Below are 56,749 nucleotides of genomic sequence, written 5' to 3' on the forward strand. Positions count from 1 at the left end.
AAGCCCGGCCCCTACGTGCGCCAGCGCGCCTCATGGATCCGCCAGCAGATGTGGCAGCTGGGCGGCAGTGACTACCTCGAACGCCTTTAAGGCGCCTCGCGGGTCTTGAGGGTATCGCGCGGCACCACTCGCACCCACTGCAGGGTGCCGTCGCGATGCAGCAGGGTCATGCCCTTCTCCGGATAGACCCAGGCCTCACCGCCATCCACCTGCAGGCGCAGGCGCGGATCGCCCAGGCTCACCGCCAGGCGACCCACCGCGAGGTCTTCCTGCGGCGCCAGCGCCAGCTCGGAGACCGGCTTGTTGCCTAACTGGCCCATCAGCTCCGCGCTCAGCGGCTGGTCCTTGCTGTTCGGCTGCATGCCGGTGGCCTTGGCCAGGCTGGCGTGCTCGGCGGCGCTAAGCGCCAGCTCCGCCTCGACGTGCCAAGGGCCCTCTTCCGTCACCAGCCGGCCGCGGTAATGCAGTTGCGGGCCGTCCTGGCTGGCGGTCAGCCACAGCTCGCCCGGCTCCTGATCCTGCAGCTCGTTCAGGGTCAGTTTGTCATCGGCCAGCGGCTCGAAGACCTTTTCCTTCCAGTCGTTGAACCACTGCGGCGGCTTGGGCGGCACCGAGGTGCGGGCGACCCAGGAACCGAGGCCGAAGGCCAGCAGGGCGATGACCAGGAAGAACATCCCGTGGACGGGACGCAGGCGCGGCATGGGACTCTCCAGACGCTGATTGCGGGCAGAAAAAAACCGCACCAGGGTGCGGTTCGCGACTCGCAGGGCGCGTCGAAGCCGGTCAGGCTTCGATGCGACCCTTGAGTTTGTTCATTGCGTTCTTTTCCAGCTGACGGATCCGCTCGGCGGACACGTTGTACTTGGCCGCGAGATCGTGCAGGGTCGCCTTCTCCTCGGCCAGCCAACGCTGGTAGAGGATGTCGCGGCTGCGGTCGTCCAGGCCTTCCAGCGCCTCGTGCAGGCTGGCGGTGGAGCTGTCGCTCCAGTCCGCTTCCTCCAGCTGGCGCGCCGGGTCGTAGCGATGATCTTCCAGATAATGCGCCGGGGACTGGTAGGCGCTCTCGTCGTCGGCATCCGCCGCCGGGTCGAAGGCCATGTCCTGCCCGGTGAGACGGCTTTCCATCTCGCGGACTTCGCGGGCCTCGACACCGAGGGTTTCCGCGACGCGGTGCACTTCGTCATTGCTCAGCCAGGCCAGCTTCTTCTTCTGGCTGCGCAGGTTGAAGAACAGCTTGCGCTGCGCCTTGGTGGTCGCGACTTTCACGATCCGCCAGTTGCGCAGGATGAACTCATGGATTTCCGCCTTGATCCAGTGAACGGCGAACGACACCAGGCGCACACCCATTTCCGGGTTGAAGCGCTTCACGGCCTTCATCAGGCCGACGTTGCCTTCCTGGATCAGATCGGCCTGGGCCAGGCCGTACCCGGAATAACTCCGGGCGATATGCACGACGAAGCGCAGGTGCGCCAGAACCATTTGCCGTGCCGCTTCCAGATCTTGCTGGTAGAAGAGGCGTTCGGCCAGTTCGCGCTCCTGCTCCGGCGTCAGCAGCGGAATGCTGTTCACCGAGTGCACATAGGCTTCCAGGTTCGCACCAGGAGCCAGGGCATAGACAGGTTGCAGAGAAGTGGTCATGCGAATCCTCCGATTCACGAAACTCGCGCAGTGTAGCACTGCGAAATCTGACTGCAAGCGGGTGTAAAAGTTCCTTTACACCCACTTAACCCCTGCAAAATCAGGGGGTTTCAGCGCGGCGCCAGCTCGCGCAGGTGGCGCGCCACGGCCAGCCAGGCGCCGATCCAGCCCAGCAGCACAGCGCCGATGGTGAGCGACAGGCCGTCGTCGACCGGTACGCCCGCCAGGCCGAAATCACTGCCGTACAGCCCGGCCAGGTTGACCACGGAGCTGTTCAGCCAGTCCAGGCCGAAGGCCAGCAGGGCCCAGGACAGGATGCCCGCGCCCAGGCCGTACAACGCCCCCATATAGAGGAAGGGGCGACGCACGTAGCCGTCCGTCCCGCCGACCAGCTTGATGACTTCGATTTCGTTACGGCGGTTTTCGATGTGCAGGCGGATGGTGTTGCCGATCACCAGCAACAGGGTCAGCACCAGCAGGAGGGTCAGGCCGAAGACGAAGCGGTCGCCCAGCTTGAGGATCGCCGACAGCCGCTCGACCCAGACCAGGTCCAGCTGCGCCTGTTGTACACCCGGCAGCTCCGACAACCTTTGACGCAAGGCATCCAGCTGGGCCTTGTCGATCTGCTTGGGCGTCACCGAGATGACCGCCGGCAGCGGGTTGTCAGGCAATTCCTTCAGCGCCTCGCCGAGACCGGACTGCTCCTGCAGCTCTTTCAGCGCATCGTCGCGGCTGATCAGCTGCGCTTCGATCACGTCGGGCATCTTCTCGATCTGTTCGCGCAGGTCCTGGCCCTGGGCCTCGCTGGCCTTCAGGTCGAGGAACAGGGAAATCTGTGCGGCGCGCTGCCAGGAGCCGCCAAGGCGCTCGACGTTGTTCAGCAGCAGCGACAGGCCCATGGGCAGGCTCAGGGTGATGCCCATCACCAGGCAGGTGAAGAAGCTGCCAAAGGGGTGGCTGACCAGGCGGTGCAGGCTGTCCATCAGGCTGGCGCGGTGGTTTTCCGCGTAGGCCGAAAGGGACGCGCTGTGGTCCTGGTGTTCGTTGTCCTCCGGGCGCTCGCGGGTGTTGCGCGTCGGGGTGCCTTCTTCGTCGCCGCGGGGCAGGTCATTGGCGCTCATCAGGCGTTCTCCTCACGGTCGGCGATGATCCGGCCGCGCTGCAGGGTGATCATCCGGTGGCGCATGCGCGCGATCAGTGCCAGGTCGTGGCTGGCGATCAGCACGGTGGTGCCCAGGCGATTGATGTCTTCGAACACGGACATGATTTCCGAGGCCAGGCGCGGATCGAGGTTGCCGGTGGGTTCGTCGGCGAGCAGCAGGGCCGGACGGTGCACCACCGCGCGGGCGATGCCGACGCGCTGCTGCTGGCCGGTGGAGAGATCGGACGGACGGTCCTCGGCCTTCTCCTTGAGGTTCACCCGGTCCAGCGCCGCTTCGACGCGGTAGGCGATGTCCGCCTTGGGCAGGCCGAGGATCTGCATCGGCAGGGCGACGTTCTCGAACACGCTGCGGTCATCGAGCAACTGGTGGTTCTGGAACACCACGCCGATCTGCCGGCGCAGGAAGGGAATCTGCGCGGTGGAGATGCGCGAGACGTCCTGCCCGCCGAGCAGCAGCTTGCCGGAGGTGGGTCGCTCCATCGCCAGGATCAGGCGCAGCAGGGTGCTCTTGCCCGCACCGGAGTGTCCGGTGACGAACATGATCTCGCCGCGCGGCACGCGGAACGAAATCTCGTGCAGGCCGACGTGGCCGTTGGGATAGCGTTTGCCAACCTGCTCGAAACGGATCATGCGATTTCCCGGGTCTCGAAGAGTGCACGGACGAAAGCATCGGCTTCGAAGGTTCGCAGATCGTCGATCCCTTCGCCGACACCGATGTAGCGGATCGGCAGGCCGAACTGCTTGGCCAGGGCGAAGATCACCCCACCCTTGGCGGTGCCGTCCAGTTTGGTCAGGGCCAGGCCGGTGAGTTCCACGGCATTGTTGAACTGCTTGGCCTGGTTGATGGCGTTCTGCCCGGTACCGGCGTCGAGCACCAGCAGGACTTCGTGGGGAGCCGTCTCGTCCAGCTTGCCGATCACGCGGCGCACCTTCTTCAGCTCTTCCATCAGGTTGTCCTTGGTGTGCAGGCGACCGGCGGTATCGGCGATCAGCACGTCCACGCCACGGGCCTTGGCGGCCTGCACGGCATCGAAGATCACCGAGGCGGAGTCCGCGCCGGTGTGCTGGGCGATCACGGCGATGTTGTTGCGCTCGCCCCAGACCTGCAGCTGCTCGACGGCGGCGGCACGGAAGGTGTCACCGGCGGCCAGCATGACTTTCTTGCCATCGAGCTGCAGCTTCTTCGCCAGCTTGCCGATGGTGGTGGTCTTGCCGACACCGTTCACACCGACCACGAGGATCACGTAGGGCTGCTTGTCGCGAGTGATGGTCAGCGGCTGCTCGACGGGGCGCAGCAGGCCGGCCAGCTCTTCCTGCAGGGCCTTGTACAGCGCTTCGCTGTCGGCCAGTTCCTTGCGCGCCACGCGCTTGGTCAGGTTCTGCACGATGGTGGTGGTGGCCTCGACGCCGACGTCGGCGGTCAGCAGGCGGGTCTCGATCTCGTCGAGCAGGTCGTCGTCGATGGCCTTCTTGCCCAGGAACAGGCTGGCCATGCCTTCGCCGAGGCTGGCGCTGGTCTTCGACAGGCCCTGCTTGAGGCGGGCGAAGAAGCCAATCCTGGCCGGCTCGCTGGCAGCAGGCTTGGCCTGCGGCTCGGGCTCGGGCTGCGGAGCGGGCTCCGGCTCCGGCTCCGGCTGGACGACCACAACGGGGGCTTCGGCAACGGGTTCGGGCTGAACCGGCGCGGCGACAGGTGCCGGTTCGACCGCGGCGACCGGCTGGACAGCCGGCTGCGGCGCCTCGGCAACCACTGGCGGCGCAACGGGTTGCGGCTCAGGCTGCGGCGCGGGCTGAGCTTCAGGTTGCAGAGCGGGCTGCGCCAGCGGCTCGACCGGCACGCTGGCCGGTACCACGTCGACTATCGGTTCGGGCGTCGGCTCGGGCGTCGGTTCCGGAGTCAGCTCGGCGCGCGGGGCAACCGGCTCGGCCTGGACGGCGGGAGCCTGCTCGGAGGCGGGGGCCGGTTCGGCGGCAACAGGCTGTTCAGCCTGTGGCTCGGCTTGCGCGGCGGGTTGTTCCTCGGCCTGGGGCTTCTTGCGCCACCAGCCGAACAGACCCTTCTTCTCCCCGGCTGGCGGGGCCTTCTTGTCGTCGTTGGAACCAAACATGTAGGGATCGAATCTCTAGGGGGCGCCACACAGGCAGGCAACAAAGAGCCAGGCAGAAAAAAGCCTCGAAACAGCTTTGAGAAGCCCTGAACGTGGCCGCCCGGAAAACGGATGGGTATCCTAGCATCTCCTCGCCCGCCGGGGTTAAGAGGCTGGCCGCCAGCCTGCATAGACCCCGCGGACAGCCCGAAAGGTTCAGTCCACGATGAAAACCCTTGCACGCCGCCACGCCGGCCTGCTGCTCGGCTCCCTGTTGCTGCCGCTGATGGCGAGCGCCGCGGAACCACAGCCCACCCACGAATACACCCTGGACAACGGCCTGAAGGTCGTTGTCCGCGAGGACCACCGCGCCCCCGTGGTGGTTTCCCAGCTCTGGTACAAGGTCGGCTCCAGCTACGAGACGCCCGGCCTCACCGGACTCTCCCACGCCTTGGAGCACATGATGTTCAAGGGCAGCCGCAAGCTCGGCCCCGGCCAGGCTTCGCTGGTGCTGCGCGACCTCGGCGCGGAAGAGAACGCCTTCACCACCGACGACTACACCGCCTATTACCAGGTGCTGGCCCGCGACCGCCTGCCGGTGGCGCTGGAGCTGGAAGCCGACCGCATGGCGCACCTCGCCCTGCCGGCCGACCAGTTCAAGAGCGAGATCGAGGTGATCAAGGAAGAGCGCCGCCTGCGCACCGAGGACAAGCCCAGCGCGCTGGCCTTCGAGCGCTTCAAGGCCGCCGCCTACCCCGCCAGCGGCTACCGCACGCCGACCATCGGCTGGATGGCCGACCTGCAGCGCATGACCATCGACGACCTGCGCCACTGGTACGAGGCCTGGTACGCGCCGAACAACGCCACGCTGGTGGTGGTCGGCGACGTCAGCGGCGATGAGGTGAAGGCCCTGGCCGAGAAGTATTTCGGCGAGATCCCCAAGCGCGACCTGCCCGCCGCGCGCAAGCCGCTGGAACTGGCCGAGCCGGGCGAGCGCCGCCTGAAGCTGCACGTGCGCACCCAGTTGCCCAGCCTGATCATGGGCTTCAACGTGCCGACCCTGGGCAGCAGCGATGACTCGAAACAGATCAACGCCCTGCGCCTGATCTCGGCGATCCTCGACGGCGGCTACAGCGCGCGCCTGTCCGCGCGCCTTGAGCGCGGCGAGGAAATCGTCGCCGGCGCCTCGGCCTCCTACGACGCCTTCTCCCGTGGCGATGGCCTGTTCTTCCTCTCGGCCACCCCCAACGTGCAGACCGGCAAGACCCTCGACCAGGTCGAGGCCGCGCTGTGGAAGCAGCTGGAAGACCTCAAGCAGAACCCGCCGAGCAAGGAAGAACTGGAGCGCGTGCGCGCCCAGGTCATCGCCGGGCTGGTCTACGAGCGCGATTCCATCGCCGGACAGGCCAGCACCATTGGCGAGCTGGAAAGCGTCGGCCTCGGCTGGCGTCTGGCGGACAAGGACCTGGAAGCCATCCAGGCCGTCACCGCCGAAGACATCCAGCAAGCCGCCCGCACCTACTTCACCCGCTCCCGCCTGACCCTCGCCCAGGTCCTGCCGGAAGTCGCCACCGACAAGGAGCCGAGCCATGAGTGAACGCAATGGCCTGCGCTACGGCCTGGTCGGGCTGATCGTCATCGCGCTGATCGCCGGACTGGTGCTGTTCGTTTCCCGCCCCGCCGCCGAGACGGCGGCTGCCGCGCCCGCCCCCACGCCAGCACCTGCAAAGCCGGCTGCCGCCGAAGCCGCCGCGCCCACCGGCCTGCAATCCCTCGCCGAGGCTGCCGGCAGGGCGCCCAGCCACCGCAAGCTGAACATCCAGCAATGGCAGACCGTCGAAGGCGCCCGCGTGCTGTTCGTCGAGGCCCATGAGCTGCCGATGTTCGACCTGCGCCTGACCTTCGCCGCCGGCAGCAGCCAGGACGGCGACAGCTACGGCCTGGCCATGCTGACCAACGCCATGCTCAACGAAGGCGTGCCCGGCAAGGACACCAGCGCCATCGCTGCCGGCTTCGACGACCTCGGCGCCAACTTCGGCAACGGTTCCTACCGCGACATGGCGGTGGCCAGCCTGCGCAGCCTCAGTGAGCCGACCAAACGCGACGCCGCGCTGGCGTTGTTCGACCAGGTGATCGGCCAGCCGACCTTTCCCGAGGACGCCCTGGCACGCATCAAGAACCAGGTCATGGCCGGCTTCGAGTACCAGAAGCAGAACCCCGGCAAGCTGGCGGGTCTGGAGCTGTTCAAGCGGCTCTACGGCGACCACCCCTACGCCCACTCCAGCGACGGCAACGAACAGTCGGTGCCGAAGATCAGCGTTGCCCAGCTGCGCGCCTTCCACCAGAAGGCCTACGCCGCCGGCAACGTGGTCATCGCACTGGTCGGCGACCTGACCCGCGAGCAGGCCGAAGCCATCGCCGGCAGCGTCTCCAGATCCCTGCCCAAGGGCCCTGCCCTGCCCGCACCGGGCGAGCCGCAGATGCCCAAGGCCGGCGTCACCCACATCGAGTTCCCGTCCAAGCAGACCCAACTGATGCTGGCGCAGCTGGGCATCACCCGTAACGACCCGGACTACGCCGCGCTCTACCTGGGCAACCAGATCCTCGGCGGCGGCGGCTTCGGCACCCGTCTGATGGACCAGGTGCGCGAGAAGCGCGGCCTGACCTACGGCGTGTACTCCGGCTTCACCGGCATGCAGTCGCGCGGGCCGTTCACCATCGGCCTGCAGACCCGCGCCGAGATGAGCGAAGGCACTCTCAAACTGGTCCAGGACATCGTCCGCGACTACCTCGACAAGGGCCCGACACAGAAGGAACTCGACGACGCCAAGCGCGAGCTGGCCGGCAGCTTCCCGCTGTCCACCGCGAGCAACGCCGACATCGTCGGCCAGCTGGGCGCCATCGGCTTCTACAACCTGCCGCTGGATTACCTGGAAACCTTCCTCGGCCAGGTCCAGGGCCTGAGCGTGGAACAGGTGAAGCAAGCCATGCGCCGCCACCTCGACCCGGACGCTTTCGTGATCGTCACCGCCGGCCCCACCGTGCCGCAGCAGCCGCTGCCGCCGCCCACCGACAAACCCGCCGCGCAACCTGCCGGCGTACCGGAGCACTGATGAGCAAACGACCCGGCGGCGCCCCGCGCGCCGCACAGAAGCCCCACGGCGGCCAGGGCCAGCTGCGCATCATCGGCGGCGAATGGCGCAGCCGGCGCTTCGCCTTCCCCGACGGCCCGGGCCTGCGCCCGACGCCCGACCGCGTGCGCGAGACCCTGTTCAACTGGCTGGCGCCCTACGTCCCCGGCGCCCGCGTGCTCGACCCCTTCGCCGGCAGCGGCGCGCTGTTCCTCGAAGCGCTGTCCCGTGGCGCCAGCGCGGGCCTTGCGCTGGACACCAACGGCGAAGCGGTGGCCGCCCTGCGCGGCACCCTCGACACCTTGAAGTGCGCCACCGGCCAGTTGGTGATGACCGACGCCCTGCGCTACCTGGACAACCAGGCCGCGCAGCCTTTCGACCTGGTCTTCCTCGACCCGCCCTTCCACCAGGACCTGCTGCAGAACGCCTGCCGTCTGCTGGAAGAACGCGGCTGGCTGGCCAATGACGCGTGGGTCTACACCGAAAGCGAAGCCGTGCCCTCCAGCCTCGGCCTGCCGGGCAACTGGCGGCTGCACCGGGAGAAGAAGGCTGGCTCGGTGCATTACGCGCTGTGGCAGCGGGAAGGTTGACGGATGCCGGATGCCCTTCGCGAACAGCTGCTGGCGCTGGACGAACGCTGCTTCGCGCAGCCCGTCAGCGACTGGGCCGGCGACATCACCCTGCCTGCCGAGCTGGAACGCTTCTACCGTGAAGTCGGTCCCTGCGACTGCACCCTGGACACCGCCGGCAACCCGTTCTTCATTCCCTCGCTGGCGAAGCTGTGGAAGCAGCAGGCCGGCTACCGCTGGCACGGCCTGACCGGCGAGCGGCTGGCAGGGTGGAGCGAGGACTGGATCGTGGTGGCGGACCAGGGCGCCGATCCCTTCATCTTCGAGAGCTCCACCGGCCGCATCCTCTTCGACCAGCACGGAGGTCCCTGGGACCCCGCGCCGATGTTCGATGACCTCTGGCAGATGACCGCCTGCCTTGCCACTTTCGCCCGAGTGTGGCGCGGCGCCGGCGAGGCCATCTACGCCGAGGATTACAGCGTCAACCCGCTGTACCGCCGCGGGCTGATCGACGAGCTGACGCCGCTGCTCGGCGACGCCCGCCGCGCGCAGGACCTGGCCGACGAGTTCGGCTGGTAGCGAGCCTTATTGGCTCGCCGGCCCCGTCGCGTCTACTGCCTCTGCTGCGTCGGCCGCGCTGGCCTCCACGGCCTCCGGCTCAGGCGAGGCGTTGTCCACACCGCGACCGGCATGCCGGCGATCCGGCGCGCCGGAGCAATCGGCAGTGCCGGACAGCTCGCCATCCAGCGCGGCGTGGCCCCAGTTCTCCAGGCGGGTGTACCAGGCCGCGTCCTCGGCAGTCTTCAACCAGGCGATGGCTTCCGCGTCCTGCTGCTGTGCGGCCTTTTCCAGCCAGAGCCGCGCCTGCAACTTGTTCATCCCCGAACCAGCGCCGTTCCAATAGGCCTCGCCGACCTTGAACTGGGCGCGGGCGCTGCCCCGGGTCGCCGCCTTGCAGAACCACTGGAAGGCCTTTTCGCGGCTGGCGGCGTAGCGGTCCAGCAGGGCAGCTTCTTCGTCGTTGGCGGCGCCATAGACTCCCTGCGAATCGTCCAGGTAGAACCAGCCCAGGTTGGTCTCCGCGTCTTCACTACCGGCCTTGGCCGCGCGCTCGAACCAGGTGCCGGCCTTGACCCGGTCCTTGTCGACGCCTTCGCCGCTCCAGTAGAGGACGCCCATCTCGTTCTGTGCGCCGGCGTTGCCCTGCTCGGCCGCTCTGGCGAACCAGCGCGCCGCTTCGGCCTTGTCCTGCGGACCACCGTCGCCGTCGCGATAGAGCATGGCCAGCTGGATCTGCGCACGGGCCAAGCCGGCCTCGGCAGCCTTGCCCCACCATTTGCGCGCACCGGCGTAGTTCTGCTGGTGGTAGAAATAGGCGCCGAGATCGAACAGGGCCTGCGGCTCGCCCGCTGCGGCGGCCTGCTGCAGGCGGGTGAACTCGGCGAACAGCTCTTCACCGCGCGGATCACTCTGCTCGGTGCTGGGCGACGCCTCACTGAAATCGGATGAGGCGTCCTCGGCCCAGGCAAATGCGGGCAAGGCGAATGAGAGAGCGGACAGGAACACCCAACGGCTGAACATACGTGACAATCCTCATGTCGGTTGAAGCGGTCGGCCATCCCGGCGCGACCTCGTGGCGGTGGTTTGGGGACCTCAGATTGACTTGCCGACATCGACGGTGCTGGTGCGCACCAGCTCCACGCCGTCGACCACCATCTTCCATTGGCTACCGTCCTGATAGGGTGGTTTCGAGACCTTGAAGTGCGTATCGAAGGGACCGAAGCCCACGGTGAAGCCGTCGGCTTCGTAGCTCTTGATCGGCGCCTCGATGGACCTCGACGTACTGCCCGCCACCCGCTTGTAGGCGACGCGACCATCCGCCGTCACCAGCAGACTCATCTGCGGCGCGGTCCACAGGCCGACGTAGGAGCGATGCTCCTGCGGCACCGGCTCGCCGCACGCGGCCAGCCACACCAGCAGGCTCAACGCCGCGATTTTCTTCCACATTCCTTCCCCTCCTTTGCGTGGGTTTTCCTGACGACGGATGCAGGAGGCCTCCATCGCACGGCCGAGTTGGCGTTACTATCACGACTCGTCGGCCCCATTCGATCCGTGATGACTATACCCTCCCCGTTCAAACCCGCCTGGTGGTTACCCGGCCCGCACCTGCAAACCCTCTATGGCTCGCTCGCACGCAAGGCGCCCAGCCTCGAGCGCACGCGCGAGCGCCTGTGGCTGGAGGATGGCGACTTCATCGACCTCGACTGGCACGGCCCGCACGAGGCGGATGCGCCGCTGGTGCTGGCGCTGCACGGGCTGACTGGCTCGTCGTCCTCGCACTACATCCTCGGCGTGCAGCAGCAGCTGGCGGCGCAAGGATGGGCCAGCGTCGCGCTGAACTGGCGCGGCTGCTCGGGCGAGTCGAACCTGCTGCCGCGCGGCTATCACTCGGGCGTCAGCGAAGACCTCGCCTCGGTGGTCGCCCACGTCCGCGCCAAGCGGCCGATGGCGCCGCTCTACGCAGTGGGCTATTCGCTGGGCGGCAACGTATTGCTCAAGTACCTGGGCGAAGCCTCGGACAGCTGCCCGCTGAAAGGCGCGGTCGCGGTGTCGGTCCCCTTCCGCCTGGACCAGTGCGCCGACCGCATCGGCATCGGTTTCTCCAGGGTCTACCAGGCGCACTTCATGCGCGAGCTGGTGACCTATGTGCAGACCAAGCGCCAGGCCTTCGCTGCCGGCGGCCACGCGGAAAACCTCGCCGCGCTGGAGCGCCTCGGGCCGCTGGACGGCATGCGCACCTTCTGGGACTTCGACGACCGGGTGACTGCGCCCCTGCACGGTTTCGCCGACGTGCACGACTACTACCGGCGCGCCTCCAGCCGCTATTACCTGGGCGGTATCCGCGTGCCGACGCTGATCATCCAGTCCAGCGACGATCCGTTCATCCACGCCCACAGCGTGCCGCAGCTGGACGAGCTGTCGGCTTCGACGCAGATGGAGTTGCTGCCCCATGGCGGCCATGTCGGTTTCATCGGCGGCTCGCCCGGGCGCCCGGACTATTACCTGGAGCGGCGCATCCCGCAGTGGCTGCGCGAACGGCGGGAAGCCTGACTGCGCTGGGTCAGCCCCTGGACGCGGGAATGAGGCAGACTGAAGGTGCACCCGGAAGGAAACGCCAGAAAGGAGCGCCGCCATGCACGACACGCCGCTGACGATTCTGCACAACGAACCGCTGAGTGATGCCCAGTGCGCGGGCATCGCCGCGCTGTACCGCGCGGTGGGCTGGGGTTCGCCCGGCACCACGGCGGAACTGCGCGATCTCTACGAGTTTTCCAGCTACTTCCTGCTGGCCGTGGACGGTGAGCAGGTACTCGGCCTGTTGCGCGCGGAAAGCGAGACAGCGCAGACAACCTGGCTGGCGGAAATCGCCGTGCTGCCGGGTTTCCAGTCACGCGGGATCGGCCTTGCGCTGATGGCGCGCTTCCTCGCCGATCACCCCAACCGCACGCTCTACACCGATGCCACCGAGGGTGTGGAGGCGTTCTTCCTGCGCCACGGCATCGCCCTGCGCCGGCCAAGGGTGCCGGGGCCGCGCCAGGTGGATGCTTAACGTGTTGGGCAGTGCGGTCGGCGGATAACGCTGGCGCGTTATCCGCCCTACGAAACGGTTGAGTGTTAGGCGGATAACCGTTCACGGTTATCCGCCGTCTGAAGATCAGTCTTCCAGCGGCACGTACAAGCGGTCGAACACCGCCGCCACAGCCTCGCGGAACGCCGGGGCGATGTGGCCGCTTTCCAGCGCCAGCACCTGGTAGATACCGCGCCGCATCAGCGCTTCGCTGAGGTCATTGGCCACTTCGCGGGTGGTGCACAGGTAGCGCACCCAGGAAGTGAGGATGATCCAGGCGTTGAGGGTCAGGGCCTCGAGCTGGGGTTCGTCCATCTGCAGGATGCCGGCGTCGACGAAGCCCCGGTAGATCCCCTTGGCGTTGTCCATCGCGCGACGGGCGAAGGCGCGGTAGCCGGCGGCCAGTTCCGGGTCGGAATCCAGCAGGTGTTCCAGGTCGCGGTGCAGGAAGCGGTAGTGCCACATCGCGGCGAGCAGCGCTTCCAGGTAGAAGGTCTTGTCCTCCACCGTCAGCGCGCGCCCCTCGGGCAGGTGCAGGAACTGGTCGACGTGGCTTTCGTACTCGGCGAACAGCTGGGCGATGATCACCTGCTTGTTGCGGTAGTGGTAGTACAGGTTGCCCGGCGAGATACCCAGGTGCGCGGCGATGTGGTTGGTGGTGACGCTGCGCTCACCCTGGGCATTGAACAGCTCAAGGCTGGCCTGGGCGATGCGGTCACGGGTGTTGATGCGTGGTGCCATTGCCAAAACTCGTCGAAGCGGATTGCGCGGACGCAAAGGTACACCGATTGCTACCACCTGACACAACTGTCGGGCTCGCCCAACTTTTCGTTGGCTGGGCCCGGCGGCGCGGAACCGGCATGCTGATTGACACTCTAGAGCAATTGCTCTAAAAAACCAGCGACAGCATAAAAACGCGAGGCATCCGGGATTCCTGTGCGAATCATCCGAGAGCCTCCCCACCACGCTTGCGCCAGGAGCCCGTCATGGTTGCCGATATCGCCTACCTGCAGCAGACCCAGCAGCAGATCAGTCAGCTGGAAACCCTTCTCGAACGCCAGCGCCAGGCGTACCGCGCCAACCCGATGCCTGACGCCGGCCAGCGCATCCAGTGGCTGAAGAGCCTCGCCAACCTGCTGGTCACCGAGCAGAAGGCGATCATCGATGCGATCAGCAGCGACTTCAGCAACCGCTCCGCCGACGAGACCCTGCTCGCCGAAGTGATGCCCAGCCTGCACGGCGTGCACTACGCGACCAAGCGCGTGAAGAAGTGGATGAAACCGTCGCGCCGCAGCGTGGGCATGCAGTTCATGCCGGCCTCGGCCAAGGTCATCTACCAGCCGCTGGGTGTGGTCGGCGTGATCGTGCCGTGGAACTACCCACTGTTCCTCGCCATCGGCCCGCTGACCGGGGCGCTCGCCGCCGGCAACAGGGTGATGATCAAGATGAGCGAATCCACCCCGGAATCTGCCCGCGTGCTGAAAGAGCTGCTGGGCAAGGTATTCCCCGAAGACCTGGTCGCCGTGGTGCAAGGTGAAGTGGATGTGGGCGTGGCCTTCTCCAAGCTGCCTTTCGACCACCTGCTGTTCACCGGCGCCACCAGCGTTGGCAAGCACGTGATGCGCGCCGCCGCCGAGAACCTCACCCCGGTCACCCTGGAGCTGGGCGGCAAGTCGCCGGCCATCGTTTCCACCAGCGTGCCGATGAAGGACGCCGCCGAGCGCATCGCCTTCGGCAAGTCGCTCAACGCCGGCCAGACCTGCGTGGCGCCGGACTATGTGCTGGTGCCGCAGAACCGCGTCGACGAGTTCGTCGAGAGCTACCGCCAGGTGGTCCAGGGCTTCTTCCCGAAACTGGAGAACAACCCCGACTACACCGCGATCATCAACGAGCGCCAGCTGTCGCGCCTGAACAGCTACCTCGCCGACGCCCAGGCCCGCGGCGCCACCGTCGTGCCGCTGTTCCCGCAGGCCCAGGGCCGCCGCCTGCCCCAGGCACTGGTGCTGAACGTGACCGACGAGATGAAGATCATGCAGGAAGAGATCTTCGGCCCGCTGCTGCCGGTGATCCCCTACCAGAACCTCGACCAGGCGCTCAGCTACATCAACGAACGCGACCGCCCGCTGGCGCTGTACTACTTCGGCTACGACAAGCGCGAGCAGGACCATGTGCTGGCCCAGACCCACTCGGGCGGCGTGTGCCTGAACGACACCCTGCTGCACGTTGCCCAGGACGACATGCCCTTCGGCGGCGTCGGCCCGTCCGGCATGGGCCACTACCATGGCCACGAAGGCTTCCTGACCTTCTCCAAGGCCAAGGGCGTGTTCAGCAAGCCGCGCTTCAACGCCGCGCGGGTGATCTATCCGCCCTACGGCAAGGCGCTGCAGAAGCTGGTCTACAAGCTGTTCATCCGCTGACCGCCGCCATCCACCACAGGTGCCCTCTACACAGGTGACAGAACAAGAATGACAGACACCTCCCTGAGCGCGCCGGGACTCTCCCGGCGCGGCGTGCTCAAGATCGGCCTGCTGGGCGGGGCCTTCCTCGCCACGGCGGGCGTCACGGCCACCCTGAGCGGCTGCTCGGCCAGTACCCCGGCCAACGGTTTCGCCGTGCTGCGCGATTCCGACATGCCCTTCCTGCGTGCGCTGATTCCGGTGATGCTGGCCGGTGCCGTGCCCGCCGAGCGCATGGCCGAGGCGGTCAAGGGCACCATCGAAAGCCTCGACAACAGCCTCAACCACCTCTCCCCGGAGATGCTCAAGCTCACCGTGCAGCTGTTCGACGTGCTCGCCCTGCCGGTCACCCGCGGACCGCTCACCGGCATCTGGGGCAGCTGGGACAACGCCAGCGCGGACGACGTGAAGAACTTCCTGCAGCGCTGGCAGAACAGCTTCATCTCCCTGCTGAAGATGGGCCACAGCTCGCTGCTGCAACTGGTGATGATGGCCTGGTACGGCCGCACGGAGTCCTGGGGCCACTGCGGCTATCCCGGACCGCCGAAGATCTGATGTCACCAGAACAACAAGAATTTGCCTGAGAGATTTCCGATGCCCGTACCCGATCTGTTCGCCGAGGGCCTGGCCCGCGGCTGGAAAGTCCACAACGGCTCGCGCCTGGACAAGGACCTGATCCTGGAAGCCGATGTCGTCATCGTCGGCAGCGGCGCCGGCGGCGGCACCACTGCCGAAGCCCTGAGCGCCGCCGGCTACAAGGTACTGCTGGTGGAAGAAGGCCCGCTCAAGACCAGCACCGACTTCAAGATGCAGGAGTCCGACGCCTACCCCAGCCTGTACCAGGAAGGCATCGGCCGGATGAGCAAGGATGGCGCCATCACCATCCTGCAGGGCCGCGCCGTGGGCGGCACCACCCTGGTCAACTGGACCTCCAGCTTCCGCACCCCCGAACCGACCCTGGAACACTGGGCCAAGGAACACGGTGTGAAGGGCCACAGCGTCGCCGAGATGGCGCCCTGGTTCGAGAAAATGGAGCAGCGCCTGGGCGTCGCGCCCTGGATCATGCCGCCCAACGCCAACAACGACGTGATCCGCAATGGCTGCGAGAAACTCGGCCTGCACTGGAAGGTCATCCCGCGCAACGTTCGTGGCTGCTGGAACATCGGTTACTGCGGGATGGGCTGCCCGACCAACGCCAAGCAGTCGATGCTGGTAACCACCATCCCGGCGACCCTGGAAAAGGGCGGCGAGCTGCTGTTCCTCGCCCGCGCCGACCGCCTGTTGCACGACGGCAACAAGGTCAGCGGCCTGGAATGCTCGGCCATGGACGAGCGCTGCGTCGCCCCCACCGGCCGCAAGATCACCATCAAGGCACGTCACTACGTGCTCTCCGGCGGCGGCATCAATACCCCGGCGATCCTCCTGCGCTCCAAGGCGCCGGACCCGAACGGCCGCGTCGGCCAGCGCACCTTCCTGCACACGGTGAACTTCAGCGCCGCGTTGTTCGACGAGGTCATCAACCCCTTCTACGGCGCGCCACAGTCGATCTATTCCGACCACTTCCAGTGGGACGACGGCGCCACCGGGCGCATGTCCTACAAGCTTGAAGTTCCGCCGCTGCAGCCGGCGCTCAGCGCCACCCTGCTCGGCCGCTTCGGCGAGGACAACGCGCTGCGCATGGAGCAGCTGCCGCACACCAACGTGATCCTGGCGCTGATGCGCGACGGCTTCCATCCGGACAGCGCGGTCGGCTCGGTCAGCTTGCGCGGCGACGACACCCCGGTACTCGACTACCAGATGACCGACTACACCTGGGACGGCATCCGCCGCGCCTTCCACACCATGGCCGACATCCAGTTCGCCGCCGGCGCCAAGGCTGTGCTGCCGCTGCATGCCGATGCCGACTACGTGAAGAGCGCCAAGGAAGCCCACGCGCTGATCGACGGCCTGAGCCTGGAGCTGTACCGCACCCGCCTGGGCAGCGCCCACGTGATGGGCGGCTGCGCCATGGGCGAGGATGCCAAGCAGTCAGTGTGCGACAGCCTCGGCCGCCACCATCAGCTGGAGAACCTGTCGATCCACGACGGTTCGCTGTTCCCCACCAGCATCGGCGCCAACCCGCAGCTCTCGGTCTACGGCCTCACCGCACAACTGGCCGACGCCCTGGCCAAGCGTCTGGGCAAGGCCTGACACGCCACCCGAGCGCCCATGCCGACTCCTGCGATCCCGCAGGGCGTATAACGCGCCAGCGTTATCCGTCGCAGGTTGGCCGGCGGATAACCCGTTCCGGGTTATCCGCCCTACGAAACAGAGCAGCATCAGGCAAGACAGCACGCGCAGGCTCTGGCACGGGGCCTGCGCGTGACGCATCGGTCTCTCGCCGGTTATCTCAGGTAGTCCGTTCACAGAAGCACTACCAAGGTCGCTTGGCCCCACGGACATGCTGCGTTACCATCCGCCCGCTATTGCACCAGCCTGCCAACAAGAGCCGACCAGGACGCCGCGATGAATCGAGTGTTGTACCCGGGTACCTTCGACCCCATCACCAAAGGCCATGCCGATCTGGTCGAACGCGCCTCGCGACTGTTCGACCAGGTGATCATTGCCGTCGCCGCCAGCCCCAAGAAGAATCCCCTGTTCCCGCTGGAACAGCGCGTCGAGCTGGCCCGCCAGGTCACCTCGCACCTGCCCAACGTGGAAGTCGTCGGTTTCTCGACGCTGCTCGCCCATTTCGCCAAGGAACAGAACGCCAACATCCTGCTGCGCGGCCTGCGCGCGGTGTCGGACTTCGAGTACGAGTTCCAGCTGGCCAACATGAACCGCCAGCTCGCCCCCGACCTGGAAAGCATGTTCCTCACGCCGTCGGAGAAGTACTCCTTCATCTCCTCCACCCTGGTGCGCGAGATCGCGGCACTGGGCGGCGACATCACCAAGTTCGTGCATCCCGCGGTGGCCAGCGCCCTGGCCGAGCGCTTCAAGCGCTGAGCCGCACACCGCCAAGGATGGCGGTTTCCGTCAGCTGACTCCCTGATTGCGTGCACTACGCGCGCCGATACGGCACAATTTCACCATTGTTGCTAACGATCGCCATGGCTGCCGTCATGGTTGGAGTTGTTCGATGTCCCTGAAAATCACTGACGATTGCATCAACTGCGACGTCTGCGAACCCGAGTGCCCCAACGCCGCGATCTCCCAGGGCGAGGAGATCTACGTCATCGACCCGAACCTGTGCACCGAGTGCGTCGGCCACTATGACGAGCCGCAGTGCCAACAGGTCTGTCCGGTGGACTGCATCCCCCTCGACGAAAGCAACGTCGAGAGCAAGGATCAGCTGATGGAAAAGTACAAGAAGCTCACCGGCAAAGCCTGACTTCGCGCGTTTCGACACTTTTTCATTGAGTTCTCACAAACCCGGGGCGTTGTGGATTGTCTATCCTCCACCTTCGCCCCGTTTGGTTTTCCAGCCGGCCCTGCCGGCGGTTCGTGAGATGCCATGTCCCTGTTGAACTCCCGCTCCCGCGCCTCCCTGCTCGGCTTGTGCAGCCTCCTGCTGCTGAGCTTCGCCCTGCACGCCGCGGAACATCCCGCCCAGGCCAGCGTCGCCAGCGCACACCCATCGGCCACCGTGGCCGGCCTGGAGACCCTCGCCGACGGCGGTAACGCCTTCGACGCCGCCGTGGCCATCGCCGCCGCGCTGGCGGTGGCCGAACCCTACGGTTCGGGTCTGGGCGGCGGCGGTTTCTTCCTGCTGCGCAAGGCCGGGAGTCCGCCGACCTACCACTTCATCGATGCCCGCGAACGCGCCCCGCTGGCCGCCCACGCGCGGATGTACGAGCGCAACGGCAAGGTCGACCCGCAGCTGTCGCTCAACGGCCCGCTGGCCGCCGGCATCCCCGGCCTGCCCGCCGCCCTGGCGGACATCAGCAGCCGCTATGGCCGCAAGACCCTGGCGAACAACCTCGTGCCGGCGATCCGCCTGGCCACCGATGGCGTGTCCATCGACCGCGTCTACATCGACCGCGCCTCCTGGCGCCTCGACGCGATGCGCAAGGACCGCGAGACCGCGCGCATCTTCCTCGACCAAGGCAACCTGCCCGAGGAATACAGCCTGATGCGCCAGCCGCAGCTGGCAAACACCCTAGAGAAGCTGGCGCGCTACGGCCGCATCGGTTTCTACGAAGGCGAAACCGCCGAGAAACTGGTGGAAGGCGTGCGCGCCGCCGGCGGCGTGTGGAGTCTGGAAGACCTCGCCAGCTACCGCACCGTCGAACGCCAGGCACTGCGCTACCCGCTGGCCGACGGCCGCGAACTGATCAGCGCCCCGCCACCCTCCGCCGGCGGCGTGGCTCTCGCGCAGAGCCTGGGCATGCTGCAGCAATTGCCGTGGCAGAAGGCCGAACCGGTGCAGCGCGTGCATTACGTGGTGGAAGCCCTGCGCCGCGCCTACCGTGACCGCGGCCTGCTGGGCGACCCGGACCGCGTCGCCAACCCGGTCAACCAGCTGCTCGCGCCGGATTACCTGAAGCGCCTGGCCGCCGGTATCGATCCGCAGCGCGCCACACCCAGTTCCTCTCTGCCGCCGGCACCTGCCTGGCGCGAAGGCGATCACACCACCCACTTCGTGGTGATGGACGCGGACGGCAATGCCGTGGCCGCCACCCTGTCGGTCAACCTGCCGTTCGGCGCGGCCTTCACCGTGCCGGGCACCGGCGTGCTGCTCAACGACGAGATGGACGACTTCGCCACCGACGTCAGCGGCGCCAACGCCTACCAGTTGGCCGGCAGCCAGGCCAATTCGGTGGCCGCCGGCAAGCGCCCGCTGTCGAGCATGAGCCCGAGCTTCATCGAAAGCCCCACCGAACTGGCCGCCTTCGGCACGCCGGGCGGCAGCCGGATTCCCAGCATGGTGCTGCTGGCGATGCTGGACTACCTGGACGGCAAACCGGTGCAGCGCTGGGTATCCACGCCGCGCTACCACCACCAGTTCCTGCCCGACGTGATCGAGCATGAACCGCGCGCCTTCACGGCCACTGAAATGGCCGACCTGCAGCGCCGTGGCTACACCCTCAAGGATGTCGGCCGCGCCTACGGCAACCAGCAGGTGCTGCTGTGGAACAAGAAGTCCGGCGAAGTGCAGTCCGCCAGCGACCCGCGCGGCATCGGCCTGGCGACCGAACTGGCGGCGCCGCTGCGCTGATCAGGGCAGGATGAGGGCCGGAGCGTCGTCTTCGCGGGTATCGAACAGACCATGCTCGGTGCCCAGTTGCAGCACGTTGCGCAGGCTCTGGATGATCCGGCTGACGTAGCCCAGGTCGTTCATCAGCGAGCTCATCTGCAGGCCGTCCAGCTCCTGTCGGCGTACCGCCGCGAACAGACGCTGGCGGAACGCCGCGTCGAACTCCGCAGCGCTCTCGTCGAGCAACTGCAGACGCGCCAGCAAGGCCTCCTCCGGCAGCTCGCCACCAAGCAGCGAGCCCAGCGCGCGCACTTCGCGCAGCATGCCGATCAGGTGCCGGCGCAGCTCGACGTAGGCTTCCCGTAGCGCCGAGGGCTCGCCGTGCAGTGCCTGGCCAAGGTTCTTCTGAAGGTGCTTGGCGTCCTTCACCGCGTCCACCAGTTGCAGCGCCACCACCTGGCAGGACAGCCAGAAGCGCTGGTGCTCCTCGTCCAGCGGCACTTCCAGGCGACTCATGAAGCTCAGCAGGTCGCCGTACACACCCTTGATATGGCGCTGGTAAAGCACTTCCGCGGCCAGCGCATGGCGATCCGGCGCAGCCTGCAGCTGGCTTTCGTCCACCCGCGGCTGGTTGAGCATCTCCACCGGCAGGTACAACGCGTGGCAGATCACCTCGATGCTCAGGCGCCCCAGGTGGCGCAGCTCCTGCAGCACCGCGCTGGCGGCGGCGTCAGCGGAATCCAGCGCGCGCTCATTGAGGTAGCGCGCATGGGTACGTTCGATGGTGGGCAGCGCCGGGGCCATGTCGGTGATCAGCACTGCCGGTTCCTCGACCTCCGGCAGCCAGCGCACCAGCGCATTGGCCAGTGCGCCCTGGATCGGCCAGAACAGCACCACGCCCATGCCGTTGAACAGGGTATGGAACAGCGCCAGCTGGATCATCGGGTTGCCCGCCAGCCCCACCGGCGTCACCAGCCAGTGCACCAGCCAGGTCAGCGGCGCGAGCAGGAGGAACGCCAACACCCCGGTCACCACGTTGAACAGCACGTGCGCCAGCGCCAATCGCTGCCCGCTGCGGTTGCCGCCCAGGGAGCCGACAAACGCCGTGGTGACGCTGCTGCCAACGTTGGAGCCGATGGCGATCGCCAGGCTCTGGCCCAGCTCCAGCTGGCCTCCGGCGAGGGCGGCAAGCGTCAGCATCAGGGTCGCGTGACTGGACTGCAGCACCACGGTGATGAGGATGCCGAAAGTGACGAACAGCAGCGCGCCGAGCATGCCCTCCGAGCGCAGATCGCTCATGTCCATGGCGTCGCCGAAGCTGCCGAAGCCGTCCTTGATCTGGTCAATGCCCAGGAAGATGAAGGCGATACCCAGCAGGATGCGCCCGGCGGCCTTGCTCTTGGCGCCGTTGAAGCCCATCAGCACGCCGAATACCAGCAGCGGCAGCGCCAGGGGACTCAGGCTGAGGTTCTGCCCGGCCAGCGCCAGCAACCAGATGCCGCTGGTGGCGCCGAGGTTGGCGCCAAAAAGAATGGCGATGCCACCGGCCAGCTGGATCAGCCCGGTGCTGATGAAGGCGATGGTGAGCAGGGAAACCAGGGTGGAGGATTGCAGCAGGAAGGTGCCGAACAGCCCGAACAGCAGGCTCTTGCCGCGAGTCGCGGTGCTCTTCTCCAACCAGCGCTCAAGCTGGCTGCCGGCGAGGTCACGCAGGCCTTCTTCAAGGCACTGCATGCCGAACAGGAACAGCGCCAGGCCCGCCCCCAACTGCAGCAGACCGGCACTGGACCAGAAGGTGTAGCCCAGGATGACAGCGACCAGCAGCAGAAGCAGCGGACGCAGGTGCTTCTTCAGGCCACTCAGCTTCATGGGCAACCTACGGGACTTACCCGGCAAGCCGGGCTGGCGAGGCGGACACGCCGCCCCGGAGCAGGACGACGGATCAGTCCTTCTTGTAGCCGCTGGTGGTACAGCCCAGGCAGCGCACGAAGGCGGCCTTGCCCGGATCGACGACCAGCGCCTTGCCCGCTTCGCCGATGTTGCCGCCGGCTGCGCTGAACGGCAGGGTCACCACGAAGGCAGCGGTGCCGACTACGGTGGCGGCGATCAGCAGCGGACGTGCGATCAGCAGGTCGCCAATCATGGAGTAGAACGGCGGGGCCGAGACGACATAGGTCGGGTCACCGCTGACGTTGCTCACTTCTTCCTGAGCAACGGCCGGCAACACCGAGAATGCACAGACCAGGGCCATTGCAGTGGCGGCGGTGCGGAACACGTTCATGGAGGGAAGTCCTTTTTTGTGTAGTTGGGCAGGCAGACTGCCATAACTATAACAGCGCTCCGTGACTTGTCGCGTGACAGCCTTCAATCGCCGAAGAATGCGTATTCAGGCTTTTTCGGCACGAAAGGCCGGTAGAAGGCCAGCATGCGGCGCAGGTCAGCGGACTCGTCGCCGGTGGGCCGGAATGGCTCGCCGATAACGATGCGCCGACCGGGATAATCCAGCGCCGCCAGCACGATGGGTACGCCCGCGCCACGGGCGATATGGTAGAAGCCCATTTTCCAGCGCTCGACCTTCTTGCGCGTGCCCTCCGGGGAGAGGATCAGCATCATTTCGCGGTTGTCTGCGAAGGCCTGGATCGCCTGGTCCACGGTGTTCAGCTTGAGGTGGCGCTGGATCGGGATGCCGCCCCAGCGGCGCATCAGACCGCCAAGGGGCCCGCGGAAGAGGGTGTGCTTGCCGAACCAGCGAGCGTTCAGGCGCAGGACGAACTTGACCGCCAGGAACAGGATGAAGTCCCAGTTGGACGTGTGGTGTGCGCCGATCACCACGAACTTGTCGAGTTGGGGCAGCGCACCTTCGATGCGCCAGCCGGCCACGCGCAGCATGCTATGGCCGAGCGCCTCGGCGAACGGGTTGCGGGGCAGATAGTTGCCAGACATGAATCACCTGCAGGCCCCTCGTCGGGGGCCCTTGTTGTTATGGCGAGGGAGGATCGGGCAGATCGGGGCGGCAGCTTAACGGACGCCCCAGCGCCTCAGCGTTGGCAGCGCGAACAGTAGACGCTGGCGCGCTGGCCGAGACGCACTTCGCGCAGGGTCGAACCGCAGACTTTGCACGGCTCGCCGCCGCGCCCGTAGACGAAGAGTTCCTGCTGGAAATAGCCGGGCTGGCCATCGCCGCCGACGAAGTCGCGCAGCGTGGTGCCGCCGCGCTCGATGGCAATGGCGAGGATGCGCTTGATCTCCTGGGCGAGCTTCACGTAGCGCGCTCGTGAGAGGGTCCCGGCCTCGCGGCGTGGGTCGATGCCGGCGGCGAACAGCGCCTCGGTGGCGTAGATGTTGCCCACGCCGACTACCACGGCGTTGTCCATGATGAAGGGCTTCACCGCCATGCTGCGGTTGCGCGACAACTGGAACAGGCGCTCACCTTCGAAGGCGTCGGTCAGCGGTTCCGGGCCGAGGTGGCGCAGCAGTTCGTGCTCCAGCGGCGTCAGGCTCCAGAGCAGCGCACCAAAGCGACGCGGGTCGGTGTAACGCAGCGCCATGCCCGATTCCAGCTCGATATCCACATGCTCGTGGCGCGCGGCCGGTGTTCCGCACTCCACCAGGCGCAGGCTGCCGGACATGCCCAGGTGGCTGATCAGCGTCCCCACCTCGGCATTGAGCAACAGGTACTTGGCGCGCCGCTCCACCTGCACGATACGCTGCCCGGACAGGCGAACGTCCAGGTCCTCGGGGATCGGCCAGCGCAAGCGGCGCTCGCGGACGATAACGCGGCTGACGCGCTGGCCTTCGAGGTGAGGTGCGATACCCCGGCGGGTGGTTTCAACTTCAGGTAATTCGGGCATGGATGACGATATCTGAGGGACTTTTACGTAGGAGCGAGCTTGCTCACGAACTGCCCGGCAAGTAAATGCCGGGCGTATGCCTACCGGATGAAACGCAGCTCAGTCCAGCGCGCGAGTCAGCTGGATCAGGTCTGCGCGCCAAGGTGCCGCCTTGGGCAGCGCCAGGAAGGACTCGTTGAGCAGACTCTCCCGAGCTTCATAGGTGAAGGGCTCGCCGCGCACGTCCAGCACTTCGCCGCCAGCACCTTCCAGTACGCCCTGGGCCGCCGCGGTGTCCCACTGGCTGGTCGGTGCCAGTCGCGGGTAACAGTCCGCCGAGCCTTCGGCGAGCAGGCAGAACTTCAGCGAGCTGCCGATGCTGGCCAGGTTCAGGTCGCCGAAGCGCTGCGCCAGGCCGGCCAACAGGCTTTCCTGCTGCGGGCTGGAGTGGCGCTTGCTGGCTACCACGGTAAAGACATCCTCCGGCTCGGTGCGCACTTCGATGGCTTCGGGCTCGTCGCCGCGGTCCTCGCACCAGGCGCCCAGGCCAGCACCGCCGTAGTAGCAGCGGCCGCTGGCCGGTATGCCGACCACGCCGAAGACCACCCGGCCGTGCTCGATCAGCGCGACGTTGACAGTGAACTCGTCACTGCCGGAGATGAACTCCTTGGTACCGTCCAGCGGGTCCACCAGCCACCAGCGAGTCCACTGGGCGCGCTGCTCGAAGGGGATGTTGCAATCTTCCTCGGACAGCACCGGCACATCCGGCGCCAGCGCACGCAGGCCGTCGGCCAGTACGCGGTGGGCAGCCAGGTCGGCGGCGGTCACCGGCGACTCGTCGGCCTTGCTCTGGATATCCAGGTCGCCTTGCCAGAACGGCAGGATCACATCACCCGCCTTGTGTACCAGGTCGATCACGGCGGGCAGAAAAGCATTCATCACGGCTGGAATTCCCCTCGTTGGGTCAGCAGGTCACGTACCAGGTAGAGCGCGGCCAGGGCCCGCCCTTCACTGAACTGGGCATTCTGCGCAAGACTGGAAAGCTCGCGCAGGCTGATCTTGTCCACGCCCATCGGCTCGGGCTCGTCGCCGGGCAGCGATTCCTCATAGAGGTCGCGGGCGAGCACCACCTGGATGCGCTGGCTCATGTAGCCAGGCGACAGCGACAATTCGGTGATGTACTCGAGCTGACGGGCGCCATAGCCGGCCTCTTCCTTCAGCTCGCGGTTGGCGGCGTCGAGGATGTCCTCGCCCGGCTCCACCAGGCCCTTGGGCAGCGACAGCTGGTACTCATCGACCCCGGCGCAGTATTCCTCGACCAGCACGGCGTGTTCGGCATCGAGCATGGCGATCACCATCACCGCGCCGTAGCCCTGCCCCTTGCCCACCAGGCGCTCGTAGGTACGCTCTACGCCATTGGAGAAGCGCAGCTGCAGCTCCTCGACGGCGAAGAGCCGGCTTCTGGCAACGATCTCTCGGGCGAGGACCGTGGGTTTCTGACGCATGGGGCGACTCCTGGGGGTGGCCGGGTCGGCTATGATAACCCGCCTTTTCCGATTCTCCGTGTCAGATATCGCGCCGATTCCGTCCACCGGCGGCGCAATTGCGACACCCTTTTGCGAAAGCCCAGCATGCCACGCCTGCCCTGGAACCAGATCGACACCGTCCTGCTCGACATGGACGGCACCCTGCTCGATCTGCATTTCGACAACCACTTCTGGCTCGAACACCTGCCGCAACGCTACGCCGAACACCATGGCATCAGCCGTGCGGAGGCAGACGCCGAGCTGCTGCCGCTGTTCCGCGACAACGCAGGCCAACTCAACTGGTACTGTCTGGATTTCTGGAGCCGCGAGCTCAAGCTGTCGATCCTCGACCTCAAACACGAGGTTGCCGACCTCATTGCCCTGCGCCCGGACGCCGACCTGTTCCTCGCCGAACTGCGCCGCCACGGCAAGCGCGCAGTGCTGATCACCAATGCCCACCGTGATTCGCTGTCGCTGAAGCTGCAGCGGGTGGAACTCTCGCCCTGGTTCGACCGGCTGATCAGCTCCCACGACTACGGCTTCCCCAAGGAAGACCAGCAGTTCTGGCAGGCGCTGCGGGCGGACGTCGGTTTCGATCCGGCGCGCAGCCTGTTCATCGACGACAGCCTGCCGATCCTGCGCTCGGCGCGGGCCTTTGGCGTCGCCCAATTGCTGGCCGTGCGCCAGCCGGACAGCCGCCAGGGACCGAAGGACACCGAGGAGTTCGCCGCCCAGGAAGACTACCGGGCGCTGCTCGAAGGGTTGTGAACGAGGGCTGCAGAAACAGCGAGCCCGGCGCTGGGCCGGGCTCTCTGGCTTTACTCCGGAATCCGCAGCACCTGGCCGGGATAGATCTTGTCCGGATGGCTGAGCATCGGCTTGTTCGCCTCGAATATCTTCATGTAGGCGTTGGCGTTGCCGTACTCGGCCTTGGCGATGGCGCTCAGGGTGTCGCCCTTCTTCACGGTGACGAAGCGCGCCTCGGCAGCAGGAGCCGCAGAAGCGGCGACGGTGATGTGGTCTTCCACACCGGAAACTCCCGCGACGTTGCCCAGGGTGAGCAGGATCTTTTCCTTCTCTTCCTGACTGGCCACTTCACCGGTGGCAATCACCTTGTCGCCCTCGACGCTGACCTGGATATTCGGGTTGCCCAGGCCAACCTTGGCAATGTGGTCCTTGAGCGATTCGGCGGCCTGCGCCTCCTGGCCCACAATGCTTTCCCACAGCTTCTCGCCGGCTTCCTTCACGAACGCAAAAATGCCCATTTCCAACCTCCCTACGGTTACAGTGACAGGCGGCCGGCATTGGGCAGACCGCGCGCCCCTGGAGTCTAGACGGCGACTTCCGCAGCGCCTGACGGAAAAGTCCTAATCCTTACCCGACCCGACAGAACGCCCCGGAGCCTTTCCGCCGATGGACATCAAGCAGCTGAAATTCCTCTGCGCCCTGGACGAGACGCGACACTTCGGCCAGGCGGCAGCGCGCTGCCATGTCACCCAGCCGACCCTGTCCATGCGCGTGCGCAGCCTGGAGGAAGAACTGGGCCTGGAACTGGTGCGCCGTGGGCAGCGCTTCGAGGGTTTCACCGAAGCCGGTGAGCGTGTGCTGGCCTGGGCCCGCAGCCTGCTCGCGGCCCACGATGGGCTCTACGCCGAAGCGGCCGCGTGTCGGGGCCAACTGGTCGGCACCCTGCGCCTGGGCCTGGTGCCACTGGCGGGGTTCGACCCCATGCGGCTGATTGAGCTGTTCGCCCAGCGCCACCCGGAACTGCGCTTCCAGCTGTTCGCCCTGAGCTCGGAGAACATCCTCGAAGGCCTCGGCCGCAACCAGCTGGACCTCGGTCTGTCGTACCTGGACCGCCTCGACCGCGAGCACTTCGAAAGCCTCGAACTGGCCGCCACGCGCATGGGCCTGCTGCACGACCGCCGGCACTTCCAGATCGACAGCCCGACCCTGAGCTGGGATGCCCTGGCGGAGCTGCCCCTGGGCCTGCTTTCGGCCGGCATGCACTTCCGCCAGTCCATTGACCACGGCTTCCGCAGCCGCGGCCTGACCCCCCAGGCACGCCTGGAGACCGACGCCGTGCACCAGCTGGTGCAGGCCGTGGAGCGCGGGCTGTGTTGCGCGATCATGCCGTTGGGCAGCGGGCTGGATACCCAGGGCGAACACTTCGTCCTCACCCCGATAGAGGACGCGCGCACGCTGTCGCCGCTGGGCCTGATCCTGCGCCGCAGCGAGCCGCGCTCGGCACTGGCCGAAGCCTGCTTCCGCGAAGCCGCGGCTCTGCTGGGCGGCTCCGAAAGCGACCGATAAACGCCATCTATCGCAACATCGACAGCAGCCATTAGACGCTGCCCCGGCATAGGCATAGGCTGGTCGCATTACTAGAACCACAGGGCTCAGCCCATGCCTTGCCTGATCACCCGCCCGGCCAGCGCCGCGGTCCGGGATGCCGTCGTGCCTGCCGACGGCTACAGCTTTGCCGAACTCACCCCGGAGGGCGACACCGGTCGCGCCGTGCTGGCTGGGGAAATCGCCCTGGCGATTGCCTACAACGGGCTCAGCCAGGCGGTCATGATGGTCTCGCCGAACGACCTGGAAGACTTCGCCTACGGTTTCAGCCTCGGCGCCGGCCTCATCGACTCCATCGACGACATCTATGACGTGCGCCTGACGCCCCACGGCGACGCCATCGCAGCCGAGCTGCAAGTCAGCAATCGCGCCTTCTGGGCCCTTAAGGACCAGCGCCGGCAACTGGCCGGCAATACCGGCTGCGGCCTGTGCGGCGTCGAGGCGCTGGACCAGGCACTGCCCGGCCTGCCGGTGTTACCGTCGGCGCCGCTGCCGCCCGCCGCGCACTTCGAACACCTGCGTGAACGGGTCAACGCCGTGCAGGAGATCGGCCGCCGCAGCGGCGCCCTGCACGCCGCGCTGTTCGTCGATGCCGCCGGCGAGATTCGCCTGTGCCGCGAGGACATCGGCCGCCACAACGCCCTCGACAAGCTGATCGGCGCGCTCAAGCGCCAGCGCCTGGACCTGGCCGGCGGTTTCGCCGTGGTCACCAGCCGCTGCAGCCTGGAACTTATCCACAAGGCCGTGCGGGGCGGGCTGTCGACCCTGGTCAGCCTCTCCGCGCCGACCGCACTCACCGTGCAGTGGGCCCGCGAGCACAACCTGAACCTGATCCACCTGCCGCACCGCAGCGCGCCACGCATCTACAGCCCGGCTCCGCCAGCCGCCTGATCGCCCGCTTTCGAAGACAAAGAGACCCCATGAGCCTGCAGCAAGAGAATCCCCGCTACCAACCTTACAAGGGCGCAGCCGCCGGCTGGGGTGCGCTCATCAGCGTCACGCGCTTCTGGCTGGACAGCAAACAGCCGTTCAAGAACCTGCGTGCGCTGCTCAAGACCAACCAGAACGGCGGCTTCGACTGCCCCGGTTGCGCCTGGGGCGACTCGCCGGAAGACGGCCGGGTGAAATTCTGCGAGAACGGCGCCAAGGCGGTGAACTGGGAAGCCACCAAGCGCCGCGTCGACCCGGCCTTCTTCGCCCGCCACAGCGTCAGCTCGCTGCGCGAGCAGAGCGACTACTGGCTCGAGTACCAGGGCCGCCTGACCGACCCGATGCGCTACGACCCGGCCACCGACCGCTACCAGCCGATCGCATGGGACGATGCCTTCGCCCTGATCGCCCAGCACCTGAATGCCCTGGAAAGCCCTGACCAGGCCGAGTTCTACACCTCTGGCCGGGCGAGCAACGAGGCCGCGTACCTTTATCAGCTGTTCGTCCGCGCTTTCGGCACCAACAACTTTCCCGACTGCTCGAACATGTGCCATGAGGCCAGCGGCGTCGCCCTGGGCCAGAGCGTCGGTGTCGGCAAGGGCAGCGTGACCTTCGACGACTTCGAGCATGCCGACGCGATCTTCGTCTTCGGCCAGAACCCCGGCACCAACCACCCGCGCATGCTCGAACCGCTGCGCGAGGCGGTAAAACGCGGGGCCCAGGTGGTCGCCTTCAACCCGCTGAAGGAGCGCGGCCTGGAGCGCTTCCAGCACCCGCAGCACGCGCTGGAAATGCTCACCAACGGCTCCGAGCCGCTGAACACCGCGTTCTTCCGCCCCGCCCTGGGCGGCGACATGGCCGCCGTGCGCGGCATGGCCAAGTTCCTCCTGCAATGGGAACGCGAAGCCCAGGCCAAGAGCGAGCCGGCGGTGTTCGACCATGAATTCATCGCCGACCACACCCAGGGCGTCGACGCCTACCTCGCCGCCGTGGACGACACCAGCTGGGACCACATCGTCCAGCAGTCGGGCCTGAGCCTCGAGGAGATCGAGCAGGCCGCGATCATGTACCGCCGCGCCGAGCGCGTGATCGTCTGCTGGGCCATGGGCATCACCCAGCACCACCACTCGGTGCCGACCATCCAGGAACTGGTCAGCCTGCAACTGCTGCGCGGCAACGTCGGCCGCCCCGGCGCCGGCCTGTGCCCGGTGCGCGGCCACAGCAACGTGCAGGGCGACCGCACCATGGGCATCAACGACCGCCCGCCGGCCGCGTTGCTCGACGCCATCGAGCGCCGCTTCCAGTTCAAAGTGCCGCGCGAGAACGGTCACAACACCGTCGAGGCGATCAACGCCATGCTCGATGGACAGTCGAAGGTGTTCATCGGCCTGGGCGGCAACTTCGCCCAGGCGACCCCGGACAGCCCGCGCACCCACAGTGCCCTGCAGAGCTGCGCGCTGACCGTGCAGATCAGCACCAAGCTCAACCGCAGCCACCTCACCGTGGGCGGCGACGCGCTGATCCTGCCTTGCCTGGGCCGCACCGATATCGACCGTCAGGCCGATGGCCCGCAGGCGGTGACCGTGGAAGATTCCTTCAGCATGATCCACGCGTCCTTTGGCCAGCTGGAGCCGTCGTCGAAGCAGATGCGTTCCGAGCCCGCCATCATCGCCGGCATCGCCAAGGCCACCCTGGGCAACCACCCGGTGGACTGGGACGCGATGATCGCCAACTACGACCGCATCCGCGACCTGATCGCCGACACCATTCCCGGCTTCAGCGACTTCAATCGCCGCGTGGCCAATCCCGGCGGCTTCCACCTGGGCAACTCGGCCGGTTCGCGGCGCTGGAACACCGCCAGCGGCAAGGCCAACTTCCACCACCATCCGCTGCCGGCGGACCTGGTCCACGCGAAGATCCGCGAGACCGGCCAGGAGCCGCACCTGATCCTGCAGACGCTGCGTTCCCACGACCAGTACAACACCACCATCTATGGCCTGGACGACCGCTACCGCGGCGTGCGCGGTCATCGCGAGGTAGTGTTCGCCAATGAGGCCGACATCCGCCGCCTGGGCTTCGAGCCCGGCGAGAAGGTAGACATGGTGTCGCTCTGGTCCGACGGCGTGGATCGCCGCGTCAGCGGTTTCACCCTGCTGGCCTACGACATCCCCGCCGGCCAGGCCGCCGCCTACTACCCGGAAACCAACCCGCTGGTGCCGCTGGACAGCCACGGTGTGGGCAGCCACACACCAACCTCGAAGTTCGTCGCCATCCGATTCGAGAAGGCGCGGGCGAGTCTGCGGATCGTTTGACGGCACCTTCCTCACGGCGCCCTCATCAGGGCGCCGCTCTCCTACGTCTCGAAACGCCCGCTCTTACAGGGGATTTCGTGCGTGCAGCAAAAGACCACCCTGCGAAAAATCCGCTGGATTTGCGTCACATCAGAAAGGGATGAAAGGTAAACTCGGAAGGACCAGGCCAATTCCCGTGAAAAGCCATCATTTCAATGGCAATTTGTGAGAAAAACACCTCACAAATGGAACCCTGGAATAACACTCAGACCGCCCGAAATCGAAAAAGTTCTGACCATAAATCAAATACTTGCAATATTTGATGAAAGTCGTGTTACTCGTCGGAACCCCCTTGTCAGAGCCTTCGCACGACCCGAGGATCGCTTCCAACATCCCCACAGAGAGATCCTCTCTATGAAGTACTCCTCGATGCTCCTGTTGTCTCTCGCGCTGGTCGGTGGCACCGCCTACGCGGACGGCGACACCCGTGCCGGCGTCGGTGGCGCCCTGGGCGGGGTATTGGGTTCGGTCATCGGCCAGTCGGTCGGTGGCAGCACCGGCGCCGCCATTGGTAGTGGTCTGGGCGGTGCGGCCGGTGGCGCGGTCGGTGCCCGCCACGGCAACAAGACAGAAGCCGCCATCGGCGGCGGCCTGGGCGCAGCCGGCGGCCAGGTGATCGGCAACAAGATGGGTGGTACCACCGGCGGCCTGATCGGCGCGGCCCTGGGTGGTGGTGCCGGCGGCGCACTGGGCAACCATTACGCCGACAACAACCGCGACGACGATGATGACGATTACCGTCACGGCTACCGTCGTGCCCGTTACGACGACCATCGCCACTATGATCGCCGCTGGCACGACAACGGTCGCCACCGTGGCTGGTACAAGCACAAGCACCACCGTCGCGACTGGGATTGATCCGCGGTCCCTCTAACCGCGATCAGTCCACGGAAACGACGACTGACAGCCGGGCCTGATTGCCCGGCTGTTTTGTGTGCGGGACAATTCTCCCGATAATTCCTACTTTCAGGTTCGCAACATGCGTAAGACTCTTTCTGTTCTGGCACTGGCCCTGCTGGCCAGCCACGCCGTGGCCGATGACACCAAGACTGCCATTGGCGGCGGCATCGGTGGCGCCCTCGGCAACGTGGTCGGCGGCGCCCTGGGCGGCTCCACCGGTGCGGCCATCGGTGCTGGCGTAGGCGGTGCGGCTGGCGGCGCGATGGGCGCGAAGAACGGCAACAAGACCGAGGCGGCCATCGGTGGCGGCCTGGGCGCAGCCGGCGGCTCGGTCATCGGCAACAAGGTCGGCGGTTCCACCGGCGGCGCCATCGGCGCGGGCCTGGGTGGTGCAGCCGGCGGCGCACTGGGCAACCACCTGGCCGACGATAACGACGATGATCACCACAGTGGCAGCAAGAGCCATCACAAGGGCAAAGGCCACTACAAGCACAAACACAAGCATCACGACGACTGACGGATGCCCCTGTGAAAAAGCCCGCCTATTGGCGGGCTTTTTCGTTCAGGCCTTCAGCTTCAGGCGCAGGCTGGCAAACAGGACAACAGCGCGCCCAGCTCGGCCGGCGGACGTCGCTCGACGCGCCGGTACTCACCACCATCCGGGGTACGCGTGAGCCAACCGCCGTCCACCAGCGCCCTGCGCAGCAGCAGGTGGTCGCCCAGACATTCCTGGGCGCGCAGCCGTTCGTTGAGCTCCTTCTCGCTCCAGCGCTGCCGTGCCGGCAGTCGCGACCACAGTACCCAGAGGCAGGCCTCGCGGTGGCTGTGCCTCTTCGGCCAGCGTTGCAGGCAGCCGGCGTCATCGAAATAGCGCCGCCATTGCTCGATACGGCGAAAATCCACCACGGCTCCAGGCTCGGCTTCACGGGCCAGTCGCGTCTCGGCCTGATGGCTGGCGCGCAACGCCTGGTAGTTGCGGAAGCCCACCGCGCGGGCGAGCAGGTTGAGCAGTTCGACATGACCGGGGCGCTCGGGCGAATCGTCGAGCTGGCGCGCCAGCGATTTCGCCAGCGCGGAGATGTCGGGGGCGTGATAGGGCAAGCGTTGCCTGGACACAGTGCAATCCTCGTTGCGTGCCAAGACCTCGCGCAGGAGGTAATCGGGGGTCGCCATTCCGATGCGGCACGGGGAAAGTGTGTCGGATCGTTGAAAGTGCGGGGAACCGCGCGGCAGGTTTAGCGCTCTCCATACGGAGGCGGCGACGCCTGGGTGAACTGCCGACCGGCCGCCAGCATAGGCCGGACGCGCCGCCCGGGACAAGCCCCGTGTCATCCCGCGAGTCTGGTATAGGCTTGCCGGGGAGGGATCACTGCCGACAAGGAGTTACTCGTGAAAGCTCTTGCTGCCGCCGGGCTGCTGCTGACGCTCTGCGCCGCGCAGCCCGCGTACGCCGGGGACTGGCAGGTCTGCCAGCTGGAAGTGGAAATCACCGGAGCACTGAAGCTGCCCGTGCGCGGGCTGGAAGGCCGGGTCGCTTCGGCCAAGCCGCGCTCGGCGGGGACCAAGTGCCCGAGCCCGGGCGAGGTCATCGCCTTCGAACCGGAAAGCGCCGACTGGCAGAGCCGCATCCCGCGCCAGCACTGGCCTGGGGCCGGGCAACGGGTGTGGATGCGCTACCAGTACCTGGACGGCATCTGCAAGGGCGACGGCAACAGCCGGCCCTGCCGGATCGAGCATTATCCGATGGGCTGGTGAGACGTCCTGCCCTGCAGCTCAGCCTCGAACCAGCACTTCCATCGCCTCGCGCAGCGGCGCCGGAATCGCCACCGGCCGGTTGCTCGCCCGATCCACGAACACATGCACGAACTTGCCCGCCGCGCAGGCCAGTTCATCGCCCTCGCGGAAGATCGCCAGTTCGTACTGCACCGAGCTGTTGCCCAGCTTGCCGACCCGCAGCCCAACTTCGATGCGTTCGGGGAAGGCCACCGGCGCGAAGTAGTCGCAGCTCGAACTGACCACGAAACCCACTACGTCGCCGTCGTGGATATCCAGGCCGCCGCGCTCGATCAGGTAGGTATTCACCGCCGTGTCGAAGAAGCCGTAGTAGGTCACGTTGTTCACGTGGCCATAGATGTCGTTGTCGTGCCAGCGCGTGGTGATCGGCTGGAAGTGCGCGTAGTCGGCGCGGCTGGGGTGCTGTTCGCTCATCGGGTTCTCAGAAGGCGGCTCGGTAGATGGCCAGCGCGTCGCTCTCGCTGACTTCGCGGGGATTATTCACCAGCAGGCGCTGCTGCAACATCGCATCGGCGGCCAGGCGCGGCAGGCTGTCCTCCGGCACGCCGGCATCGCGCAGGCGCGACGGCAGGCCGCTGCGCGGGCTGAGGTCGGCCAGCTCGGCAATGAACTGCTCGGTGCGGTCGGCATCGCTGCGCAGGCGCTCGCCCAGCAGCAGCGGCGCCAGCTCGGCATAGAGCGGGCCAGCGTTGGGAGCATTGAAGCGGATCACCTCGGGCAGGACCAGCGCATTGCTCAGGCCGTGGGGAATGTGGAAGTGCCCGCCCAGCGGGTAGGCCAGCGCGTGCACGGCAGCTACCGGGGCGTTGGCGAAGGCCTGCCCGGCCAGGCACGCACCCAGCAACATGGCCTGGCGCGCCTCGCGGTTGCGGCCGTTGTGCACCGCCTCGTCGAGGTTCAGCGCCAGCAGGCGCAGGGCTTCGCGGGCCAGCAGGTCGGACAGCGGGTTCTTCTTCAGCTTGCTGGTGTACGCCTCGATGGCGTGAACCATCGCATCGATGCCGGTGGCGGCGGTGACCGCTGGCGGCAGACCGAGGGTGAGGTCGGCGTCGAGCACGGCCAGGTCCGGCAGCAGGTAGGGGCTGACCACGCCCATCTTGGTGGTCTCGCCGGTGGTGACGATGGCGATCGGCGTCACTTCCGAGCCGGTACCGGCGGTGGTCGGCACCTGGATCAGCGGCAGGCGCGGGCCACGGGCGTTGCCGACGCCGAAGACATCCTTCAGGCCTTGTGTCGCCAGCGGCTGCGCCAGCAAAGCCACCAGCTTGGCAACGTCCATCGAGCTGCCGCCGCCGAAGCCGACCACCAGCTGCGCGGCCATCCGGCGCGCCTGGTCGGCAGCTTCCAGCACGATGCTTTCCGGTGGGTCGGCCAGCACCTGGTCGAAGACTTCCACAGCCACGCCGGCCGCGGCGAAGCCCGGCAGTACGCCGTCGAGCATGTTCAGGCGGGTGATGCCGGGGTCGGTGACGATGAGCACGCGCTGGGCGCCGCGCTCGCGGCAGAGTTCACCCAGGCGGGCGGCGGAGCCACTTTCGCAGAGAATCTGCGCGGTGGTGGCGAAGCTGAAAGGCTGCATGACGGTCCCCGGTCTTGTCGTTGTAGTGCGGAAAATCCGTAGGCCACCGTTCGGCGGCCCGCCGGGGCAGCATAGCAACGCGATGTAGCCTCATGGAACCTCGTACCGCCTGGCGAAACAGTTATTCACAGGATGAATGCTGCGGCACGGCAGGCAGGTTCGTGGAGCGCAGGAACAGGTGCCGGGAGACGCCCGACACCGGATTCACCTGCAGGAGCGCCCCTGGGTGCGATCGCGGGCATGGCCCGCTTCTACATTGAAACGCTTGTGCCGAGCCTGAAATGAAAAAGGCCGGCATTGCGCCGGCCTTTTCTTCAACGAGGACAGGTCAGACAGCGACCGGCGCCTTGATGTGCGGGTGAGCTTCGTAGCCGACCAGCTCGAAGTCCTCGAAGCGGAAGTCGAACAGGTCCTTCACCTCGGGGTTGATCTTCATGGTGGGCAGCGGCAGCGGCTGGCGGCTCAGTTGCAGGTCAGTCTGCTCCAGGTGGTTGGCGTACAGGTGGCAGTCGCCGCCGGTCCAGATGAATTCGCCGGGCTGCAGCCCGGCGACCTGCGCGACCATCAGGGTCAGCAGCGCGTAGCTGGCGATGTTGAAGGGCACGCCGAGGAAGATGTCGGCCGAACGCTGGTACAGCTGGCAGCTGAGCTTGCCGTCGGCCACATAGAACTGGAACAGCGCGGGCAGTTTTTCCGGACACCGATAAACGGTAGCAATTTTTTTTGTAGGCTAAATCAGATACTTAGCTACCTGAGTATTGTAGAACAATACAGTACTAATTTGACACCGAACCGCACAGGACTACGGTCTGCTCATTAGATAGCAGGCGCGGAATCCAAAATGGAATTTTCAATTGATCAAGTGCGGTGCGTAATATCTTTTACTTTTCCGTCATTAACTAGACGAGGAAGTTCCACGATTCAAATCTGCTACCCACCAAACACGAGCTTAGACATCCTTCAAAAGCTATCCCATGGCGTCGTTACTGCCACTATCGGGTTTACCAGCAACTCTAAGCTGGGAAGAATTTATTTTTTCAAACGTTTCTTGAGTTTTGCGACACGTAGAGGACTACCCTCCGCAATGTCACCTGAGTGGGTTCAATTCACCCTAGAGTTTTTTGAGAATTACATTCGGGGAACTCTTCACGGAAAAAAATGCAAGCTGCGAACTAGGCAGATGGAATGGTCAAACGGAATAGCGTTGATCGAAGAGTGGAAAAACACCGCTCTTATGCCTAAATCCGTCCCTATTCCCTCATCAAGAATACGCGCCCCATCAAGCGAGACTCATGGATCGCGAGAGCAAATTCTTGGCGAGTCAATTAGAAGGACGAAGCATAGCGACGTAGACATTTCGAATAAGTACATTCTTAACATGTCCTACGCCCAACCCCTAGATATTCAACTAGATGAAATACACAGCGAAATAAGCAGAAAATTTAAAGTAATTAAAGACATTGCCATAGCTCACTGGAACAAAGTCAGGGAATGCAGGCGCATTGGAATTGAGTTGATGTCCAAAATTACGGAGCAAGAAATAAACGACGCGCTTAACGACCCCAACTTTAGCAAAAACTTAAAAAAACGCAGCAACAAGTACAGAGTCTCCGTGATTTTAGCAGCCGCACGCCACCAGATATTTACAAATGGCGTCAGGCCCTCCATCACAGCCCTTAGTGAACATCCCTTCTTCGATAAAAATATCGCTCGACTTTTTAGAGTAAGAATATTTGAAGACACGGTTCGAGAACTGACCTTCGGAAACATGCCGAAAGGTTCTAACCTGGGAGCAATGCTCAATCTACTATTAGGAATCCCGTTCTTTAGGGACTTCGCAGCAGCCGCAACCATCATAACTTGCGATCACCCTCAGTTCACGGCAACGTCGTTGTGGTGGGCAAAACTCCTAGACAAGCATGAAAAAAGCTATGTAACGATAGTCGGAAAAAATCACGGAACACATTTTGAAATCGAAAAAAAAAGAGCGCACGCAATCAAACAAGCCATACTTTCCGACATATCAGAATCGGTTCTGCATGACATCATAGAAACCACACAGCCAATGCGTGAAATATTGAATCAGAGCAATTCACATCACGCACATATGCTTTTTTTAAGCTCTGACAATGTGGGATTCGGGATAGGCTCATCAGTTTCGTGGGCAATGAATGGAAAGAAGGGCGCTAGTTTTTACAATCTGTACGAAGAAGAGTTTCTCGCTGCTGGCCTAGATCGAAGCTCTGTCTGCCTATCAAAAATACGCGCAACCTGTGGAATACTTAATTGGTTTAAAACCGGGTCTATATCCAGCTTCGCCAAAACTCTCGGCAACACCGAGCGCGTGGTGATGAGATCATATATGCCGACTTGGCTTCTAAACAAATACAATGAGCGCATAATACGTAGGTTCCAGCAGATGCTCATCATTAGCAGCACTGCTAAATCACCCGTACTTCTGCATGCAACTGACTTCACCAATATGACTGATCTTGTAAAATTTATTGAAAGCTCACTAAAAGAGTGCAGAAACAACGACCCATTCTCCAGAGCTTTTGTTGAGAGCGTTTCCGGTTTCTCCCTGCCAGATATAGATGAATCGATTCGAAGAAACCTGGCTATTAATCTTTCTGTTGAGACAGTGACATTACTGTATGAGATAAATGCATGGGCTTGCAAAAACCCAGATCGTGTAGCGGAGGCGGACAAACTGCTGCCAGATGAGCTTTCAGTTTCCGCGCTTTCATCTCTTGCAAAACTGATAGAGACCTGCAGTACTAACCCCCCAGACTCCACACAAGAATATACAATAAACTCAAATATCAACGGTGGTTCCAACTATAATTTACGCCAGATTCATAACCAGGCACTTCTCCATCTTGAACAAAATCAAAATCTGTTAAATTCTCTCCCGATAGTTCTAGGGGGAACAAACTGATGCCCACTATCAGACCTCCGTCCGACTCTCTCGTCCAAATTAACGATAGCGTACTCGAAGATACATCAATTCTGCTATTGATTCAGCAAGCTCGAGATGAGTTGAAAGCTCACAATGGAGAATTTAAAGCAGAATGGCTTATCGAGGGCGACCTTGGGTCTAACTCCTGGACAACCAGAAATTCAGGCCACGAAGAATTCAAAGACGGAAAATGGAGAAATACCATTAACGTCAACTTCAATGCTCGAATGCCTGATGGGTCTTATCTTACCGCCCCCCAGAACAAGCAGCTTCTGACAGCAGCCCAAAAGGTCGCGTTTCTATCGAGGAATGGAAACTTAAATTGGAATGAGTCTCCTAGAGGATGGAAGTGCCTAGTCCACTGGATAGTAAATCTGTGTGCTTGGGCTATTCTGCACAAAGACCAACTTAATCCAGAAAAACATGGCCTAGCCCTACTAGACCAACAGCTGCTTGAAAAACTTTACGTCCAGTACTTGCATGATGGGGCATGGGTAAGCGCTTTAGAAATGATCCCTAGAGCTCTAGACACTATTCTTCACCTTTCCTTTGAAAAAGGCACTATTCCTGCGATAGAGAATCCGTACGAAATCCCACCACCAATACTTGAAAAAATTCGAAAGTCTCTGACAGAGATAAAGGTTCTAGATGATAACAAAAGCACAATCTCAAGGATCTGGATATTAAATAAATTACATATCCCCAAGGCTCAAATAAATAATATCTTAGTTTTACGATTCTTTAACCAGTTCGCCGAAATCGGGAGAGTTCAAGGAATCGATAAGCGCGAAAAAAACTCTCATAGAAAGAAGCGCTCCCGGAAAGGTAAGAGTTCCCAGGTTACCAGACCCACAGGCGTAGGTGTCCGCATAACCACTTACTGCAGGTTGCTTTGCGATGCACACCGTCACTCTCCATCCTTATTCCCTGCGCCCGAGATATTTGACTTCGAGCGGCTGGCGACTAAAGCAAAATCGCTAACCAAGAACTCACGCCACACCCCTGTAATGCCTATTAACCTCGGTTTAAAAATTCTCAAGGACGCCATCGAGTGGGTCATTCTTTATGGTGACGCAATTGTCTCTGCGACCACACGATTTTGCAAATTCTCGGAATCTTTAAAAAATACGAAGGTTAAAATTTATGACAGGGTCACCCCCAGAAGGGAAGCCCTACTGTCCATCTTATCGAACTCATATATTTTTGATACCGAAAAAAAATCTGACAGCACACTCACCCTTTCAGACATCTTCAAAATTAAAAAAGTAAATGGCAACTCTGCGGAATTTGGATTTCGATCCATATTGAGCGCATATATAGGCGCCTGCGTAATTTGTATTGCATTCCTAAAACCCTCAAGAATTGACGAAATTGCAAAGCTGCCACATGACTGTTTGGAAGAAGTTATCTATAAAGGCATAGCCTATTGGTTAAATTATGATCTGGGGAAAAGCGGTCAAGCTGGATTAAACGCGGAGTCACAAAAGCCTATACCCTTCATCTCAGCTCTTGCAATCTCGCAACTACAGCGACTGCGAGAGGGTCTCATCCCAATATTCGGTGACTCATCAAAATCAACTGACCTGCTCTTCTATGTCCCCGTTGGCAGCAGTCTGACCAAGCCCACAACCACGAACATGGTCGACAATTTAAATCGATATTTAGACGTATTCTGCGATTACACAGAAACTCAGACAGATGATTTAGGGCACAGGTGGTATGTCCGCGTCCATGAAATGAGAAAGTTCTTCATAATCATGCTTTACTGGCATGGACGATATCAAGTATTGGACGCAATTAGATGGATTGCAGGGCATACATCCCCTAGCCATGCGAAAGATTACGTTGAGTCCAACTCACCTGGCAGGGAAATCTGCCAGATTGAGGCTGAATATGTTGACCTTAAACTTTTGAGGCTCGAAATGGAAGCGATCCCTGGTAATGGTAATGAGGGTTTAGTTAAGCTTTACAAAGATGTCTGCAGCACATTTAGGGTCTCCAAAATTGAGTCTATTCAGCGCAAAGACTATCTTGAATTTCTTACAGCACTAAGAGAATCAAATTCGCTTGACATAAGACCATACTCAATTACGACAACCGAAACCTCAAATAACAGTGAAGTATCATTCGAGATAGCTGTACGATACCAGGATAAATACGATGAGAGATTCTACGATTAAAAACTTGCGATCGCGATTGGATTGGTTGGCATCGATAGTGTCAGGGTCGCCCCCTACAAACGGCCAAATCGAATATCTATATGACATGAAGGCGTTTTGCAAACTGTCAGTCACTGGATTCTTTTCAACAATCTCGTACAACACCCTAAGAATTGCAGCAGAGAGTTTTCCACCAACATCAAGTAATGTTTTACATGCCACTACCTGGGATTACTTGAAAGAACTACGCAAGGAAGCTTATGAAATATCCTCACGTTCTACAAGCCAAGAACCTAGCGAAAAAGATCCGCTTAGAGAATCTGCAAAATTAAAGGAATCCCTAATATACTCACAACTATGCGCTAACGCATATTTCGACATTATAGGAAAACTAGAAAGATTCCTATTAACCCCGTTCACCGATCATCATATCGACCGCCAAAGAATAAGCCAGATATTAAACGAAAATCGCAGTCTATTTCGGGACATCAATTCTTCGTGTGCCCCGAGTACAGACTCTGGCCTACTAATACTTCAAGGGGGAAAGCAATGAACCCCAAAACAAGTCTGATACATATAATCGATGAATATCGAAACCCTTCACGTATTTCCGGGACTGCGAAAAGAATAAAAGCCCGTATAGTTTATGATGAGATTCAAAACTTTCCTCTGCTAATTTGGCCTGATGGTAGACCTTGCCTACTGGCTAATTCTTGGCTGCTTGCCAAAAATGAAACAGCATCATCTCCGACATCACTGCGGACATACGCCTACCAACTCGTTCATATAATTAGATACTGCCACCATGGACAAGTTGACTTTCAAGACCTAACTGACGACCACCTAAAATCTTTTTCTATGAGCCTTTGCGACGAATCTGATGAGTTTGGAAGGGCCAAAAGATCCAATAGCACATGCCGATCCATACTCAGCACGACTCTATATTTCCTACTATGGATCCAGACAGCCCGCCTCGCAAATAGAGATTTCAGACTGATAGGCTTGGCGGAGGAGCATTGCCAAGTCACCATCAAGTGGAAGCGCAGCGGTAAGAGTGGAAAGAATTTCATCTGGCATAGATCATATCCTTCAATTGGCAAGAAACAGAGAACTAAGTTTCCAATGCCAGATAGATACATAGAAGAAATAGAGTCTAAAATATCAGAGGAACTGTATCGAAATTTGCCACCTTCCGACTACCCTCATATTCAGAGATACGTGAATGAGCGTAGACTATTCACACACTGGATGTTCAAGAGATTCGGACTTCGCCCTGCCGAACTCGTGCTGCTCGACACAACAGACAACCAATCCATACAAAAGACCTTGATACTGAAAATTCCGACCAAAAAAACTCGCAACAGACACGAGGCACCTCTTCGGGAACTGCTAATCTCAACTACAGATGCATTTAGGATAAGCAGATACCTTGATACCCGCCTGAAGCTTCTAGACGAAATATTAAAAAAGAACAGAAGAGCTACTTGTACAACCAAAATGCTTGTGGGATTAAGTGGAAACGAGCTTAAGGCCGGCACTCTAGTGAAAGAGATGTCACGGATCAGCAAAAGAACGACCTTTCCCACCGCGAAGTGCTGTTTATCCATGTATCGCCACCGATTCATAACTCGCGACATATTGGTTAGTCTACATCACATAATTCAAGACCACCCACACAACCTTTTATCAACTGACGCAACAATAGAGGCGGTACTCAGGAGAACAGCGCAAAAAACAGGCCATCGAAGCCTGGAGTCATTATGGGATTACGTTGAGCTTGCATGGGAAGGATATAATTTATTCACTGGAGCGGACAAGGCACTGAGTCTTCGTTACGAACTAGACGGGCTAACCAGTGAGCTTCGCCAAGCTATTGTGGCAAATGATGCCTTCCATGCGCCACTTGTTGAACCGTTACTTAACAGAATTGCGGCCGTTATACAGCATCTGGACTAGCCCGCCATTTAATCTTTAATATTAATCACTCCGACACAGCACGACATACCTATGGAGATTACCACTTTATTATTCTATGGGTCAGAATAGGGCTCACGCCTACATTTTGGATTATCATCTCGTCGCGCCTTACAAGTTTTAGCACTTGTAGAATACCCATGGAGTAATCCGAATCGCCTTAGCATTACCGCCGAAGCTCTTGATCGCCCCCATTTATTGCATTGCCATCTTCCGGTGCCCCGCTTGGGGCTGGGTTAGCCAAGCAGCCTGACAGTTATCCTACATCCGGAGGAATCATACTCAGGCTCATCAAGACAACCATCGCTGGAGGTCTGTTCTTCATCCTGCCACTGGTTCTCATCGTCATCCTAGATGAGATAGCCATTCGCCTACTGAGCGGCTCGCTTCAAGGGGTACTTCCATTGTTCGCCGGGTTCGGCGTCGCTACCGTCACCTCCGTAACGCTCGCAGCGATCATCGCTCTGGCCGCCATTTGCTTCGTTGTAGGCTGCGGCTCCTGCTGCAAGGGCCGCTTCGTACCGCTAACGTTGAGTGAGACCAGCGCCTGGCTGGCGAGAGGGGGAGATGTCGCGATATTCGTCGAGGCATTCGCACAATACCCATCGAGAGCGAGTGATCCCGAGTATCTGCACCACAGCGCTCGCGCCGCCCAGGTAACTTCAGGCTCTGCTGTCCTGAATGTGATCGCCGTTTTTGCTGGCTCAGCTCAGCCAGCCTGCCCGAACCTTGATGAGCAGAACACCTGCACGATCTATGAGGATCGTCCTCTTGTGTGCCGCATCTACCCGATGGAGATCAGCCCCTTCATCACCCTGAAGCCCAGCGAAAAGGATTGCCCACCTGAGTCCTGGAGTGACCAGGCAAAAGATCTTCTGATTGCGAGCGATGGGAGTGTGAGTGCCGAACTCAGCGCTTTAATTGAGGCCTCGCGATCAGCAGACTGCTGCGATGCGCTGCAGAAGGTGTCCATTTGCGAGCTGCTCGGATTCAACGTCACGGCATGGAAAGGAAACGGTTACGCACTCTATCTTCCTGAGCGCCGTCAGCTCTCCGAGGCAATTGAGCGATCAGCGGCCACCCAGCTCCAGCAACTCATCTAGGGATATCGGCGGCTCGTAATGATCGGCAGCAGGGCTTGGGAAGCCACCCGCAGCACGGCAGGAGAGCGCAGGGATGGAGGAGCGCGTGCCCCCGCCACTGAGGGGCTGCATGCGGAGAATTTTCATAGGTTTCAGCCAGCAATTACTGTATGCATATACAGCATATGCTGACATTGAAAACCTTGCTCGACCACTCCCCCTGGTCGGCAGGGGGCCAGGAAGCCCTCGCCGGCAACACAAAAGCGCGTGGTGTTCAGGAGCTCCCTCGGACAGTCTTCCCTAGCGACCGTTTCCGCCCGGAAGAGCAGCAATCAAAGACAGATTGCCCAGTTCTGACCCACTGAGTTGCGACTCATGAGGGGGAAATTGTTCGAGTGGCAGCTTGAAGGAAGCTGAAACCACCCCCCGCGATACGTAATACATAGTCATTAGGTGACTAGCTCGGTGGCCTGTGCTCCATCCTATGATGGCCAGCAAGTTGGATGCCTGAGTTTTTCTCATAAACTCCTCGTTGGCTGGATTATTTATAGCCCTACCGCTCGAAAGCTCATTCAGTAGTTTCTTAAAGAAATCATCCTTCATAGCAACCTCCTACCATTTTAGTGGCGTAGCCAGCTCAAGATAGCCCGCAAAACTAGTTACTCCAATGCACCCATTGCGACTCACATCACCCGCCCCTGACACAACGCAAGAAAGCCAAGCACATGATTTAAATTCATAAGTCATTGATCCAAAAGGAAACCCCAATGGAAACTGTGCAATTCCCATAAAAAAGAGCCGAATCAACACCACAGCCCACAATTAACGCAGAGAAGAACAGCCAAAACTCACAACCCATTGATTTAGAACAGCAACGCACAGCAGGGTTCGCAATTAACGAGAAAAGGAACTTATTCAAAGAAACTTGCTTGCATATTATAAAATAGTAATAAAAAGGAGACCCAAACACTTCTGTGCTGACCTAGAGTGCTAGAGCCTCTCTCATGGAGCATCGACATGGTAAGTCCTGGCGCAAACTCACAAGAGCAAGAATCCCCATTTATCAAGTACCGTGAGTTCTTACTGGCTGGGCACTCCAGCTCCGAGCGGCAGTTTCAAGGCCTGCTGCTGGATGCTTATGGAGAAGAAAGCTATGGATTCCACTTCGGCTGGATAGCCGGGTATGACCGACGGCGGCAAGAAATGCTCCTTGAGATCATCGCAAGCCTTTGCGCACACGGGGCTAAAGCCCCCGGCTTCCAGGAACTGTGCCAAAAGATCATCGATCAGCGTAGGCGTGAGGCATAGGCGCAGGCCTGACCGACCGGCCTTACAGGGCAACGCCTCCACCAGCCACTAGGGTGCCGGAGGCGTTGTGTTTAGCGGGGTATGTAGACGGCGAATCTGTCGTCTACGAGTATCCAGACAAGGTGGGTCTCGCTATCAACCGCGACGTCACCAGGCTGGAGGTAAAGGATATACATCATCGTTATCTCCATTCAGGGGGAATTCCTCGCTCATCCTTGAGCGAGGTGTCCTGACATATTTATTTATCAAACCAGCCCTGAAACACGACCTTAATGGGGAAAATCATCGGTCACTCTCGGCCCAGCCGGTCGCCCCCTGCCGAAGTCTAAACAAGGGTTAAATACAAGATAAAAACGGATGTAATATCGCGACATTTGAAGGTATAGTCGCGGCACTCAAAGAGCGGGCCGAATGCCATGGAAGATCTCGCAACAAAAATTATCCCATTGGTGCAGATGCTGATACCGGGCTTCGTCTGCACAATGATTTATTACTGGCTGGCAGATATGAAAAAGCCAGGCCAGTTCGAACGCACTATCCAGGCGCTGATCGGCACTGGTCTGATCACGCTGCTCGTCTCTGGCATCCGGGTCTTAATGGAGTACATCGGAGCACACTGGTTCGTGCTAGGGGAGTGGACGCCAACCGTTGAAAGCGCCTGGGGCGTCGGTCTGGCGGTGCTTCTTGGACTAGGCTTGGCTTACGCATCGAATCATGATTATCTCTACAGCATCGCCCGAAAGAGGGGACTGACCTCTAGGGCGTCGTACCCGGAATGGATCTATGCATTTCGGAAACGTGAAAGCAAACATGTTGTACTCAACTTCCTAGATGGCCGGCGCCTTTACGGGTACCCATCTGTATGGCCGACTGACCCTAAGGATGGTCACTTCCTGATTACTCAGCCCTGCTGGATGAACGAGGAAGGCGAATGGGTTGAGACACCTGGAATCGAGAGCTACCTAGTAAATAACTCGGATATATATTGGGTTGAATTTCTTGAGTAGGAACACGCAATGACAAATCAAAATCGGCCGACAGAACACGTTGTCAGGCACCCCACGCATGACGGGATGAACGTAAACCCTCCCGCGCCAACCAACGTCCGGCCCGCAGTCCCGCCGCCGGCCCCACCCAAAGCGCCAAGTCGGTAAGCGGCCATGTACGAACAGAGGGGTATATCCCCGCCGCCGCCGCCGAGAAACGATGGCCGCCCGCAGCAGCAGTCGGTTCATGAACGTCCCGCGACGCCGCCTAAAGCACCACCGCCGGCACCACGACGTACTCAAGGAGATTAAGGTTGAGCACGAAACCACCAAGGAAGCCCGTGAACAACGGTGTAAATCCGCCCACCACGACTACCGGCGCTAGGCCGTCAGCCCCTCCAGCCGCACCACCGCCTGCACCGAAAAGATGAGAGACATCGTGAGCAGCTGACCTGTAGCAGAATTGCTACGGTCAGCTGCTACAAGAACTACAGCCCGGAGATACGAAGGCATACCTCACAAAGAAGGCAGTAATCGCGGTACTCTTGACCACTCACCTCTGCGCCGATTGGTTTACCGTCGCCACCAACAAGCTCGCCATACTGATTAAGGGTAAAGTCACATACCAGTATTGGCTCTTCCGAAACAGGGTTGCGGACGATAACCAATACCTGCCCCAAGCAGTCAGCATCGTCCATCTTCTGTACAAATTTAACGGTAAATGCACGCCCCAAGTACTCTCCGACCAGCTCCAGCTGACTTCTTGCCTCTAGAGTGACCTTCCATGAAGCTGTGGCTTGATTGCTATTCTTCAGCCAGATCTCCGACATATCCACAAATGCAGATACGCACTGCCTCCATGCATAAGCAGTGTTCTGAAGAGACTTCAAATACTCCCTAGTCTGGGCGTACCTTAGCACCATAATTAGCTATCCTTTAGATAAAATCCGTCACTGACCTGAAAGCTCGGCAAGCTTCCTTTTAGCCTCAATCAAGGCCGATTTAGCATTCAACAAATCAGCCTCAGCTTTCAGGCTATTGAGCGGGCCATTTCGTTTAGACTCTGACTCTTTGTCTTTAGCCTCTCGCTTCTTAGCTACAAATCCATCTATCGTTGCAGCTGAGCCTGCAGCGGCTGCAGCAATCTTCTCGAAACGGCTTTCCTCTCCGTACTCACCTGTCTCCAGACCGCCACTTTTAGAAAACGTCAGAGCGATATTATTAGACTGGAAAGGCCCATTTTTGAGAGGTATAACAGAGAAGCGACCGAACTGGGCCGCAAAAGACATTTGGGAGGCAAGTGTTTGGGAAGAATCACTACAAATCCCATCGCACACTTTAACAGTGATGGGAACTGGCTCTCTGTAAATTACCCCTTTTTCTTTCAGCCCTGTTGGTAGATTATCGACCTTGGTAGGAGTACCGATTACTTCCAACCCAGTTACAATGGGATGGAGATATTCCCAGTTTTGCTGTAGCACCCACTTACCAAAGTCTTTATCTTCAAGTGTATACGCCTCGGGCTTGTCATTTGCCCTTGGTATAAACTCTTCCTGCCTAACAATCTGCAAAGTCTCTTTTGCAGTCGTAATCACAGCGGCAGCTGACGCGCGAGCCTTGTCATCCTTGGATGGATCTAATAGATCTTTAACCGCTGCGTTCTTCGCGACCAAAGCAGAATCAGTAGAAGGGTTACATAATGTGCCAGCTGTGGGCTTATTTCCCATAATCCCCATTCCAGCAATCCTCACCACATTCGTTGCTGTATTAACCACCCCGCCCAGCACTTCAGCTTCCTTACTTACAGCACTGGCACCAATCGTGTGCAGAGTTCCATTATCGTACAGAGTACGCTTCAACGAAGTTGTTTTCCACCCAGAGGAAAGCGTCTTAATTGGTATTGAATAATGCTGATCACGATCAGCAATAGACTCCTCCGTTATAGTTGCACTCTGCCGAACAGTAAAATTCACGCAGTCCACAACTTCGTACGTAATAGTAATAATATATTTCTGTTTGGGCAGATAGTAATCGAACCCAGGAGCGGTCGGCTGAGCACCTACTTCAACTTTCTCATATGTCAGCGACGTAGTGCAGCCTGATAATAAGGCGAATGCTGTCACAGCAGATGCGATAGCCCTCATTTTCCCCTCCCTGAGAAACTGATTCTCTTAAATTAAGCCACACCAGAATGACATCGCCATGATGGCACGCCATGGGAGCTTGTCCAGCACAGGCGAAGAGAGGGGTGGGGAAGTAGATGCGGCGAGCGCTCCAAATCGCAATGGATCTCCCGCAAGCAACGGCAAATAGCGACTGGCTCGCGAGCTCAGGAACCCATAAAAGGCCTCGTGGATCAAACATTCTGTCGAACCACGATGTGCACAGCTTGAGAAACCTAAGTGGCGCCGCATCCTTGCGGCGCCAAAACCCGTTACTCCTCGTGATGGCCCAAAAGCAGGCAGGTAAAGGTGCCCTCACCCCCATCCCAGCAGGAGGGAGCCTCAGCTTTACTCAGCAGACAGGCAAACAGAACGACAGCAGACACGTAGAGCAGACGATTCATAAGGTTACTTCCTTGGTTTAGGAAACCTCAGTTAATCGCGCCAAAAAACCGTTTTGGGACGAGTCTGCGCCCAGTTCAGGGACACGGACTTCTATATCGCTCCCGAACCAAGGGTTTTCACCTGATGGCCGCGCCGATTGAGACGGGCAATGAGCTGGTCTTCGTTAATAAGCGGGTTCGTGTTCTCGATACTCAGACGTAGACCGAAAGCCCGGAACACCGAGGTGAGTGAGTGTATGGTCGGGTTCCCAACGTCAGCCTCGAGATTGGCAAGCGTCCTGGTCGACACCTTGAGCACCTTAGCAAAGACGTCCTGCGGTAGGTCTGTGCACTCTCGTCGCAACCTGCGGATGGCCTTGCCAAAGGTCAGCCGCCCCTCGGCGACCTCGATCTGGATCTCATTGATGATTCTCTTGCGCTCCAGGATGTCAGGCACTCTCAGCCTCAGTAGCCGCTTCTGTCCCTCAAAGGTGATCCATTTTTCTATGTACCGGCGCTCACTCATTAGAAGAGACTCGCAAGGACTCGCCAATCACACGTAGCACGTGCGCCCCGACCAGAGAGCACATAAATCGTGTTCATCGACTCAAACAGATGACCTTCTACAAAACTCAACTCGAAGGTACTTCGGATCCACCGGGGGCGATCAAAACGATCTGCCTGGTCATCAACAACCTTACCGGCGTAGACAACGCGAGGCAGCGCTCCTTCGGGCACCTCCAAGTCCTCCGTATCGCTTAAATCCACCAAGACCCACTCACGAACCAGGCAGTACGGTTTGGAGGGGAAGAGCTCGCGGGCACGAGCGATCAACTCAGCATCCGTGTATTCGCTTGCCCCGATTTTATCCGCTTCGTCACAGATGCCGACGGCGATGCGAGCCAGCGCCATAAACTTATCCATACCCGAAATGGTCGATGCGTTAAGGATGCGACCTTTGCTCATTACTACCTCATCTGATCAGGACTGCTGATCGTTATCGAATGCTGCCGACTGCGGACACCCCCTGGGCCCTGGGGGGCAGCACCAGCAAGTCCAGCAGGCATATGAGCAACATGAGCAACATGACTGCTTGGGTCGCAGAGAGCAGCGGCGTACTCCGCACCATTCTCAGTTCCTGGGTAGTTGCATTGTTGTTCTTCGGTGCGTTTCCTGGACAACGAATTCAACCCGCTGCAGGAGCGGATTGGTAATCGAAAAAAGGTATGCAGAGATACTCTCGCCGCATCAGGCGGCTGGTTTGCCGGCGATGGGTGCACCTTCAGGTGCATGACCAAACTTTCAGCCTACGAATCGTCCTGCGCAAGGACTTGCAGCAATGGCACTTCGACCTATCATTGCCATCTTGGTGCCGCTACACGAGAAAAACAAAAAATGCGCTCATTCAGGCTACTGGGATGCACCTCGATCTACCTGCTATCTATTTTTTTTAGCCATGATCTTTTTGCATTCCAGATAAACCCATGCCTTAGAATTCTTACTTATAAAAAAGACACTCTCGACAGTGAGGCAATCCGGGGATGGAACAGATGCTCCATCTTAGGATTCAACTCAGCTCACGAGCATATGACGCAGTTTTCAATAGACATGTACATGAGCGACAGCAAGCTCCCTTACACCCCATACAGCACGGCAGACAAGAGTGGAGTTAGGAGATACAATTTTATTCAAAGCGCTAATTGGCAGCACGACGAAAAAGGAAGAGTCCATACCGCCAAGGGCCTTATCTATGGAAGCTGGTGGAATGATGATCCACTGATGTATATGCAGGGGCAAGGCTCTGACTTTGGTATGGGCGCCTACTACCTCAGAAAAATAAAAGGCGACAGCCAAAGCTATAGGGGTGGGGTACGAAAGTGTGATGTCCCCGCTAGACAGAGCCTCTTCTGGAACACGCATAAGGGAACTCTTCAGCACCTGCACTTCATGACAGTCATGCCTAGGAAAACTCCACCCACAGAGGCTTTGTCAGACACCACCGGGCGGGCTCTCGAATGGATTGAGTTCGCCTACTCAGTGGCCTCAATGAAAAGAGACCCTGACTCACAATTCCCGCCAGACGAGCAAGCCCGCCTCTGGATTCCACCTTTGAAGGAAAACTACTGCCTTCGCGACCCCTACAATGCGAAAGTGAAAACACTATTCACCCGAGCCGGCTCCGACCATCGAAACGAGCTTACTCCGGACATGGCGCTGGGAAGCATATTGCATATAATCCAGGACTCCTTCTCTCCGTCTCACACCTGCAGAGTCGCTCAGTTAGTTGATGGGAAAAAGATGGCCCTCCTAAACAATGTTTACAACTATAAGAATCAGCTCGTAGATGATGGCGGATCTACACAGCACGAGGAGAAGGATGAGTATCCAGTTTGGCTTTTTGCTTACTATTTCTCTGGCAATAACACCTACGCCAATGACCCTATAATTGAAGGAAAATGGATTATTGATGCCGCAGATCACGGAACTGACTGGAGCATCGTGAAGCAACATCTCAAAGACAAAGTTTTCAAAACCGTCGACCATCCCTCGGAAGACGCAAATGTGAAGTGTATCTAAGGACAGTAGTGTCCCATCACGAAATCCGGAGATAGACCACTCATAGCCCCAACCCTAGCTGTAAAAAGGCCTGGGTTTCGCGGCATACGATTCCGCTCGACCTCCAACTAGAACAGACGACCGAACTGCACCCCACTCGCTCCAGTTACAAAAAGGTCTCTCAGAATGAATCAGGCCGTGCAATTGCACGGCCTAATTGAAATCTGCGGGACGATTAAATGGCCACGTCCGCCTTGATGCCTGGGTACGGATCGTATCCAACGATTTCGAAGTCTTCAAAGCGATAGCCGTAGATGCTGTCCGGCTTCCGCTTGATGTTCAAAGTCGGTAGCGCTCTCGGAGTACGAGAGAGCTGCGTTTCGATCTGCTCCATGTGATTGGAGTACGCGTGCGTATCACCGGTAGTCACGATAATTTCGTGGGGGATCAGGTCGCACTGCTGCGCCAACATGTGGGTCAGAAGCGCCAGCGCTGCCGTGTTGTAGGGCAGGCCCAGGAACACATCCGAGCTTCGGATATAGAGCTGCATCGACAGGCGATTGTCAGCAACGAAGGCCTGATAGAGAAGATGGCAAGGCGGCAGAGCCTGCAGGCCATTAGCGGCATTCTCTTGCGGGCTTTTCTTCTCGTCCGGAAGGTATTCAACGTTCCAGCCATGGAAGAGGATTCGACGGCTGTTCGGATTGTTTTTCAGCGTATCAACTACGTAGTCGATCTGATTGATGGTGCGGCCATCTTTAGTCGGCCAGGCAGTCCACTGCTTGCCATAGACCGGGCCAAGATCGCCGTCTTCGGTTGCCCATTCATCCCAAATCGACACGCCGTTTTCGTTCAGCCATTTGACGTTGGTGTCACCGTTCAGCATCCAAATGAGCTCATTTGCGATGCTCTTGAAATGCAGCTTCTTAGTCGTCAGCAGAGGGAAGCCATTCGCAAGGTTATGGCGGAACTGCCTGCCGAAGACAGCTTTAGTCCCGGTGCCAGTACGGTCACCTTTCTCGAAGCCGTTCTCTAGAACATCTTTCAACAGGTCGTGGTATGCCTTCATGCTTTTTCTCTAATCACTGCAGTTTCCCCAGGATGTGGGGATGGGGTCTTCCAAGAGGGATCACACCGCTCAACCTTACCTCGACAGGTTGGGGGCGACTATCGCCTTACGCTACGAATTTGACACTGGACGCGGCGTTGTCTGGAAAATGGCACGGCGGCAGGGCCATTTCGTCGATCAGCGCGGGGTTCCACGCGGAGACGATCAGGCGGCGCGAATCCGGGTTGTTCTTCAGCATCTGCATCAGGTTGGCGATCTGGTCGATGTGGCGACCGTCCGGCGCCGGCCAGGAGCGCCACTGGTAGCCGTAGACCGGGCCCAGGTCGCCATTCTCGTCGGCCCACTCGTCCCAGATCGAAACGCCGTTTTCCTTCAGGTAGGCGATGTTGGTCGAACCTTTGAGGAACCACAGCAGCTCATGGACGATCGATTTGAGGTGGCACTTCTTGGTGGTCACCAGCGGGAAGCCTTCGGCGAGGTCGAAACGCATCTGGTGGCCGAACACGCTGTAGGTGCCGGTGCCGGTGCGGTCGCTCTTGAAGGTGCCGTGTTCGCGCACGTGGCGCATGAGGTCGAGATACTGTTTCATCGCTGCGGTTTCACCCAAAAGCCGGTCGGTGAGGCTCTGCGGCGCGGCTCCGGGGTGGGCCGCCGGCAGGAGCAATCGCCCGGCAGAATCTGAACAAGCGGCAATACTAAGGGCCTGGGCACGCTATCGCCAGTCCGACCGACGGACCGGCTACGTGGCCGATGGAAGCACCCAGCGTCAGGATTCAAGCGGCGACAGACCGCGTTCCCCAACCGTTCGCCTGTTGCAAGAGAGGTCGTCATGTCCGAGGCACAGCTGCCCGCCTTCCCCCTTTCTCGGCGCCGCCTGCTGGCGGTGGCCTGCGCCAGTGCCGCCCTCGGCGGTGTGCTGCTCAGCCCCGCCGGGCGCACCTGGGCCGCGCTGACGCCCCAGGCGGAGAAGGCGCTGGAAGGCTTCATGACCCTGTCCCAGCGCCTCACCGGGCGCAGCAACCTCGACCCGCGTATCGGCCAGCGTCTGTTCCAGGCCCTGGCGCAGCGCGACACCGCGCTCAAGCAGAGCCTGGCCGAGCTGCTCGAGCGCCTGGGCGACGCCCCGGACAGCTGGAACGAGCGCCAGCAATGGCTGGCCCGGCAGATCCTCGGCGGCTGGTACCTGGGACAGGTCGGGGATGACACCAGCGCCACGGTCGTCACCTACGAGCAGGCACTGATGTTCCGCGCGGTGGACGATGTGCTGGTGATCCGCAGCTACTGTCCGAACAAGCCAGGCTTCTGGGCCGCGCAGCCTACCGAGCGGGGGGCATGAGCATGGCCGAGACGCAACGCGCGGATTTCGTGGTGGTCGGCTCCGGTGTGGCCGGCGCCCTGGTCGCCCATCAGCTGGCACTGGCCGGCAAGGACGTGCTGATCCTCGAAGCCGGCCCGCGCATGGGCCGCTGGGAGATCGTCGAGCGCTTCCGCAATCAGGCGGACAAATCCGACAACCAGGCGCCCTACCCGTCCAGCGCGCACGCGCCACATCCGCAGTTCAAGCCGGACAACCACTACCTGATCCAGAAGGGCGAACACCCCTACGACGTGCAGTACATCCGCGCCGTGGGCGGCACCACCTGGCACTGGGCGGCGTCCGCCTGGCGCTTCCTGCCCAACGACTTCAAGCTGCTCAGCCTCTATGGCGTGGGCCGCGACTGGCCCATCGAGTACGCCGAGCTGGAGCCGTGGTACCAACGCGCCGAGGAGGAACTGGGCGTCTGGGGCCCCGGCGACGAAGAGCTCGACTCGCCCCGCAGCCAGCCCTACCCGATGCCGCCGCTGCCATTGTCGTGGAACGAGCAGCGCATCAAGACCCTGCTCAACGCCAACGGCTACCGCGTGGTCACCGAGCCGGTGGCGCGCAACAGCCGTCCTTACGATGGCCGGCCGACCTGCTGCGGCAACAACAACTGCATGCCGATCTGCCCCATCGGCGCCATGTACAACGGCATCGTCCATGTCGAGAAGGCCGAGGCCGCCGGTGCGCGGCTGATCGACAACGCCGTGGTGTTCAAGCTGGAGAAAGGCGACGGCGGCCAGATAGTCGCAGCGCTGTACAAGGACCCGCAGGGCAACGAGGTGCGTGTCGAGGGCGACACCTTCATCCTCGCCGCCAACGGCATCGAGACGCCCAAGCTGATGCTGATGTCCGGGGTTGGCAACAGCTCGGACATGGTCGGCCGCAACCTCATGGACCACCCCGGCACCGCGGTGCGGTTCTACGCCGACGAGAAGCTCTGGCCTGGGCGCGGACCGCAGGAAATGACCTCCATGGTGGGCTTTCGCGACGGCGCCTTCCGCAGCGAGTACGCGTCGAAGAAGATCCACCTGTCCAACCTCTCGCGTACCGACCAGGTCGCTGCCGAGCTGATCCGCCACGGGCCGCTGCTGCTGGGCCATGACCTGGAGGCGAAGATCCGCGACCGCGCCGCACGTTTCGTGCGCTTCGACAGCTTCCACGAAATCCTCCCGCACCCGCAGAACCGCATCGTGCCCAGCGCCACCGAGCGCGACGCGGCGGGCATCCCCAAGCCCGAGTTCACCTATGCGATGGACGACTACGTGCGCAAGAGCGCGGTGCACACCCGCGAGGTCTACGCCCACGCGGCCAAGCTGCTGGGCGGCGAGGAGGTCAAGTACGACGACAGCTTCGCCAACAACAACCACATCACCGGCACCGTGCTGATGGGCACAGACCCGAAGGACTCGGTGGTGGATGCCCAGTGCCGCAGCCACGACCACCCCAACCTGTTCATCGCCAGCAGCGGCGTGATGCCCACCGTCGGCTCGGTGAACTGCACCCTGACCATCGCCGCCCTGGCCCTGCGCCTGGCCGAGCACCTGAAGCGGGAGGCCAAGGCATGAAACCTCTCCTGCTGCTCGCCCTGCTGGCCGCACCGCTGGCCACCCATGCCGCCAAGGCCCTCGACCCGGCGCCGGCGGAGTTGCTGCAACGTGGCGAATACCTCGCCCGCGCCGGCGACTGCGCAGCCTGCCACACCGCGCCGGGCGGCAAGCCCTTCGCCGGCGGCCTGCCGCTGGCCACGCCACTGGGTGCGGTGTACTCCACCAACATCACCCCCGACCCGAAGACCGGCATCGGCAGCTACAGCTACGACGACTTCGCCCGTGCCGTGCGCGAAGGCGTGGCCAAGGGCGGCACGCGGCTCTATCCGGCGATGCCCTACACCGCCTATTCGAAGATCACCGACGAGGACATGAAGGCGCTCTACGCCTGGTTCCTCGAAGGCGGCGTACAGGCGGTCGCGCAGCCCAACCAGGATTCCGACATCACCTGGCCGCTGGACATGCGCTGGCCGCTGGCGATCTGGAACCTGCTGTTCCACGACGATGCGGTCTACCAGAACAACCCGAAGCAGAGCCCGGCCTGGAACCGTGGCGCCTATCTGGTCCAGGGCCTGGCCCACTGCGGCACCTGCCACACGCCGCGCGGCATGGCGTTCCAGGAGAAGGCCACGGACGAGCGCGGCACCGGTTTCCTCGCCGGCGCCGCACTGGGTGGCTGGTATGCCTTCAACATCACCCCCGACACCCACAGCGGCATCGGCGGCTGGAGCGACGCGGAGATCGTCCAGTACCTCAAGACCGGTCGCGTACCGGGCAAGGCGCAGGCCGCCGGGCCCATGGCGGAGGCGGTGGAGCACAGCTTCCAGTACATGACCGAGGCTGACCTGCAGGCCATCGCCAGCTACCTGCGCAGCGTCCCGGAGGTCAGCGATGGCGAACGCAAGGCGCGCTTTGCCTGGGGCCAACCGGCGGACGACCTGGTGACCCTGCGCGGGGAGGACTTCGCCGCACAGAAGCACGAAGACGGCGCCCGCCTCTACCTGGGCAACTGCGCCAGCTGCCACTCCTGGACCGGCGAGGGGGTGAAGGACGGCTACTACCCGATGCTGTTGAAGAACAGCGCCGTCGGCGCCCTGCAGCCGGACAACCTGGTGCAGGTCGTGCTCGGCGGCGTGCATCGCAAGGTGGGCAATGACAACGTGTTCATGCCCGGCTTTGCCGGCACGCTGAACGACGAGCAGATCGCCACCCTGGTGAACTACCTGACCGCGCAGTTCGGCAATCCCGAAGTGAAGGTCGATAGCGCGAGGGTCGCCGAGATTCGCCAGCCCTGACCCCGACGTAGTGGCGGGCCGCCAGCCACCAGAAATGAGGCCCGCCCGCGTTGACAGCTCCCACCGGCTCGCGGAAGCTCCTGTACCCACGGAGTTGCCGCGGAACAACGGATGTCCATGCGCCACAAGACCAAGAAGCCTCGCACCGTCTCTGCCCCCGCTCCCGCCGCCGCGCAGCCCGAAGGGTTCCGTCGCGCCTGGCTCGCCGTCGTCGTCGGGGCACTGCTCCTGGCGACCATCGGTGCATGGATCTGGGTCGAACAGGACAGCGGCGTCCAACTGCCCAGCGGCCATCCCCCCATTCCGACCACCACGGCGAAGCCTCCTGCACCGACACCCGCGGCGCAAACCGCGACGCTGGTGGATGAAGCCGCCTGCAGCGGCTGCCACCAGTCGCAGATCAAAGACTGGCAGGGCTCCCATCACCAGCAGGCGATGAAACCGGCCACCGAAGGCAACGTCCTGGGCGACTTCGCCAATGTCACCTTCAAGGGCGAGACCGAGACCAGCCGCTTCTTCCGCAAGGACGGCGAGTACTGGGTCAACACCCCCGGCGCCGACGGCAAGCCGGCGGATTTCAAGGTCGCCTACACCTTCGGCTTCGAACCGCTGCAGCAGTATCTGCTGGCGTATCCGGGTGGCCGCCTGCAGGCCCTCGGCGTCGCCTGGGATAGCCGCAAGCACCAGTGGTTCCAGCTGATGCCCGGCCAGCGCATCGACTTCAAGGACGAGCTGCACTGGACCCGCCCCGCGCAGAACGCCAACTTCATGTGCGTCGAGTGCCACACCACCGGTTT

At 61.6% G+C, this 56,749-nt stretch carries 53 protein-coding genes and 2 pseudogenes (2 of these 55 running past the window's edge); 30 read left to right on the top strand and 25 right to left on the bottom strand.

Annotation, left to right across the window (positions count from 1 at the left end; translation table 11 throughout):
- A protein-coding gene (gene mtgA, locus IB256_RS15235; RefSeq protein ID WP_192293813.1) for a monofunctional biosynthetic peptidoglycan transglycosylase crosses the window boundary here: on the top strand, positions 1-90 show its 3' end. The gene continues 633 nt to the left of window position 1, outside the view; 90 of the gene's 723 nt are visible here — the last part of the coding sequence; its start codon lies beyond the left edge, outside the window; it ends in the stop codon at positions 88-90.
- On the opposite strand, the gene IB256_RS15240 is transcribed toward mtgA, so the two are convergent.
- The 5 genes from IB256_RS15240 to ftsY form a co-directional block, all read right to left on the bottom strand.
- Positions 87-701: a hypothetical protein gene (locus IB256_RS15240; RefSeq protein ID WP_192293815.1), complete on the bottom strand. Its 615-nt coding sequence runs from the start codon at positions 699-701 to the stop codon at positions 87-89. The genes mtgA and IB256_RS15240 overlap by 4 nt on opposite strands.
- A gap of 82 nt (positions 702-783) precedes the next feature.
- Positions 784-1,638: an RNA polymerase sigma factor RpoH gene (rpoH, locus tag IB256_RS15245; RefSeq protein WP_045213023.1), complete on the bottom strand. Its 855-nt coding sequence runs from the start codon at positions 1,636-1,638 to the stop codon at positions 784-786.
- Positions 1,639-1,748: 110 nt separating this feature from the next.
- Complete coding sequence (ftsX, locus tag IB256_RS15250) at positions 1,749-2,759, bottom strand: permease-like cell division protein FtsX (protein WP_081519575.1); 1,011 nt, start codon at positions 2,757-2,759, stop codon at positions 1,749-1,751.
- Positions 2,759-3,430: a cell division ATP-binding protein FtsE gene (gene ftsE, locus IB256_RS15255; protein ID WP_017520095.1), complete on the bottom strand. Its 672-nt coding sequence runs from the start codon at positions 3,428-3,430 to the stop codon at positions 2,759-2,761. The genes ftsX and ftsE overlap by 1 nt, the downstream gene beginning before the upstream one ends.
- Positions 3,427-4,908 (bottom strand): signal recognition particle-docking protein FtsY, encoded by a 1,482-nt coding sequence (ftsY, locus tag IB256_RS15260; protein ID WP_192403129.1) that lies wholly within the window; start codon positions 4,906-4,908, stop codon positions 3,427-3,429. Before ftsY ends, ftsE begins: the two co-directional genes overlap by 4 nt.
- A 205-nt stretch (positions 4,909-5,113) precedes the next feature.
- Here ftsY and IB256_RS15265 point away from each other — a divergent pair, with 205 nt between their 5' ends.
- Genes IB256_RS15265 through IB256_RS15280 form a run of 4 tightly spaced genes read left to right on the top strand, consistent with a single transcriptional unit; the run spans position 5,114 to position 9,166 of the window.
- Entirely contained in the window at positions 5,114-6,484 is a 1,371-nt protein-coding gene (locus tag IB256_RS15265; RefSeq protein ID WP_192293819.1) for a M16 family metallopeptidase, read from the top strand.
- Entirely contained in the window at positions 6,477-8,000 is a 1,524-nt protein-coding gene (locus tag IB256_RS15270) for a M16 family metallopeptidase (RefSeq protein ID WP_192403131.1), read from the top strand. Before IB256_RS15265 ends, IB256_RS15270 begins: the two co-directional genes overlap by 8 nt.
- Entirely contained in the window at positions 8,000-8,608 is a 609-nt protein-coding gene (rsmD, locus tag IB256_RS15275; protein ID WP_192293823.1) for a 16S rRNA (guanine(966)-N(2))-methyltransferase RsmD, read from the top strand. Before IB256_RS15270 ends, rsmD begins: the two co-directional genes overlap by 1 nt.
- Before the next feature lie 3 nt (positions 8,609-8,611).
- Positions 8,612-9,166 (top strand): hypothetical protein, encoded by a 555-nt coding sequence (locus IB256_RS15280; protein ID WP_192293825.1) that lies wholly within the window; start codon positions 8,612-8,614, stop codon positions 9,164-9,166.
- A 6-nt stretch (positions 9,167-9,172) separates the two neighbouring features.
- On the opposite strand, the gene IB256_RS15285 is transcribed toward IB256_RS15280, so the two are convergent.
- On the bottom strand, positions 9,173-10,168 hold the full coding sequence (locus tag IB256_RS15285; protein WP_192293827.1) for a tetratricopeptide repeat protein: 996 nt from the start codon (positions 10,166-10,168) through the stop codon (positions 9,173-9,175).
- 72 nt (positions 10,169-10,240) lie between these two features.
- On the bottom strand, positions 10,241-10,594 hold the full coding sequence (locus tag IB256_RS15290) for a hypothetical protein (protein WP_081519568.1): 354 nt from the start codon (positions 10,592-10,594) through the stop codon (positions 10,241-10,243).
- 108 nt (positions 10,595-10,702) lie between these two features.
- Between IB256_RS15290 and IB256_RS15295 the strand changes: the two genes are divergently transcribed.
- On the top strand, positions 10,703-11,698 hold the full coding sequence (locus IB256_RS15295) for a hydrolase (protein ID WP_192293831.1): 996 nt from the start codon (positions 10,703-10,705) through the stop codon (positions 11,696-11,698).
- A gap of 82 nt (positions 11,699-11,780) precedes the next feature.
- Complete coding sequence (locus IB256_RS15300; protein WP_192293833.1) at positions 11,781-12,197, top strand: GNAT family N-acetyltransferase; 417 nt, start codon at positions 11,781-11,783, stop codon at positions 12,195-12,197.
- 105 nt (positions 12,198-12,302) lie between these two features.
- On the opposite strand, the gene IB256_RS15305 is transcribed toward IB256_RS15300, so the two are convergent.
- The gene (locus IB256_RS15305) at positions 12,303-12,956 is read right to left on the bottom strand and encodes a TetR/AcrR family transcriptional regulator (RefSeq protein ID WP_192403133.1); all 654 of its coding nucleotides are present in this window, start codon (positions 12,954-12,956) and stop codon (positions 12,303-12,305) included.
- Positions 12,957-13,201: 245 nt separating this feature from the next.
- On the opposite strand from IB256_RS15305, the gene IB256_RS15310 reads away from it, so the two are divergent.
- The 6 genes from IB256_RS15310 (at position 13,202) to IB256_RS15335 (ending at position 19,868) form a co-directional block, all read left to right on the top strand.
- Positions 13,202-14,632, top strand: a complete 1,431-nt coding sequence (locus IB256_RS15310) for a coniferyl aldehyde dehydrogenase (protein WP_151189041.1) — start codon at positions 13,202-13,204, stop codon at positions 14,630-14,632.
- Positions 14,633-14,680: 48 nt separating this feature from the next.
- Positions 14,681-15,226: a twin-arginine translocation pathway signal protein gene (locus IB256_RS15315; RefSeq protein WP_192293837.1), complete on the top strand. Its 546-nt coding sequence runs from the start codon at positions 14,681-14,683 to the stop codon at positions 15,224-15,226.
- A gap of 39 nt (positions 15,227-15,265) precedes the next feature.
- The gene (locus IB256_RS15320) at positions 15,266-16,861 is read left to right on the top strand and encodes a GMC family oxidoreductase (protein WP_192293839.1); all 1,596 of its coding nucleotides are present in this window, start codon (positions 15,266-15,268) and stop codon (positions 16,859-16,861) included.
- A 315-nt stretch (positions 16,862-17,176) separates the two neighbouring features.
- Complete coding sequence (gene coaD / locus IB256_RS15325) at positions 17,177-17,656, top strand: pantetheine-phosphate adenylyltransferase (protein WP_024767001.1); 480 nt, start codon at positions 17,177-17,179, stop codon at positions 17,654-17,656.
- Between the two features lie 133 nt (positions 17,657-17,789).
- Positions 17,790-18,041, top strand: coding sequence for a YfhL family 4Fe-4S dicluster ferredoxin (locus IB256_RS15330; protein WP_017521427.1), 252 nt, complete (start codon positions 17,790-17,792; stop codon positions 18,039-18,041).
- A gap of 123 nt (positions 18,042-18,164) precedes the next feature.
- Entirely contained in the window at positions 18,165-19,868 is a 1,704-nt protein-coding gene (locus IB256_RS15335; RefSeq protein WP_192403135.1) for a gamma-glutamyltransferase family protein, read from the top strand.
- Here the strand turns inward: IB256_RS15335 and IB256_RS15340 are convergent, their stop codons facing one another.
- From IB256_RS15340 to nudE, 6 genes are all read right to left on the bottom strand, one after another.
- On the bottom strand, positions 19,869-21,716 hold the full coding sequence (locus tag IB256_RS15340) for a Na/Pi cotransporter family protein (RefSeq protein WP_192403137.1): 1,848 nt from the start codon (positions 21,714-21,716) through the stop codon (positions 19,869-19,871).
- Positions 21,717-21,789: 73 nt separating this feature from the next.
- Positions 21,790-22,128, bottom strand: coding sequence for a multidrug transporter (locus IB256_RS15345; protein ID WP_138213145.1), 339 nt, complete (start codon positions 22,126-22,128; stop codon positions 21,790-21,792).
- 83 nt (positions 22,129-22,211) lie between these two features.
- Entirely contained in the window at positions 22,212-22,790 is a 579-nt protein-coding gene (locus IB256_RS15350; protein ID WP_192293845.1) for a lysophospholipid acyltransferase family protein, read from the bottom strand.
- Between the two features lie 95 nt (positions 22,791-22,885).
- Positions 22,886-23,698 (bottom strand): bifunctional DNA-formamidopyrimidine glycosylase/DNA-(apurinic or apyrimidinic site) lyase, encoded by an 813-nt coding sequence (gene mutM / locus IB256_RS15355; RefSeq protein WP_045213067.1) that lies wholly within the window; start codon positions 23,696-23,698, stop codon positions 22,886-22,888.
- 99 nt (positions 23,699-23,797) lie between these two features.
- Entirely contained in the window at positions 23,798-24,616 is an 819-nt protein-coding gene (gene cysQ, locus IB256_RS15360; protein WP_192403139.1) for a 3'(2'),5'-bisphosphate nucleotidase CysQ, read from the bottom strand.
- A complete protein-coding gene (nudE, locus tag IB256_RS15365) occupies positions 24,616-25,182 on the bottom strand; it encodes an ADP compounds hydrolase NudE (protein WP_088415924.1) in 567 nt (188 codons plus the stop codon). The genes cysQ and nudE overlap by 1 nt, the downstream gene beginning before the upstream one ends.
- 126 nt (positions 25,183-25,308) lie before the next feature.
- Between nudE and yrfG the strand changes: the two genes are divergently transcribed.
- Entirely contained in the window at positions 25,309-25,971 is a 663-nt protein-coding gene (yrfG, locus tag IB256_RS15370; protein ID WP_192403141.1) for a GMP/IMP nucleotidase, read from the top strand.
- A gap of 50 nt (positions 25,972-26,021) precedes the next feature.
- On the opposite strand, the gene lysM is transcribed toward yrfG, so the two are convergent.
- Positions 26,022-26,468 (bottom strand): peptidoglycan-binding protein LysM, encoded by a 447-nt coding sequence (lysM, locus tag IB256_RS15375; RefSeq protein ID WP_081519554.1) that lies wholly within the window; start codon positions 26,466-26,468, stop codon positions 26,022-26,024.
- 148 nt (positions 26,469-26,616) lie between these two features.
- Between lysM and IB256_RS15380 the strand changes: the two genes are divergently transcribed.
- The 5 genes from IB256_RS15380 to IB256_RS15400 all read left to right on the top strand — a co-directional run bounded on the left by IB256_RS15380 (position 26,617) and on the right by IB256_RS15400 (position 32,253).
- Positions 26,617-27,516 (top strand): LysR family transcriptional regulator, encoded by a 900-nt coding sequence (locus IB256_RS15380; protein WP_081519553.1) that lies wholly within the window; start codon positions 26,617-26,619, stop codon positions 27,514-27,516.
- A gap of 93 nt (positions 27,517-27,609) precedes the next feature.
- Positions 27,610-28,446: a formate dehydrogenase accessory sulfurtransferase FdhD gene (fdhD, locus tag IB256_RS15385; RefSeq protein WP_192293853.1), complete on the top strand. Its 837-nt coding sequence runs from the start codon at positions 27,610-27,612 to the stop codon at positions 28,444-28,446.
- A 29-nt stretch (positions 28,447-28,475) separates the two neighbouring features.
- Complete coding sequence (locus tag IB256_RS15390) at positions 28,476-30,797, top strand: FdhF/YdeP family oxidoreductase (RefSeq protein WP_192403143.1); 2,322 nt, start codon at positions 28,476-28,478, stop codon at positions 30,795-30,797.
- A gap of 393 nt (positions 30,798-31,190) precedes the next feature.
- Positions 31,191-31,694 carry a hypothetical protein gene (locus IB256_RS15395; protein ID WP_081519550.1) on the top strand — a complete coding sequence of 168 codons (504 nt, stop codon included), beginning with the start codon at positions 31,191-31,193 and terminating at the stop codon, positions 31,692-31,694.
- A 121-nt stretch (positions 31,695-31,815) separates the two neighbouring features.
- Positions 31,816-32,253, top strand: a complete 438-nt coding sequence (locus IB256_RS15400) for a glycine zipper domain-containing protein (RefSeq protein ID WP_081519549.1) — start codon at positions 31,816-31,818, stop codon at positions 32,251-32,253.
- Between the two features lie 59 nt (positions 32,254-32,312).
- Here IB256_RS15400 and IB256_RS15405 read toward each other — a convergent pair whose 3' ends face one another.
- Positions 32,313-32,852, bottom strand: coding sequence for a DUF2087 domain-containing protein (locus IB256_RS15405; RefSeq protein WP_318653565.1), 540 nt, complete (start codon positions 32,850-32,852; stop codon positions 32,313-32,315).
- 273 nt (positions 32,853-33,125) lie between these two features.
- Between IB256_RS15405 and IB256_RS15410 the strand changes: the two genes are divergently transcribed.
- Positions 33,126-33,491, top strand: coding sequence for a hypothetical protein (locus IB256_RS15410; RefSeq protein ID WP_192293860.1), 366 nt, complete (start codon positions 33,126-33,128; stop codon positions 33,489-33,491).
- An 18-nt stretch (positions 33,492-33,509) separates the two neighbouring features.
- Here IB256_RS15410 and IB256_RS15415 read toward each other — a convergent pair whose 3' ends face one another.
- The 3 genes and pseudogenes from IB256_RS15415 to thyA (IB256_RS15425) form a co-directional block, all read right to left on the bottom strand.
- Positions 33,510-33,944 carry an acyl-CoA thioesterase gene (locus IB256_RS15415; RefSeq protein ID WP_192293862.1) on the bottom strand — a complete coding sequence of 145 codons (435 nt, stop codon included), beginning with the start codon at positions 33,942-33,944 and terminating at the stop codon, positions 33,510-33,512.
- A gap of 7 nt (positions 33,945-33,951) precedes the next feature.
- Positions 33,952-35,109, bottom strand: coding sequence for an iron-containing alcohol dehydrogenase (locus IB256_RS15420; protein ID WP_192293864.1), 1,158 nt, complete (start codon positions 35,107-35,109; stop codon positions 33,952-33,954).
- 328 nt (positions 35,110-35,437) lie between these two features.
- Positions 35,438-35,791, bottom strand: a pseudogene (gene thyA / locus IB256_RS15425) (thymidylate synthase); the annotation flags it as partial.
- 402 nt (positions 35,792-36,193) lie between these two features.
- Here thyA (IB256_RS15425) and IB256_RS15430 point away from each other — a divergent pair.
- From IB256_RS15430 to IB256_RS15450, 5 genes are all read left to right on the top strand, one after another.
- A complete protein-coding gene (locus IB256_RS15430) occupies positions 36,194-38,047 on the top strand; it encodes a hypothetical protein (protein WP_192403147.1) in 1,854 nt (617 codons plus the stop codon).
- Complete coding sequence (locus IB256_RS15435) at positions 38,047-40,248, top strand: hypothetical protein (protein ID WP_192403149.1); 2,202 nt, start codon at positions 38,047-38,049, stop codon at positions 40,246-40,248. The genes IB256_RS15430 and IB256_RS15435 overlap by 1 nt, the downstream gene beginning before the upstream one ends.
- Before the next feature lie 528 nt (positions 40,249-40,776).
- A complete protein-coding gene (locus tag IB256_RS15440; RefSeq protein ID WP_192403151.1) occupies positions 40,777-42,183 on the top strand; it encodes a hypothetical protein in 1,407 nt (468 codons plus the stop codon).
- 422 nt (positions 42,184-42,605) lie between these two features.
- Entirely contained in the window at positions 42,606-43,304 is a 699-nt protein-coding gene (locus tag IB256_RS15445) for a YkgJ family cysteine cluster protein (protein WP_192403153.1), read from the top strand.
- A gap of 1,703 nt (positions 43,305-45,007) precedes the next feature.
- On the top strand, positions 45,008-45,598 hold the full coding sequence (locus IB256_RS15450) for a DUF6338 family protein (RefSeq protein WP_192403155.1): 591 nt from the start codon (positions 45,008-45,010) through the stop codon (positions 45,596-45,598).
- Between the two features lie 467 nt (positions 45,599-46,065).
- Here the strand turns inward: IB256_RS15450 and IB256_RS15455 are convergent, their stop codons facing one another.
- The 4 genes from IB256_RS15455 to IB256_RS15470 all read right to left on the bottom strand — a co-directional run bounded on the left by IB256_RS15455 (position 46,066) and on the right by IB256_RS15470 (position 49,088).
- Positions 46,066-46,407 (bottom strand): hypothetical protein, encoded by a 342-nt coding sequence (locus IB256_RS15455; RefSeq protein ID WP_192403157.1) that lies wholly within the window; start codon positions 46,405-46,407, stop codon positions 46,066-46,068.
- A 120-nt stretch (positions 46,408-46,527) separates the two neighbouring features.
- Positions 46,528-47,721 carry a hypothetical protein gene (locus IB256_RS15460; RefSeq protein WP_192403159.1) on the bottom strand — a complete coding sequence of 398 codons (1,194 nt, stop codon included), beginning with the start codon at positions 47,719-47,721 and terminating at the stop codon, positions 46,528-46,530.
- A gap of 513 nt (positions 47,722-48,234) precedes the next feature.
- Entirely contained in the window at positions 48,235-48,579 is a 345-nt protein-coding gene (locus IB256_RS15465) for a helix-turn-helix domain-containing protein (RefSeq protein ID WP_225601779.1), read from the bottom strand.
- Positions 48,580-48,647: 68 nt separating this feature from the next.
- Positions 48,648-49,088 (bottom strand): DUF6957 family protein, encoded by a 441-nt coding sequence (locus tag IB256_RS15470; protein ID WP_192403161.1) that lies wholly within the window; start codon positions 49,086-49,088, stop codon positions 48,648-48,650.
- Between the two features lie 648 nt (positions 49,089-49,736).
- On the opposite strand from IB256_RS15470, the gene IB256_RS15475 reads away from it, so the two are divergent.
- The gene (locus IB256_RS15475) at positions 49,737-50,699 is read left to right on the top strand and encodes a hypothetical protein (protein WP_192403163.1); all 963 of its coding nucleotides are present in this window, start codon (positions 49,737-49,739) and stop codon (positions 50,697-50,699) included.
- A 214-nt stretch (positions 50,700-50,913) separates the two neighbouring features.
- Here the strand turns inward: IB256_RS15475 and IB256_RS15480 are convergent, their stop codons facing one another.
- Positions 50,914-51,747 (bottom strand): thymidylate synthase, encoded by an 834-nt coding sequence (locus IB256_RS15480; protein WP_192403165.1) that lies wholly within the window; start codon positions 51,745-51,747, stop codon positions 50,914-50,916.
- A 148-nt stretch (positions 51,748-51,895) separates the two neighbouring features.
- A pseudogene (thyA, locus tag IB256_RS15485) lies at positions 51,896-52,336 on the bottom strand (thymidylate synthase); the annotation flags it as partial.
- 240 nt (positions 52,337-52,576) lie between these two features.
- Here thyA (IB256_RS15485) and IB256_RS15490 point away from each other — a divergent pair.
- From IB256_RS15490 to IB256_RS15505, 4 genes are all read left to right on the top strand, one after another.
- Positions 52,577-53,083 (top strand): sugar dehydrogenase complex small subunit, encoded by a 507-nt coding sequence (locus IB256_RS15490; RefSeq protein WP_192293867.1) that lies wholly within the window; start codon positions 52,577-52,579, stop codon positions 53,081-53,083.
- Positions 53,084-53,085: 2 nt separating this feature from the next.
- Positions 53,086-54,675 carry a GMC family oxidoreductase gene (locus tag IB256_RS15495; protein ID WP_192293869.1) on the top strand — a complete coding sequence of 530 codons (1,590 nt, stop codon included), beginning with the start codon at positions 53,086-53,088 and terminating at the stop codon, positions 54,673-54,675.
- Positions 54,672-55,952 (top strand): cytochrome c, encoded by a 1,281-nt coding sequence (locus IB256_RS15500; RefSeq protein ID WP_192293871.1) that lies wholly within the window; start codon positions 54,672-54,674, stop codon positions 55,950-55,952. Before IB256_RS15495 ends, IB256_RS15500 begins: the two co-directional genes overlap by 4 nt.
- A 111-nt stretch (positions 55,953-56,063) precedes the next feature.
- Positions 56,064-56,749: the start of a tetratricopeptide repeat protein gene (locus tag IB256_RS15505; protein WP_192293873.1), read on the top strand. 1,732 nt of this gene lie beyond the right edge of the window; 686 of the gene's 2,418 nt are visible here — the first part of the coding sequence; its start codon is at positions 56,064-56,066; the stop codon falls past the right edge of the window.

Source organism: Pseudomonas sp. PDM17, from assembly GCF_014851985.1.
GTDB lineage: Bacteria > Pseudomonadota > Gammaproteobacteria > Pseudomonadales > Pseudomonadaceae > Pseudomonas.

What these genes read in the sequence shown, in the direction of transcription:
- IB256_RS15240 (WP_192293815.1), bottom strand. Translation starts at nt 701, where the DNA reads ATGCCGCGCCTGCGTCCCGTCCACGGGATGTTCTTCCTGGTCATCGCC.
- rpoH (WP_045213023.1), bottom strand. Translation starts at nt 1,638, where the DNA reads ATGACCACTTCTCTGCAACCTGTCTATGCCCTGGCTCCTGGTGCGAAC.
- ftsX (WP_081519575.1), bottom strand. Translation starts at nt 2,759, where the DNA reads ATGAGCGCCAATGACCTGCCCCGCGGCGACGAAGAAGGCACCCCGACG.
- ftsE (WP_017520095.1), bottom strand. Translation starts at nt 3,430, where the DNA reads ATGATCCGTTTCGAGCAGGTTGGCAAACGCTATCCCAACGGCCACGTC.
- ftsY (WP_192403129.1), bottom strand. Translation starts at nt 4,908, where the DNA reads ATGTTTGGTTCCAACGACGACAAGAAGGCCCCGCCAGCCGGGGAGAAG.
- IB256_RS15265 (WP_192293819.1), top strand. Translation starts at nt 5,114, where the DNA reads ATGAAAACCCTTGCACGCCGCCACGCCGGCCTGCTGCTCGGCTCCCTG.
- IB256_RS15270 (WP_192403131.1), top strand. Translation starts at nt 6,477, where the DNA reads ATGAGTGAACGCAATGGCCTGCGCTACGGCCTGGTCGGGCTGATCGTC.
- rsmD (WP_192293823.1), top strand. Translation starts at nt 8,000, where the DNA reads ATGAGCAAACGACCCGGCGGCGCCCCGCGCGCCGCACAGAAGCCCCAC.
- IB256_RS15280 (WP_192293825.1), top strand. Translation starts at nt 8,612, where the DNA reads ATGCCGGATGCCCTTCGCGAACAGCTGCTGGCGCTGGACGAACGCTGC.
- IB256_RS15285 (WP_192293827.1), bottom strand. Translation starts at nt 10,168, where the DNA reads ATGTTCAGCCGTTGGGTGTTCCTGTCCGCTCTCTCATTCGCCTTGCCC.
- IB256_RS15290 (WP_081519568.1), bottom strand. Translation starts at nt 10,594, where the DNA reads ATGTGGAAGAAAATCGCGGCGTTGAGCCTGCTGGTGTGGCTGGCCGCG.
- IB256_RS15295 (WP_192293831.1), top strand. Translation starts at nt 10,703, where the DNA reads ATGACTATACCCTCCCCGTTCAAACCCGCCTGGTGGTTACCCGGCCCG.
- IB256_RS15300 (WP_192293833.1), top strand. Translation starts at nt 11,781, where the DNA reads ATGCACGACACGCCGCTGACGATTCTGCACAACGAACCGCTGAGTGAT.
- IB256_RS15305 (WP_192403133.1), bottom strand. Translation starts at nt 12,956, where the DNA reads ATGGCACCACGCATCAACACCCGTGACCGCATCGCCCAGGCCAGCCTT.
- IB256_RS15310 (WP_151189041.1), top strand. Translation starts at nt 13,202, where the DNA reads ATGGTTGCCGATATCGCCTACCTGCAGCAGACCCAGCAGCAGATCAGT.
- IB256_RS15315 (WP_192293837.1), top strand. Translation starts at nt 14,681, where the DNA reads ATGACAGACACCTCCCTGAGCGCGCCGGGACTCTCCCGGCGCGGCGTG.
- IB256_RS15320 (WP_192293839.1), top strand. Translation starts at nt 15,266, where the DNA reads ATGCCCGTACCCGATCTGTTCGCCGAGGGCCTGGCCCGCGGCTGGAAA.
- coaD (WP_024767001.1), top strand. Translation starts at nt 17,177, where the DNA reads ATGAATCGAGTGTTGTACCCGGGTACCTTCGACCCCATCACCAAAGGC.
- IB256_RS15330 (WP_017521427.1), top strand. Translation starts at nt 17,790, where the DNA reads ATGTCCCTGAAAATCACTGACGATTGCATCAACTGCGACGTCTGCGAA.
- IB256_RS15335 (WP_192403135.1), top strand. Translation starts at nt 18,165, where the DNA reads ATGTCCCTGTTGAACTCCCGCTCCCGCGCCTCCCTGCTCGGCTTGTGC.
- IB256_RS15340 (WP_192403137.1), bottom strand. Translation starts at nt 21,716, where the DNA reads ATGAAGCTGAGTGGCCTGAAGAAGCACCTGCGTCCGCTGCTTCTGCTG.
- IB256_RS15345 (WP_138213145.1), bottom strand. Translation starts at nt 22,128, where the DNA reads ATGAACGTGTTCCGCACCGCCGCCACTGCAATGGCCCTGGTCTGTGCA.
- IB256_RS15350 (WP_192293845.1), bottom strand. Translation starts at nt 22,790, where the DNA reads ATGTCTGGCAACTATCTGCCCCGCAACCCGTTCGCCGAGGCGCTCGGC.
- mutM (WP_045213067.1), bottom strand. Translation starts at nt 23,698, where the DNA reads ATGCCCGAATTACCTGAAGTTGAAACCACCCGCCGGGGTATCGCACCT.
- cysQ (WP_192403139.1), bottom strand. Translation starts at nt 24,616, where the DNA reads ATGAATGCTTTTCTGCCCGCCGTGATCGACCTGGTACACAAGGCGGGT.
- nudE (WP_088415924.1), bottom strand. Translation starts at nt 25,182, where the DNA reads ATGCGTCAGAAACCCACGGTCCTCGCCCGAGAGATCGTTGCCAGAAGC.
- yrfG (WP_192403141.1), top strand. Translation starts at nt 25,309, where the DNA reads ATGCCACGCCTGCCCTGGAACCAGATCGACACCGTCCTGCTCGACATG.
- lysM (WP_081519554.1), bottom strand. Translation starts at nt 26,468, where the DNA reads ATGGGCATTTTTGCGTTCGTGAAGGAAGCCGGCGAGAAGCTGTGGGAA.
- IB256_RS15380 (WP_081519553.1), top strand. Translation starts at nt 26,617, where the DNA reads ATGGACATCAAGCAGCTGAAATTCCTCTGCGCCCTGGACGAGACGCGA.
- fdhD (WP_192293853.1), top strand. Translation starts at nt 27,610, where the DNA reads ATGCCTTGCCTGATCACCCGCCCGGCCAGCGCCGCGGTCCGGGATGCC.
- IB256_RS15390 (WP_192403143.1), top strand. Translation starts at nt 28,476, where the DNA reads ATGAGCCTGCAGCAAGAGAATCCCCGCTACCAACCTTACAAGGGCGCA.
- IB256_RS15395 (WP_081519550.1), top strand. Translation starts at nt 31,191, where the DNA reads ATGAAGTACTCCTCGATGCTCCTGTTGTCTCTCGCGCTGGTCGGTGGC.
- IB256_RS15400 (WP_081519549.1), top strand. Translation starts at nt 31,816, where the DNA reads ATGCGTAAGACTCTTTCTGTTCTGGCACTGGCCCTGCTGGCCAGCCAC.
- IB256_RS15415 (WP_192293862.1), bottom strand. Translation starts at nt 33,944, where the DNA reads ATGAGCGAACAGCACCCCAGCCGCGCCGACTACGCGCACTTCCAGCCG.
- IB256_RS15420 (WP_192293864.1), bottom strand. Translation starts at nt 35,109, where the DNA reads ATGCAGCCTTTCAGCTTCGCCACCACCGCGCAGATTCTCTGCGAAAGT.
- IB256_RS15430 (WP_192403147.1), top strand. Translation starts at nt 36,194, where the DNA reads ATGTCACCTGAGTGGGTTCAATTCACCCTAGAGTTTTTTGAGAATTAC.
- IB256_RS15435 (WP_192403149.1), top strand. Translation starts at nt 38,047, where the DNA reads ATGCCCACTATCAGACCTCCGTCCGACTCTCTCGTCCAAATTAACGAT.
- IB256_RS15440 (WP_192403151.1), top strand. Translation starts at nt 40,777, where the DNA reads ATGAACCCCAAAACAAGTCTGATACATATAATCGATGAATATCGAAAC.
- IB256_RS15450 (WP_192403155.1), top strand. Translation starts at nt 45,008, where the DNA reads ATGGAAGATCTCGCAACAAAAATTATCCCATTGGTGCAGATGCTGATA.
- IB256_RS15455 (WP_192403157.1), bottom strand. Translation starts at nt 46,407, where the DNA reads ATGTCGGAGATCTGGCTGAAGAATAGCAATCAAGCCACAGCTTCATGG.
- IB256_RS15460 (WP_192403159.1), bottom strand. Translation starts at nt 47,721, where the DNA reads ATGAGGGCTATCGCATCTGCTGTGACAGCATTCGCCTTATTATCAGGC.
- IB256_RS15470 (WP_192403161.1), bottom strand. Translation starts at nt 49,088, where the DNA reads ATGAGCAAAGGTCGCATCCTTAACGCATCGACCATTTCGGGTATGGAT.
- IB256_RS15475 (WP_192403163.1), top strand. Translation starts at nt 49,737, where the DNA reads ATGAGCGACAGCAAGCTCCCTTACACCCCATACAGCACGGCAGACAAG.
- IB256_RS15480 (WP_192403165.1), bottom strand. Translation starts at nt 51,747, where the DNA reads ATGAAGGCATACCACGACCTGTTGAAAGATGTTCTAGAGAACGGCTTC.
- IB256_RS15490 (WP_192293867.1), top strand. Translation starts at nt 52,577, where the DNA reads ATGTCCGAGGCACAGCTGCCCGCCTTCCCCCTTTCTCGGCGCCGCCTG.
- IB256_RS15495 (WP_192293869.1), top strand. Translation starts at nt 53,086, where the DNA reads ATGGCCGAGACGCAACGCGCGGATTTCGTGGTGGTCGGCTCCGGTGTG.
- IB256_RS15500 (WP_192293871.1), top strand. Translation starts at nt 54,672, where the DNA reads ATGAAACCTCTCCTGCTGCTCGCCCTGCTGGCCGCACCGCTGGCCACC.